Raw genomic sequence first — 57,091 nt, 5'->3', positions numbered from 1 at the left:
GTGTGCAGGCGCTTGCCGGCGTCGCCCACCAGCTCGGTCAGGCGTTTTTCGATGTTCAGGTGGACGTCTTCCAGGTCCAGCAGCCATTCGAACTGGCCGGCGTCGATCTCGGCGGCGATCTGCGCCATGCCGCGTTCGATCTCGGCGCGGTCGGCTGCGCTGATGATGCCCTGCGCGGCCAGCATCTCGGCGTGGGCCAGCGAGCCCTGGATGTCGGCCTTAGCCAGGCGCTTGTCGAAGAACACCGAGGCGGTGTAGCGTTTGACCAGGTCCGAGACGGGTTCGTTGAAACGGGCCGACCAGGCTTCGCTTTTTTTGGAAAGTTGTGCTGTCATAGTGGGGAAGTCTTGTGCGCGTGATTGATGTCAGCAGCGATTATAAACCGCAAGCTGCTCAAAAATATGTCAACATTACCATTTTGCCCATCGAAATCATGACGACTCTGCACATCAGCACCAACAAGGCGGACCTGGACGTGCCGCTGATTCATCAATTTATCAGCGAGCAGTCGAGCTGGGCGATCGGCATGCCGCTGGCGGTGCTGGAGCGGGCGATCGAGCATTCGCTGTGCTTTGGCGCCTACCTGGACGGGCGGCAGGTGGGCTTCGCGCGGGTGGTGACCGATTGCGCCACCTTCGCCAACCTGGTCGACGTGTTCGTGCTGCCGGAGTTTCGCGGGCGGGGCTACGGCAAGCGGCTGGTGGAGGCGGTGCTGGGGCACCCGGACCTGCAGGGACTGCGCCGCTTCACGCTGGCGACCGGCGACGCGCACGGGCTGTACGCGCAATTCGGCTTCACGCCGCCGCTGCGCCCGGCCTCGCTGATGGAGCGCTACTTCCCCAATATCTACAGCAATTAAAACGGCTGGGGGTCAAGTCTGACATTCGGACACGGCCTGTGCCATGGGCTGGGGGTCAAGTCTGACATTCGGACACGAGCTCTACCGTAGGCGCGGCCTACGGTAGAGCTCGTGTCCGAATGTCAGACTTGACCCCAATGGCTTATTGCCAGTTCATCAGGCAGGGCGGCACCAGCAGGGCCAGGGCCAGCGCGGCGTAGATCAGCTGCAGCGGCACCATCCACCGGGCCCAGGTGATCCACGGGATGCGCGCCAGCGCCAGCACGCCCACCGTGATGCCCGACGTCGGTATCATCGGCGTGGTGAATTCGCCGAACTGGAACGCCAGGATCGCGGTCTGCCGCGTCACGCCCACCAGGTCGGCCAGCGGCGCCATGATCGGCATCGTCAGCGCGGCCTGCCCGCTGCCGGAGTGGATGAAGAAGTTGATCACGGTCTGGATGCCGAACATCTTCCACGCCGAGAAGATCGGACTCGACGACTGCACCAGCGGCATCAGCGCGTGCAGCATGGTGTCGATGATGTGGGCGTCCCGCGCCAGTATCATCGTGCCGCGCGCCAGCGCGATCACCAGCGCCGTGCCCACCAGGTCGCGCGCGCCCTGGATGTAGCCTTCAACGATCTCGCCCGAGTCGAGCCCGCCCACCAGGCCGATGACGATGCCCATCGTCAGGAACAGCGCGGCGATTTCGTGGATGTACCAGTCGTAGCCCACCACGCCGCCCACCATGACGATCAGCGCGCCGACGAAGATCGTCAGCACCAGCTTGTGCCGCCCCGTCATGCCGTGGAACTCGCCCAGGCCGTGCGGCTGCTCGCGCCGCTTGTCCTGGTCCAGCGCGTAGGTCGGGCTGAGCGCCGGCGTCTTTTTCACGCGCGCGGCGTACCACATCAGGAACACGATGGTGACGGCGGTGGCGATCACCCACACGATCACCCGGTAGGCCCAGCCGGAAAACACCGGCACGCCGGCGATGCCCTGGGCGATGCCGACGTTGAAGGGATTGAGGAACGCCGCCGAGAAGCCGACCTGCGAGCCGAGGAAGGGGATCGAGACGCCGGTGATGGTGTCGTAGCCCAGCGCCAGCGCCAGCGGCACGAATATCAATATAAACGGTATGGCTTCCTCGTTCATGCCGAAGGTGGCGCCGCCGATCGAGAACATGGTGACGAACACCGGGATCAGCGCCCGCTGGATGATCACCGAGCTGTCGTGCGCGCGCGCCAGCGACTTGATCATCGAGTCGACCGCCTCGGTCTTCTGCAGCACGGCGAAGGCGCCGCCGACGATCAGCACGAAGCCGATGATCAGCGCGGCGTCGACGAAGCCGTTGATCGGCGCCTTCATCAGCGCGGCCAGCCCCTGCGGCGCGCTGGCGATGTAGTGGAAGCTGGCCGGGTCGATCAGCTGCTTGCCGTTGACCAGGTGGGTGTCGTACTTGCCGCCGGGGACCAGCCAGGTGGCGCCCGCGATCAGCGCCAGGATGATGAACAGCAGCACGAAGGTGTGCGGCAGCTTGAATTTTTTGGTGCTCATCTTATTGGCTCAGCAGGTCGCCGGCGCGGTAGGCCTGGGCGCCGGCGATCTTGCCGACGTTCATGCCGCGGATCACGTGGCGGTGCGCGCTGCGCGCGAAGAACACGCCGGCCACGCCGGCGCGGATCACCGTGGTGTCGCCGCCGACCGGGTCGATCAGGTCGGCGATGGCGTCGCCCGGCGCCACCCGCGCGCCCAGCTCGCGCGTGTAGACCAGGATGCCGGCGTGCGGCGCGTACAGCGGTTCCACCCCCTCCAGCGGCGTGGCCGCGCACAGCGGCGCCGGCAGCACGGCCGCCGCCGCGGCGGCCTCGGCGTCGGCCGCCCGCAGCACGCCGCTCAGCGTCAGGAACTGGATCAGGCCGGCGGCGTCGCGCTCGGCCAGCGCGTAGCTGACCTCCATCTCGCCGCGCAGCTCGACCGTGGTCGACAGGCAGGCGGCCGGGATCGGGTAGCGGCCCCCGAAGTGGCGCTCCAGGTCCCACCACAGCCGGCTGCAGGCCTCGTCGAACGGCTCGCCGCCGGCCTGGTAGGCCAGCAGCAGCGCCTGCGCGCCCAGGATGGCCGCCAGCGGCGCGGCCGCCTCGGCCAGCGGCGTGCCGGCGTACATGTGCAGCACCGCCTCGTTGTCGCAGTGCAGGTCGAGCACGATGTCGGCGTCCACCGCCAGGGTCATCAGGGTTTTCTTCAGCGCGTCGGCGTCGGTGGCCGGCTGCCAGGCGGCGATCGAGGCGCGCGCGTGTTCGCGGATCAGGCGCACGTTGGCGTCGGCGTCCTGCCCCAGCAGGCCGTCCAGCGACTTCTTCAGGTCGTCGGCCACGTGCTTGTAGGAGCGGTTGAAGTTGATGCCGGTGGTGAGGTCGAAGCGGCCGAAGGCGGCGCCGTGGATGGCCTGCGCCAGGCCGATCGGGTTGGCGGCCGGCACCAGGATCACTTCGTCGGCGATGCGCCCGGCCGCCTCCAGCGCGTCCAGCTGCTTGCGCAGGAATTGCGCCACCAGCATGCCGGGCACTTCGTCGGCGTGCAGCGAGGCCTGGATGTAGACCTTCTTGCCGGCGCCGGGGCGGCCGTAGTGGAAACTGGTCAGCTGGTAGGCGGCGCTGCTGTGCGGGCCGGACAGGGGGTGTTGTTGTACTTGCATGACTGGGCGGGCTTTTTTCGACAAAGATTGAGTATGTAGCACTATTTTCACAAAGTAAATCGTTGCGCGGCGAATCGGGGCCGGGTTTCTTGAGTTTTCCCGGGGATATGCGTACAGTTAGTTTTATGAAATCATTTATATAACAATCAGAGAGAATAACCATGGGTGATGTGCAAGGCATGCGAGTTTCGACGATGGCGCGATCGGTGCGCCTGGCCTTGGGCGCGGGCGCGGTGGCCGGCCTGCTGGGGCAGGCGGCGCTGGCGCAGGAGGCGCCGGCCTATCCTGCCGTGCTGCCGAAGGTGGAGATCACCGGTTCGGCGATCCGCCGCATCGAGGCGGAGACCGCGCTGCCGGTGCAGGTGATCACCCGCGCCGACATCGAGAAGGCCGGCGTGACCACCGCCTCCGAGCTGATGGCGCGGGTGTCGGCCAACGTCGGCGGCCTGACCGACGGCGCCAGCATCACCGACGGCCACGACCAGCGCGGCTTCAACAGCGCCAACCTGCGCGGCATCGGCACCTCGTCCACGCTGGTGCTGCTCAACGGCCGCCGCATGGCCAACTTCGCCTCGCCCGGCGACGACACCGGCGTCGACCTGAACAACATCCCGGCGGCCGCCATCCAGCGCGTCGAGGTGCTGCTGGACGGCGCCTCGGCGCTGTACGGCACCGACGCCATCGGCGGCGTGATCAACTTCATCACCCGCAAGGATTTCCAGGGCGTGGAGCTGAACGCCTACGGCGGCAAGACCGACGAGGGCGGCGCCGGCAAGCGCACCGCCACGCTGACCGCCGGCACCGGCGACCTGGCCACGGACGGCTACAATGTGTTCGCCGTGGTCGACCTGCAGCGCACCGGCGCGCTGAGCACCTCGCAGCGCAAGTTCATCGATCAGCTGCGCATCCCCGAGCGCCTGCCGCACCTGCTGTCGGGCTTCACGTCGCCGGCCAACATCCGCCTGACCGGCGCCCAGCGCGACTACCTGAACGACAACGGCTTCACCCTCAACGGCAAGCCGCTGACCAACCGCACCATCAACCTGTCGGTGCCGGGCTGCGCGCCGCCGGCCAATCTGTACCTGCCGGCCGGCATCGGCGGGGTCGACGCCTGCACCTACAACTACATGGGCGACACCGAGCTGTATCCGAAGTCGGACAAGGCCAACCTGCTCACGCGCGGCGTGCTGCAGCTCAACGCCGACACCCAGCTGTTCGCCGAGATCGCGCTGAGCCGCTCCAAGACCCACTACGTGGCCTCGACCGCGCGCGTGAGCGCGCCGATCAACTACAAGAAGATCCCGGCGCTGGCCAAGTACAACCTCGATTCGGACGAGGCCAGCGCCGACGACGACGTGGTGGGCGACGTCACGCTGCGCATCCGCCTGAACGACGCCGGCCGCCGCACCAGCGAACTGACCAGCGAAAGCCAGCGCTACGTGGTGGGCCTGACCGGCAGCGCGCGCGGCTTCGACTACGACATCGGCCTGAACCACAGCGTCAACACCATCAAGGACAAGGACACCCACGGCTATCTGCTGTACGACAAGCTGGTCAAGGGCATCTACGACGGCGTGATCAACCCGTTCGGCCCGTCCGGCGCGGCCGGCGTGGCGCTGCTCGACGCGATCCAGGTCAACGACGACGTGCGCCACGCGCGCGGCGTGATGGACTCGCTGGACTTCAAGGTCTCGCACGAGGTCGGCAAGCTGGCCGGCGGCGAGGCGGCGCTGGCGATCGGCGGCGAGCTGCGCCACGAGCGCACCGACTTCACGCCGTCGGCGCTGCTGCTGAGCGATAACATCAACAACGACGCCGCGCCCGAGGGCGGCCGCGCCACCAGCGACAAGCGCACGGTGCAGGCGGTGTACGGCGAGCTGCTGCTGCCGTTCACCAAGCAGTGGGAGGCGCAGCTGTCGGCGCGCTACGACCACTACCAGGTGGTCGGCGGCGCCGCCAGCCCGAAGGTGGGCGTGAGCTACATGCCGAGCAAGACCACGCTGTTCCGCGCCTCGGCCGGACGCGGCTTCCGCGCGCCGTCGATGTCGGACCTGTACCGGCCCACCGTCTACAGCAGCACCGCGACCTTGCCCGACCCGGTGCTGTGCGCCACGGTCGACAACAGCCTGGCCGACTGCGCCGACAACTGGAACACGCGCCGCTATTCGAACGCCAACCTCAAGCCCGAGCACAGCCGCCAGTACTCGCTGGGCATGGTGATCGAGCCGTCCAGGCAGGCCAGCATGACGCTGGACTACTGGAACATCAAGCGCACCGACCTGATCAGCGAGATCGGCGACGACGTCATCCTGGGCAACCTGGCCAAGTACGGCGACCTGGTGCACCGCAAGGCCAACGGCAACATCGACTACATCGACCTGCGCAAGGAAAACCGCGGCGCGCAGCTGGCCTCGGGCCTGGACCTGACGCTGGACTACCGCGACGTCAAGACCTGGGCCGGCAATTTCGGCGGCCACCTGTCGGGCACCTATGTGCTCAACTCGAAGATCCAGAACGCCGTGGGCGACCCCTACCTGAGCAACCTGGGACGCTTCGTCACCGACGGCGTGGTGCCGCGCTGGCGCCACACCGTCACCCTCGACTGGGACCGCGGCCCGTTCTCGGCCAGCCTGTCGAACACCTGGTCGGGCGGCTACCAGGACCAGAACTCGGCCATCAACACCGACGACGGCACGGTGGTGGCGGCCAACCATGTGAAGGCCTATTCGCTGTGGGACCTGTCGGGCGCCTGGCAGGCCAGCCAGGCCCTGAAGCTGCGCGCCGGGGTGCAGAACCTGTTCAACGCGGCGCCGCCGTATTCGAACCAGGCCTTCTACTTCATCTCGGGCTATGATCCGACCTACACCGATCCGCGCGGCCGCCGCTTCTATGCCAGCGCCAATTACGCCTTCAAGTAATGTAACGTAATGATGCTTTAAGCCGGATCACGTAATAGATTGGTATCATCTGCATTATCGACGGCGCCGGGCGAGAGCCTGGCGCCGGTTTTCATCGGAAGGGCAACATGAAATTAACAGGTTTTACGCTGCGGCGTCTCGTCATGCTTGGGCTGCTGGTGGTCGCCGGCGCCAGCGTGTGCGCGGCGCAGGTGGCTGGATCCGCGCCGGCCGCCAAGGCGGCGCAGGCGCCGGTCAAGTCCAGCAAGCCGGCCAAGGCGGTGCCGCCGCCCAAGCCGGTGCTGGCGCCGCCGGCGGGCAGCTTGGTCATCATCGGCGGCGGCCTGCGCGCCGACAACGCCGAGGTCTGGCAGCGCATCGTGCAGCTGGCCGGCGGCAAGGGCGCGCGCATCGGCGTGTTCGGCTCGGCCTCGATCAATCCCGAGAAGTCGGCCCAGAACACGGTCAACAAGCTCAATCAGTACGGCGCCCAGGCCTTCTTCATTCCGCTCGGCGTCACGCTGCCCAATAGCGACTACCGCAAGGCGGCCGAGGACCCGGAAGTGGTGGCGGCCATCCACTCGGCCACCGGCATCTACTTCACCGGCGGCGACCAGGCCCGCATCACCAAGGCGCTGGTGCGCCCGGACGGCAAGCACACGGCGGCGCTGGACGCGGTGTGGGACGTGTACCGCGACGGCGGCGTGGTGGCCGGCTCCAGCGCCGGCGCGGCCATCATGAGCACCACCATGTTCTACGACGCCAAGCCGACGCTCGACATGCTCAAGCAGGGCGTCAACGACGGCCACGAGATCGCCGCCGGCCTGGGCTTCATCGGCGACGACGTGTTCGTCGACCAGCACCTGCTGGTGCGCGGCCGCTTCGCCCGCATGATCCCGGTGATGCTGAAGAAGGGCTACCAGATCGGCCTGGGCATCGACGAGAACAGCGCCATGGTGGTCAACGCCAAGCGCGACGTCGAGATCATCGGCTACAGCGGCGCGCTGCTGCTGGACCTGTCGGCCGCGATCACCGACCGCGGCGTCAAGGGCTTCAACATCAGCAACGCCACCATCAGCTATCTGGACCGGGGCGACAAGTTCAACCTGGTCACGCGCGAGTTCACGCCGTCGCCGGACAAGGCCGACAACAAGCTCGATCCCAACCAGCCGGACACGCGCGAGCCGGTGTTCACCAACGACATCCTGGGCAACAACGCGGTGCTGGACCTGATGGTCAACCTGATCGACAACGCCCAGCAGGAGGCCATCGGCATCGCCTTCGGCAATCCGCGCGACGCCTATCCGGACCTGGGCTTCGAGTTCCGCTTCAGTAAAACCATCAACAGCGTCGGCTACAGCTCGACCGAGGTGGAGGCGTATTCGGTGCTCAAGCTGCGCATGGATATCCGGCCGATCCAGCTGCAGCAGCCGCTCTACCGCTATCGCTGACAGCGCGGGCCACGGCGCGAAATCGGGTATATTGGATGGGATGGTGCCTCGGGCGCCATCCCATTTTTCATGGCGGAGGCGATGATGCGGATGTCCATCTTGAAGCATTGCTTGCAGGCGGCGCTGATGCTCGCCATGCCGCCGGGCGAGGCGGCCGCCGCGCCGTCCGCGCCCAAGGGCTCGCTTGTCATCATCGGCGGCAATCTGCGGCCGGACAACGCCGACGTCTGGCGGCGCATCGTGCAGCTGGCCGGCGGGCCGGGGGCGCGGGTGGCGGTGCTGCCGTCGGCCGCCGCCGATCCGGCGCCGGTGGGCGAGGCCATCGTCGGCCATCTCAATCAATACGGGGCGGACGCCTTCCTGGTGCCGCTGGCCGTGCGGCTGGCCGGCCGCGATTTCCGCCAGGCGGCCGACGATCCCGAACTGGCGGCGGCGGTGCGCGGCGCCGGCGGCGTGTTCTTCGTCGGCGGCGACCAGGCCCGCATCACGCAGGCGCTGGTGCGCGAGGACGGCAGCCGCAGCGCGGTGCTGGACGCGGTGTGGGAGCTGTACCGCGGCGGCGGCGTGGTGGCCGGCAGCAGCGCCGGCGCGGCCATCATGAGCAGCACCATGTTCTACGCGCCGAACACGGTGTTCGCCACGCTGCGCGGCGGCGTCACCGAGGGCAGGGAGATCGCGCCGGGGCTGGGCTTCATCGGCGACGACGTGTTCGTCGACCAGCACCTGCTGGTGCGCGGCCGCTTCGCCCGCATGATCCCGGCCATGCTGAAGAAGGGCTACAAGCTCGGGCTGGGCATCGACGAGAACACGGCGATGGTGGTCGACAGCCGGCGCCGGGTGGAGATCGTCGGCCACAAGGGCGCGCTGCTGATCGACCTGACCCGCGCCACCACCGACCCGGCCAGCGCCGGCTTCAACGTCTCCAACGCCGTGATCAGCTATCTGGACCGGGGCGACCGGTACGACCTGGGCACGCATACGTTCACGCCGTCGCAGGCCAAGGCGGCCGGCAAGCTCAAGGCGCATGCGGCGGTGCTGCGCGAGCCGGTGTTCTCGGCCGATATCCTGGGCAGGAACGCGGTGGTCGAGCTGATGGAAAACCTGATGAACAACCGCCGCAGCGAGGCGATCGGCATCGCCACCAGCGGGCGCAACACGGCGCTGCCGGAGCTGGGCTTCCAGTTCACCTTCTCCAAGACGCGCGACAGCGTGGGCTACGCGTCGGCGGCGCCGCAGAGCTATTCGATCCTGAACATGCGGCTCGACATCCGCCCGCTCGACATCGGCCAGTCGCTGGCGCGCAAGAACTAGCGGGGTATGGAGGGCGGGGGCTGCGGCGCGCTCCTTGTACTGAAACCCACTGCTTTTTCGACTGAATGCCCCTGCTTTCGACTGGTTTTTGTCGTCATTGTAAAAACAGGACAAAGCAGTAAAATTCAGCGGAAAAATCAGTGGGTTTCAGTGCAGCGAGTGCGCGGCCCACCCCCATCGCCCGGTCCTGGCGGGATTACAATGGCGGTCTTCGTAACTTGATCACAGGATGACCATGAGCCGCTTTTTATCCTTTGCGCTGGCTGCTTTTGCCGCCATCGCCGCCTCGCCCGCGCTGGCCGCGCAGCCGGCCACCGTCCGTCTCGACTACATCCACAGCGGCAATGCGCTCAACGAGAGCTACGCGATGGAGCGCGTGGTGATCGAGCCGCTGCCGTGGCCGGGCGATATGCGCGCCACCATCGACAACACCAACCGCGGCAACAACATGGTCGAAGTGGTGGACGCCAAGACCGGCGAGCTGCTGTACTCGCGCGGTTTCTCCACCGTGTTCGCCGAATGGCGCAGCACCGACGAGGCGGCGCGCGCCAACCGCGCCTTCCAGGAATCGGTGCGCTTCCCCAAGCCTGAGCGCCCGGTGCGCGTGCGCATCCTGAAGCGCGACGACCGCAACGCCTTCTCGGTGGCGTGGACCGCCGATGTCGACACCGACGCGATGGACGTGGTGCGCAAGCAGGTGCCGCCCGCGTCGATGGCGGCCGCGCCCAAGCCGATCGCGATCCGCGTCAACGGCCCGTCGCCGGACAAGGTGGACCTGCTGATCCTCGGCGACGGCTACACCAGGGCCGAGATGCCCAAGTTCGAGGCGACCGCGCGCAAGCTGGCCGACCACCTGTTCGCCACCTCGCCGTTCAAGGAGCGCGCCGGGGACTTCAACGTCTGGGCGCTGGCGCTGCCGACCGGGGAATCGGGCGTGTCGCGGCCGTCGACCGGCGTGCATCACGCCTCGCCGCTGGGCACGCGCTACGATATCTTCGGCAGCGAGCGTTATGTGCTCACCACCGACAACCGCGCGCTGCGCGAGCTGGCGCAGTACGCGCCGTACGAGTTCATCGAGATCTTGGTGAACAACGAGACCTACGGCGGCGGCGGCATCTTCGGCCAGTTCAGCACCGCGGCGGCGGGCAACGACTGGGCCAACTACCTGTTCGTGCACGAATTCGGCCACCACTTCGCCGGCCTGGCCGACGAGTACTACACCTCGCCGGTGGCCTACCAGTCGAACGGCACGCGCCAGGAGCCGTGGGAGCCGAACGCGACCGCGCTGCGCGATCCGGCGCAGCTGAAATGGAAGAAGTTCGTCAAGGACGGCACGCCGCTGCCGACGCCGTGGCAGAAGGAGGCGTATGAGACGGCGTCGCGCGCCTACCAGAAGGAGCGCGCCGCGCTGCGCGCCGCCAACCGGCCGGAGGCCGAGATGAGCGCCTTGTTCCGCAAGGACCTGGAGTCGACCAACGCGCTGTTCTCGAAAGACCCGCAGTTCCACACGGTGGGCGCGTTCGAGGGCGCGAACTACGAGGCCAGCGGCTATTACCGTCCGCAGATGCAATGCATCATGTTCGACCGCAGCGAGCAGTTCTGCGCGGTGTGCGCCGACGCCATCACCACCATCATCGACCTGTACTCGCGTGCGGAGGCGGGCAAGTAATTCCTGTTAAGTACGACACCGTACGGAGTGCTTCCCCTCATCGGCCTATTCTGGATCTCGGCAACGCATCCGATGAACTTTGAGAGGAAACGCCATGAATAAAATTATCGCCACCCGACAAGGCCAAGGCGGAAGCCAAGGGCGACAAGGCGGTGGCCAAGGCCGAGGAACAGGCCGGCAAGCAGGCCGTGAAGGTCGACGCCAAGGCGATCAAGGAGACCGTTGACGCCATCGCCGCCAACAAGACCGACGCCGTCAAAGCCAAAGCGGCGGCCGACGTGAAAGCCGCAGCAGCCAAGAACTAATCGGCCGAGCATAAAAAAACCGCCGGTGCCGGCGGTTTTTTTCGTCTCCCGTCGTTCCCGCGAAAGGGGGCGGCTAGATGATCGGCGTCAGCGCGGTGGGCTTGATCTTGGTCGCCAGCGCCTTGCCCTTGCGGGCGCGCTTGCCGAAGTGGACCGCCAGCGCCGAGGCCGACAGCCGCTCCTCCTGCGCCTTGCCGCCACGCCCGATGCCCGACACGATCACGCCCTTCTGGCTGATCGGCTTGGCCGCGATCAGCGTCTCCTTGTCGTCCAACTCCATCAGGATCACGCCGCGGCCACCGTTGGTCAGCACCTTCATCTCGTCCATGCCGAACACCAGCACCCGCGCGTTGGCCGACAACACGGCCACCGCGCTGGCGCTGTCGGCGATCACCGCCGGCGGCAGCGGCACGTCGCCGTCCTCCAGCGTGATGAAGGCCTTGCCGCCCTTGATGCGGCTGACCATGTCGCCGGCCTTGGCGATGAAGCCGAAGCCGGCGCTGGTGGCCAGCATCAGCTGCGTCGCGCCGCTGCCGGCGAAGTAGTGCTGGATGCGGGCGCCCGACGCCAGGTCGATCAGCGTGGTGACCGGCACGCCGTCGCCGCGCGCGTTCGGCAGCGCCGCCACCGGCACCGAATACACTTTGCCGTTGCTGCCGAAGGCCAGCAGGTTGTCCACCGTGCGGCATTCGAAGGCGCCGTACAGCGTGTCGCCGGCCTTGAAGGTGAACTGCGCGGCGTCGTGGCCGATGCCGGTGCGCGCGCGTATCCAGCCTTTTTCCGAGATGATGACGGTGACCGGTTCGTCCACCACCTTCTGTTCCACCACGGCCTTCTGCGCTTCCTCGATCAGGGTGCGGCGGGCGTCGCCGTAGGTCTTGGCGTCGGCCTCGATTTCCTTGATGATGGCGCGCTTCATCGACGACGGGTTGTCGAGCAGGTCCTGCAGCAGGCCTTTTTCCTTGCGCAGCTCGGCCAGCTCCTGCTGGATCTTGATCGCTTCCAGGCGGGCCAGCTGGCGCAGGCGGATTTCCAGGATGTCCTCGGCCTGGATCTCCGACAGGCGGAAGCGCTCCATCAGCGCCGCCTTCGGTTCGTCCGAGTTGCGGATGATGTGGATCACTTCATCGATGTTGAGCAGGATGGTCTCGCGGCCCTCCAGGATGTGGATGCGGGCGTCGACCTTGCCCAGTTTGTACTGCGTGCGGCGGGTGACGGTGGCGAAGCGGAATTCGATCCATTCGCGCAGGATGTCGCCCAGGCCCTTTTGGCGCGGACGGCCGTCGCCGCCTATCATCACCAGGTTGATCGAGGCCGACGATTCGAGCGAGGTATGCGCCAGCAGCAGCAGCATGAACTCGGTCTGGTCCTGGTTCTTGGACTTCGGCTCGAACACCAGGCGCACCGGCGCGGCGCGGCCCGATTCGTCGCGTATCGTGTCGAGCGAATTGAGGATCAGCGACTTGAGCGCGATCTGCTCCGGCGACAGCGCCTTCTTGCCCATCTTGATCTTGGGGTTGGTCAGCTCCTCGATCTCTTCGAGCACCTTCTGCGACGAGGTGCCCGGCGGCAGCTCGGTGACCACCGCCTGCCACTGGCCGCGCGCCAGTTCCTCGATCTTCCAGCGCGCGCGCACCTTCATGCTGCCACGGCCGCTCGCGTACATGTCGCTGATCTGCGACGGCGGGGTGATGATCTGGCCGCCGCCGGGGAAGTCCGGGCCGGGCATCATGGCCATCAGTTCGGCGTGGCCGATCTTCGGGTTGCGGATCATGGCGACGGCGGCCTGCGCCACCTCGCCCAGGTTGTGCGACGGGATCTCGGTGGCCAGGCCGACCGCGATGCCGGAGGCGCCGTTGAGCAGCACCATCGGCAGGCGCGCCGGCAGCAGGCACGGTTCCTCGGTCGAGCCGTCGTAGTTGGCCTGGAATTCCACGGTGCCCAGGTTGATCTCGTCGAGCAGCACCTTGGCGATCGGCGTCAACCGGGCTTCGGTGTAGCGCATGGCCGCGGCGCCGTCGCCGTCGCGCGAGCCGAAGTTGCCCTGGCCGTCGACCAGCGGGTAGCGCAGCGAGAAGTCCTGCGCCATGCGGACCATGGCGTCGTACACCGACTGGTCGCCGTGCGGGTGCAGCTTGCCCAGCACGTCGCCGACCACGGTGGCGGACTTGCGTGGCTTGGCGGTGCTGTTCAGGCCCATTTCGTTCATCGCGTACAGGATGCGGCGCTGCACCGGCTTTTGGCCGTCGCACACGTCCGGCAGCGCGCGGCCCTTGACCACCGAGATGGCGTAGTCGAGGTAGGCGCGCTCGGCGAAGGTGGACAGGGTCAGCGTGTCGCCGCCGTCGCCGTCGTCGCCGCCGCCCAGCGGGCCGTCGCTGCCGCCGTTGCCGCCGCCGTTGCCGCCGTCGCCAGCGCCGCCGCTTTCGCCGTCAACGCCGCCAACGCCGCCAATGCCGCCAATGCCGCTTTCGCCGCCGCTGCCGTGATCGCCGCCGGTGTCGCCACGCGCGGCGTCGTCGGCCTGCGCGTTGATGTCGCCGGCGTGCGCGTCCTGCGCCGCCGCTGGAGCGGGTGCTGCCGGCTGCGCGGGGGCGGCGGGCTTGCCGGCGGCTTCGGGCGACGCCGGTTCGTCAAAGAGATTTGCTTGAGTCATAGTTCGGTTCTAGATTAGATGTCTGCTTCGGCTTCGTTGCCGTGTTCTTCGATCCAGGCGCGGCGCGCGGCCGCTTCGCCTTTGCCCATCAGCATATTGAAGCGCGCGGCCGATTCGCCGTGGCCATAGCCGCCCAGCGACACCGGCAGCAGGCGCCGCGTGTCCGGGTTCATCGTGGTTTCCCACAGCTGCTCGGCGTTCATCTCGCCCAGGCCCTTGAAGCGCGAGATCGACCACGCGCCTTCCTTCAGGCCGTCCTTGCGCAGCTTGTCCTCGATCGCCACCAGCTCGCCGGCGTCGAGCGCGTACAGCTTCTGGATCGGCTTCTTGCCGCGCGCCGGCGCGTCCACCCGGAACAAGGGCGGGCGGGCGATGCAGATGTTGCCGTTGGCGATGAGGCCGGGGAAGTGCTTGAAGAACAAGGTCAGCAGCAGCACCTGGATGTGCGAGCCGTCCACGTCCGCATCGGACAGGATGCAGATCTTGCCGTAGCGCAGACCGGACAGGTCGGGCGTGCTGTCGACGCCGTGCGGGTCGACGCCGATCGCCACCGAGATGTCGTGGATCTCGTTGTTGGCGAACAGGCGGTCCTTGTCGGTCTCCCACGAGTTGAGCACCTTGCCGCGCAGCGGCAGGATGGCCTGGAATTCCTTGTCGCGGCCCATCTTGGCCGAGCCGCCGGCCGAGTCGCCCTCGACCAGGAACAGCTCGGTGCGGCTGGCGTCCGACGATTCGCAGTCGGTCAGCTTGCCCGGCAGGACGGCCACGCCGGACGATTTCTTCTTCTCGACCTTTTGCAGCGAGCGCAGGCGCGACTGCGCCTGCTTGATGACCAGCTCGGCCAGCTTCTTGCCGTAGTCGACGTGGTGGTTCAGCCACAGTTCCAGCGCCGGCTTGGAGAAGGTCGACACCAGCCGCACCGCGTCGCGCGAGTTCAGGCGCTCCTTGATCTGGCCCTGGAACTGCGGGTCCAGCACCTTGGCCGACAGCACGAAGGAGACGCGCGCGAACACGTCCTCGGGCAGCAGCTTGACGCCCTTGGGCAGCAGCGAGTGCATCTCGACGAAGTTTTTCACGGCGCCGTACAGGCCGTCGCGCAGGCCCGATTCGTGGGTGCCGCCGTTGGGGGTGGGGATCAGGTTGACGTAGGACTCGCGCACCACGGCGCCCTGTTCGGTCCAGGCCACCACCCAGGCCGCGCCCTCGCCCTCGGCGAAGCCCTCGGCGTCCGGCGTGGCGAACTGCGCGCCCTCGAACAGCGGGATCAGCGTCTCGCCGTCGGTGGCCTGGGCCAGCGCCTCGGTCAGGTAGCCGCGCAGGCCGTCGTTGTACTGCCAGACCTGCGATTCGCCGGTCTTGCCGTTGACCAGCGTGACGGTCACGCCCGGCAGCAGCACGGCCTTGGAGCGCAGCAGGCGCTGCAGCTCGGTCTGCGAGATGGCGGGGGAGTCGAAATACTTGGCGTCCGGCCAGGCGGTGACGCGGGTGCCGGACTTCTTGCCGTCGCGCGGGGCCACCACGGATGCCAGCGGCTCGACCACGTCGCCGTGCTCGAAGGCCAGCTTGTGCAGGCCGGTGCCGTCGGGCTCCTTGCGCCAGACGGTGATCTCCAGGCGCTTGGACAGCGCGTTGGTGACCGACACGCCGACGCCGTGCAGGCCGCCCGAGAACGCGTAGGCGCCGCCCGAGCCCTTGTCGAACTTGCCGCCGGCGTGCAGCCGGGTGAAGACGATTTCCACCGTCGGCACGCCCTCCTCGGGGTGCAGGCCGACCGGGATGCCGCGGCCGTCGTCCTCGACGGCGATGCTGCCGTCGGCGTTCTGCGTGACGATGATGTTTTTGCAATGTCCGCCCAGCGCCTCGTCCGAGGCATTGTCGATCACCTCCTGGATGATGTGCAGCGGATTCTCGGTGCGGGTGTACATGCCCGGGCGTTGCTTGACGGGTTCGAGGCCCTTGAGGACCCGGATGGATGCTTCGCTGTAGTCGGAAACTGGTTTTTTAGTGGCCATACGTGATCAAGCTGATAATTTCGATACTGGGTTTATGTACAGTTTTATGCGGACGTTTGCGTATTCTATCCTCAACCGGGCGCAATCGCGGCAAAAAAACCGCGCGGGGCAATTTATACACGATGTTTACAGGCCCGGCCCGCCTTTTTAGACCGTTTTTACGGGGCCGCCGATAAGCTGTCCGGTATCGCAACGTTCACCACAGGGGTACGCCATGCACGCTTTCTTCCACACCCGGGCCGCCCAGGACCAGCACCGCGCCCGGCCGCCGCGCCCGCGCGCCTGCCTGATGCAGCTCACCGTCGACAGCGGCGCGGTCACCGCGCTGCGGGCGCTGGTGATGCGCACCTGCGGCGACGCCATGGAGTTCATGCGGGTCGAGGCCTGCGACCACGGCGCCCGCGCCAGGGTGTGGCTGTGCGTGTCGCGCGCGCTGGCGGCGCAGGTGATGGACGCGGTGATGCGGGCCCTGCCGGGCGCCGAATTCGGCCGCCTGACGCCGCTGGCGGCGCGGGGCACGCTGTGATTGTCGCCGCTGCCGGCCAGCGTGGCGGCGCCGGCGGGGCCGTGGTGCTGGTCGATGCCGAGGGCCGCGACAGCGCCGAGAGCCACGCCGCGCTGGCCGCCGCGCGGCTGGCGGTGGTGCCCCTGAAGCCGGAGCAGGCCGACCTGTCGACCCGCTACCAGCTGATCGCCCGCTTGAACGCGGCGCGCATGTTCAACCCCGGACTGCACGTGTTGTTTGTGCAGGTGGGCGGCGCCGGCGAGCCCACGGACGCCGAGCGCGCCGTGGTGCGCGCCTATGTGGCGCAGGTGATGTCGGCCACGCTGGCCGGCACCGTCATCCACGGCCAGCCGCCGGCCGATGTGGATGCCCTGTGCCGCGAAGTTCTTACCGTTTGATTTGACTTAACCACTGAAAGAAGGACCGCAACATGAAAAAAATAATACTCGCCGCAGCCATCGCCGCTGCTTTCGCCGGCACGCAGGCTCGCGCCGAGGATGCCGCGCCGGCCGCCAAGCCGGATAATGAAACCAGTTTCAACGCCGCCGTGGTGAGCGACTACCGCTATCGCGGCATCTCGCAGACCCGCCTGAAACCGGCGCTGCAGGGCGGTTTCGACTACACCAACAACCCGACTGGCTTCTACGCCGGCACCTGGCTGTCGACCATCAAGTGGACCAAGGACGCCGGCGGCAGCGGCGACATCGAGTGGGACATCTACGCCGGCAAGCGCGGCCAGGTCACGGCCGATGTGTCCTACGACGTGGGCGTGCTGACCTATGTCTATCCGTCCAACGACCTGGCGCACGTCGCCGGCTTGGCCAACGCCAACACCACCGAGGTGTACGGCCAGCTCGGTTACGGCCCGGGCTACATCAAGTACTCGCACTCGGTGACCAACCTGTTTGGCTTTGTCGACAGCAAGAACAGCGGCTATGTGGACCTGGGCGCCAACATCGAGGCGGGCGAGGGCTACACCATCAACCTGCACGCCGGCCACCAGAACGTCAAGCACAACGGCGCGTCTAGCTATAGCGACTGGAAGATCGGCGCCACCAGGGACTTCGGCGTGGTGACCGGCGCGCTGGCGGTGATCGGCACCAACGCCGGCAAGACCGCCTACGCCTCGCCGGCCAACGGCAAGTTCCTGGGCAAGACCGCGCTGCAGCTGACTATCAGCAAAGTGTTCTGACCGGGTTCGCGTCCGGTTGTCGAAGGGGCGGCGCTGTGCGCGCGCCCCTTTTTTTCGTCTAGCGGCAGGAGCGGCCGCCGCGGAATACTTCGCTGTACAGGTGGCGCACTTCGGGTGCGCACAGCACGTAGGCCGTCTTGCGCGAGTCCAGTTCCAGTTCGCTGTGGTGGGAGTGGTAGGTGCCGCGCTGGTCGAGTTCCAGCGTGTCGGCCAGGCGCGCGCCGGGGATCTGCGCGACGAACACCAGCAGGCATCCGGTCTGGTGGGGCGTGAGCGGCTCGCTGCCGTGCGCCACGGTCACCAGCACGCGGGCGCCGGGATTGAGTTCCTGCGCGTGGCGGAGGCGGGCAAGGAAGCCGGCGTGGCCGCCTCGCTCGATTTCGGCCGGGCGCACCAGCGCCACGATGACGGCGGCGCGGGCCAGCGCGGCGTCGGCGCTGCGGTGGGAGGCGTCGATCACCAGGTCGTCGTACAGATGGGGATCGTAGGCGCCGGGGTTGGGGCTGACCAGCAGCACCCGGCTGCCGGCCGCCACGCGCAGCATCGCCAGGTCTTCGGCCAGGTCGGAGACGGTGGCGTTGCCGTCCATGCCGGTGAGGGCGACGATCATATGGCCTCCGCCGGGGTGTGGAGGGGGATCGCGTCCAGCGCTTCCAGCATGGTGGCGATGCGCGCCTTGCAGGCGTTGGTGGCGGGCGTCATGGGCAGGCGCAGCTCCTCGCGCAGCACGCCCTGCATCGCCAGCGCGGCCTTGAGCGGCGCGGGATTGGGCTCGGAGAACATCAGCTGGATCAACGATTGCATGCCGGCGAACAGCGCGCGCGCCTCGGGCAGGCGTTGCGCTTCGACCAGCTCGTACAGCCGCACGAACAGGTCGACGCGGATGTGGGCCGAGGCCGAGATGGCGCCGTGGGCGCCGCCGCACAGCGCGGCCAGCAGCAGGGAATCGTCGCCGCACAGCACCGACAGCGGCGTGTGTTCGACCAGGTCGGTGATCTGGCGCAGCCTGCCGCCGGCTTCCTTGATGGCGGCGAACTGCGGCCGCTCGGCCAGCCGGGCGGCGGTGGCCAGCTCCAGGTTGACGCCGGTGCGCGCAGGCACGTTGTACAGCACGATGGGGCGTCCGGTCGAGGCGGCGATGGTCTCGAAGTGGCGCAGCAGGCCTTCCTGCGAGGGGCGCACGTAGGCCGGCGTCGATACCAGATAGCCTGCCAGGTCCATGTCGTCGAATTGCAGCACGCGGCTGGCGGCGGCGTAGGTGTCGCTGCCGCCTATGCCCATCAGCACCGGGCAGCGCTTGTGCGCCGTCTCCAGCACGGCGGCCAGCGCGGCGCCTTGTTCGGCCAGGTCCAGCTGCGGCGCTTCGCCGGTGGTGCCGCACACCACCAGGCCGTGCACGCCCTGGTCTATCAGGTCGGCGGCCAGGTTTTGCAAACGAGGTAAATCGATTTCACCGTGATGCATGGGGGTGACCAGCGGCACCCAGATGCCGTGTAGGGAGGTAAGCATATTTTCTTTACGTAGTTGCGACAGAAAAAGCGTATTCCTGCCCACGTAAAAATGTTCTAAATAGTCGGGCCCCGTCTGTAAATAAAGCGTAAATGCAGGTCTTCATTCGAAGGCGACGTCCTCCAGCCGGAAGCGGTATTTGCGGCGCTCGGGCAGCGTCCAGCCCTGGCCGGGCATGGCGTCGCGGCGCGGCGTGGCTTGCGCCGGCGGGCAGGCCGCTGGCTCGGCGCGCGCCGGGATCGCGGGCACGGAGGGTACGGTGGCTGCTTCGGGCGGGGTGCGGTCGGCTTGGTCGGCGGCGGCCTGTTCGCGCCGCAGCCGGCTGGCGGATTTGTAGAATTTGTCGCCCGGGCGGCGGATGTACAAGTCGTTCCAGGCGTTGCGCACGCTGTCGGCGTGCAGCGACGCGAGCTGGTTGGGCGACAGCTTGCGCCCCTGGTACACGATGGCGTTGCCTTCCACGATGGCGTAATACTGCTCGCCGTAGGTGTTGCAGCGTATCTGTGTGCCTTCCGGCAGAAACAGCGACTTCCATTGGTAGCCGTGGACGTCGCCACCCGCCGCGGCCGGCGCGCGTTTCTGTTGCGCGGCCAGCCAGAATTCCACCGCCTTCAGCACGATCGCCGACGGGTCTTGCGATTCGCCGTTCAAGCCGGCCTGTTCGATCAGGGCGAGCAGGGTATGGGTGGGGACTTTTACGCTGATTGCACTGTTCATGACTGCTTTCTCCACTGATTTTGACTGATACCCACTGATTTAGACCTGCGGCCTGAAATAAGGTTCAATCAGCGGGATTCAGTCGAAAAAGCAGTGGGTTTCAGTGCAAGGACTTTAAAACACCACCCCATACCCATACTCCCGCCGGATTTTTACGCTTTGTTTACACCCCCTCCGCAAGTCTTTACACAATCTTTAGACCCTTGTCGCTAACCTTTCGGGTATCAAAACAAGACCTGTGAGGGGTGTGATGGATATCGTATTTATCGGTGCGTTGGTGGTCTTCTTTGGCGTGATCGTGGCGTTCGCCGCCGGTTGCGACAAATTGGGAGGCAAGCAATGAACACCTTTTATCTGATTGGGGCACTGGCTTCGGCCGGCCTGCTGGTCTACCTGGTGGTGGCCTTGTTGAAAGCGGAGGATCTGTGATGACTACGCAATCCATCCTCCTGCTGGTGGCGTTCCTGGCCGCGCTGCTGGCGCTGTCCTACCCGCTGGGCATTCTGCTGGCCCGCGTCGGCGACGGAAGTGCCGTCCCTGGCTTGGGCTGGCTGGGCAAGATCGAAGCGCTGCTGTACCGCGCCGCCGGCATCGCCGGCAAGGACGGCAAGACCGAGGGCCAGAACTGGAAGGCCTACGCCATCGCGCTGATGCTGTTCAACGGCCTGGGCGCGCTGGCGACCTACGGCCTGCAGCGCGTGCAGCTGTACCTGCCGCTCAATCCCCAGGGTCTGGGCAACGTCAGCCCGGATTCGTCGTTCAACACCGCCGTCAGCTTCGTCGCCAACACCAACTGGCAGGGCTACGGCGGCGAGTCGACCATGAGCTACCTGACCCAGATGCTGGTGCTGGCCGGCCAGAACTTCTTCTCGGCCGCCACCGGCATCGCCGTGGCCTATGCGCTGATACGCGGTTTCTCGTCGCGCTCGGCCAAGTCGATCGGCAATTTCTGGGTCGACGTCACGCGCTCCACGCTGTACGTGCTGCTGCCGCTGTCGTTCCTGTTCGCCGTGTTCCTGGTGGGGCAGGGCGCGATCCAGAACTTCTCGGCCTACAAGGACGTGGCCCTGATGGACCCGGTCACCTACACCCAACCGAAGGTGGGCGCCGACGGCCAGCCGCTGAAGGACGCCAAGGGCGAGCCGGTCACCGAAACGCTGACCACCTCGACCCAGACCATCGCCATGGGTCCGGTCGCCTCGCAGGAGGCGATCAAGATGCTGGGCACCAACGGCGGCGGCTTCTTCAACGCCAACTCGGCCCACCCCTACGAGAATCCGACCGCGCTGACCAACTTCGCGCAGATGCTGTCGATCTTCCTGATCCCGGCCGGCCTGTGCTTCGCCTTCGGCCGCATGGTGGGCGACAAGCGCCAGGGCTGGGCCGTGCTGGCCGCCATGACCTTGCTGTTCGTCGCGTGCACCGTCACGGTGATGGGCGCCGAGCAGCAGGCCCACCCCGCGCTGCAGGCGATGGGCGTCGACCAGTCGGTGAGCGCGCTGCAACCGGGCGGCAATATGGAGGGCAAGGAGGCGCGATTCGGCATCAGCGCCACCACACTGTTCGCGGCGGTGACCACGGCCGCTTCGTGCGGCGCGGTCAACGCCTGGCACGATTCCTTCATGCCGATCGGCGGCATGATCCCGATGCTGCTGATGCAGTTCGGCGAGGTGATCTTCGGCGGCGTCGGCTCCGGCCTGTACGGCATGCTGATCTTCGCCATCATGGCGGTGTTCATCGCCGGCCTGATGATAGGCCGCACCCCGGAATACCTGGGCAAGAAGATCCAGTCGTATGAAATGAAGATGACCTCGATCGCCATCCTGGTCACGCCGACGCTGGTGCTGGCCGGCACCGCCGTCGCCGTCATGTGCGACGCCGGCAAGGCCGGCATCCTCAACCCCGGCGCGCACGGCTTCTCGGAGATTTTGTACGCCTTCAGCTCGGCCGCCAACAACAACGGCAGCGCCTTCGGCGGCCTGTCGGCCAACACGCCGTTCTACAACACCATGCTGGCCATCGCCATGTGGTTCGGCCGCTTCGGCGTGATCGTGCCCATCCTGGCGATCGCCGGTTCGCTGGCCGGCAAGCAGCGCCTGGAAGTCAATTCCGGCACCTTGCCTACCCACGGCCCGATCTTCGTCGGCCTGCTGGTGGGCGTGGTCGCCCTGGTCGGCGTGCTCAATTACGTCCCGGCGCTGGCGCTCGGCCCCGTGGTCGAACACCTGCAGTTGTTTGCCAAATAAGGAATCATCATGTCACAAGCTACTCAAAAAGAGATGACGCTGTTTACCAATCCGCCCGCCAGGAAGCTGCGGCTGTTCGATTCCGAGCTGCTGGTGCCGGCCATCGTCGACTCGTTCCGCAAGCTGAGCCCGCGCGTCCAGGTGCGCAGCCCGGTCATGTTCGTGGTCTACGTCGGCAGCATCATCACCACGCTGCTGTACGTGCAGGCGCTGTACGGCCAGGGCGAGGCGGCGCCCGGCTTCATCCTGGCCACCAGCATCTGGCTGTGGTTCACGGTGCTGTTCGCCAACTTCGCCGAGGCGCTGGCCGAGGGCCGCAGCAAGGCGCAGGCGGCCTCGCTGCGCAGCCTGAAGCAGTCGGTCACGGCCAAGAAGCTGGCCTCGCCCAAGCACGGCACCACCTGGCTGCCGCAGCCGGCCGCCGACCTGCGCAAGGGCCACTTCGTGCTGGTCGAGGCGGGCGACACGATCCCCATCGACGGCGAGGTGATCGAAGGCGTGGCCTCGGTCGACGAGAGCGCCATCACCGGCGAATCGGCGCCGGTGATCCGCGAATCGGGCGGCGACTTCTCGTCCGTCACGGGCGGCACCCGCGTGCTGTCGGACTGGCTGGTGGTCAAGGTCACCGCCAATCCGGGCGAGACCTTCCTCGACCGCATGATCTCGATGGTGGAAGGCGCCAAGCGCCAGAAGACCCCCAACGAGATCGCGCTGACCATCCTGCTGGTGGCGCTGACCATCGTGTTCCTGGTGGTGACCGTGACCTTGCTGCCGTTCTCGCTGTTCTCGGTGGAGGCGGCCAAATCGGGCACGCCGATCAGCATCACCGTGCTGATCGCGCTGCTGGTGTGCCTGATCCCGACCACCATCGGCGGCCTGCTGTCGGCCATCGGCGTGGCCGGCATGAGCCGCATGATGCAGGCCAATGTGATCGCCACCTCGGGCCGCGCGGTGGAGGCGGCCGGCGACGTCGACGTGCTGCTGCTCGATAAGACCGGCACCATCACGCTGGGCAACCGCCAGGCGTCGGCCTTCATGCCGGCGCCGGGCGTGACCGAGCAGCAGCTGGCCGACGTGGCGCAACTGGCCTCGCTGGCCGACGACACGCCGGAAGGGCGCAGCATCGTGGTGCTGGCCAAGCAGAAGTTCAACATCCGCGAACGCGAGATGGCGGCGCTGAACGCGGTGTTCGTGCCGTTCACCGCGCAGACCCGCATGAGCGGCGTCGACCTGGGCGAGGGCGCCGAATCGGGCGCCGCGCCGCGCGCCGTGCGCAAGGGCGCGGCCGACACCGTGCGCCAGTACGTCGAGGCCATGGGCCAGCCGTATCCGGCCGAGGTGGCGCGCGCGGTGGACGACGTGGCGCGCCGCGGCAGCACGCCGCTGGTGGTGGTCGACGCCGGCCGCGTGATGGGCGTGGTCGAGTTGAAGGACATCGTCAAGGGCGGCATCAAGGAGCGCTTCGCCGAGCTGCGCCGCATGGGCATCAAGACCGTGATGATCACCGGCGACAACAAGCTGACCGCCGCCGCCATCGCCGCCGAGGCGGGCGTGGACGACTTCCTGGCCGAGGCCACGCCGGAGGACAAGCTCAAGCTGATCCGCAGCTACCAGTCCGAGGGCCGGCTGGTGGCCATGACCGGCGACGGCACCAACGACGCGCCGGCGCTGGCCCAGGCCGACGTCGCGGTGGCGATGAACTCGGGCACGCAGGCGGCCAAGGAGGCCGGCAACATGGTCGACCTGGATTCGAACCCGACCAAGCTGCTGGAGATCGTCGAGATCGGCAAGCAGATGCTGATGACGCGCGGCTCGCTGACCACGTTCTCGATCGCCAACGACGTGGCCAAGTATTTCGCCATCATCCCGGCGGCGTTCGTGGGCACCTTCCCGGCGCTCAAGGCGCTCGACATCATGCAGCTGAACAGCCCGAGCTCGGCCATCATGTCGGCCGTGATCTTCAACGCGCTGATCATCGTGTTCCTGATCCCGCTGGCGTTGAAGGGCGTGCGCTACCGCGCCATCGGCGCCGCCGCGCTGCTGCGCCGTAACATCTGGGTGTACGGCGTGGGCGGGCTGGTGCTGCCGTTCGCCGGCATCAAACTGATCGACGTGGTGTTGACCATGTTCCATCTCGTCTAACGCAGGAGAGTAATCATGACATCCCAAATTCGTCCCGCCCTGGTGCTGTTCGGCGCCCTGACCGCGATCTGCGGCGTGCTGTATCCGCTGGCCGTGACCGGCGTCGGCAACGTCGCCTTCCCGGCCCAGGCCGCCGGCAGCATGATCGAAGTGAACGGCAAGGCGATCGGCTCCTCGCTGATCGGCCAGTCGTTCTCGTCGCCCAAGTACTTCTGGGGCCGGCCGTCGGCCACCGGCCCGATGCCCAACAACGCCGCCAACTCCGGCGGCAGCAACCTCGGCCCGCTGAACCCGGCCCAGAACGACGCCGTCAAGGGCCGCATCGACGCCCTCAGGGCGGCCGAGCCGCAGGGCCGGCCGAACCCGCTGGCCATCCCGGTCGACCTGGTCACGGCCTCGGCCAGCGGCGTCGACCCCGAGCTCAGCGTGGCCGGCGCCCAGTACCAGGTGGCGCGCATCGCCGCCGTCCGCAAGCTGGACGTGGCCAAGGTCCAGGCCCTGATCGACGCCCAGCGCCAGTCGCAAGTGCTGGGCTTCTTCGGCGAGCCGCGCGTCAATGTGCTGGCCTTGAATCTGGCGCTGGACGCGGAAAGTGCGCATACTCGCTAAATCAGCATTTTTAGCGATCCTCCATGTTCCCCAACGATAAAGAACGCCCCGACCCCGACGCCTTGCTGGCCCAGGTGCAAGCCCAGGACCGCAAGGCGGCGCGCGGCAAGCTGCGCATCTACTTCGGCGCCTCGGCCGGCGTGGGCAAGACCTACGCCATGCTGGCCGCCGCCCGCAAGCTGCAGGCCGACGGCCAGCCGGTGCTGGTCGGCGTGATCGAAACCCATGGCCGCAGCGACACCGCGGCCATGCTGGAGGGGCTGGACATGCTGCCGCTCAAGCAAGTCGACTACCGCGGCAAGCGGATCGCCGAGTTCGACATCGACGGCGCGCTGGCGCGGCGGCCGCCGTTGATCCTGATGGACGAGCTGGCGCATTCGAACGCGCCCGGCTCGCGCCACCCCAAGCGCTGGCAGGACGTCGAGGAGTTGCTGGACGCCGGCATCGACGTGCTCACCACGGTCAACGTGCAGCACCTGGAAAGCCTGAACGACGTGGTCGGCGGCATCACCGGCATCCGCGTCGGCGAAACCGTGCCCGACACCGTGTTCGATGAGGCCGACGAGGTGGTGCTGGTCGACATCCCGGCCGACGAGCTGCTGGCCCGCCTCAAGGGCGGCAAGGTGTACAAGGAGCAGCAGGCCGAGCGCGCGGCCCGCAATTTTTTCCGCAAGGGTAACCTGATCGCGCTGCGCGAGCTGGCGCTGCGCCGCACCGCCGACCGTGTCGAGGACGACGTGCGCGCCTACCGCGTCGAGCAGTCGATCGGCGACATCTGGAAGACCGGCGCCGCGCTGCTGGCCTGCGTCGGCCCGCGTCCGGGCGGCGAGCACACGGTGCGCAGCACGGCGCGCCTGGCCAGCCAGCTGGGCACCGGCTGGCACGCGATCTATGTCGAGACGCCGGCGCTGCAACGGCTGCCGGACGCCGAGCGCGAACGCATCCTCAAGACGCTCAAGCTGGCCGAGGACCTGGGCGCGGCCACCGCCGTGGTGTCCGGCCACGACATCGCGCAGGCCGCGGTGGACTACGCGCGCAGCCACAACCTGTCGAAGATCGTGCTGGGGCGGGCGCATCCGACCTGGCCGTGGCGCACGCCGCACATCAAGCGCCTGGCGCGCCACGCGCCCGACATCGACCTGGTGGAAATCGGCGCGCCCAGCAAGGAGGCGGCGCCGGCCGCCCGCGCCGGCGCCGAAGCCGGCGTCGGTGGAGGCGCAGGCCGAGGCGCGACCGACCGCGGCGCGGACGGCGAGTCCGATCCGGCGCTGGCGCGCAAGCGCGCGATCGGCTACCTCGCCGCCAGCGGCGCCAGCGTGGCCACCGCGCTGCTGGCCACGCCGCTGCTGGCCTACCTCGACCTGGCCAACATCGCCATGCTGTTCCTGCTGGTGGTGGTGCTGGTGGCGGTGCGTTTCGGGCGCGGGCCGTCGGTGCTGGCCACCTGCGTCAGCGTGGCCTGCTTCGACTTCTTCTTCGTGCCGCCGCGCTTCACCTTCGCCGTGTCGGACTTCCAGTATCTGATCACCTTCGTGGTGATGCTGGCGGTGGGCCTGATCACCGGCCATTTGACGGCCGACCTGCGCTTCCAGGCGCGCGTGGCCTCGCACCGCGAAAAGCGCTCGCGCGCGCTGTACGAGTTCGCCCGCGAGCTGTCGGGCGCGCTGCAGACCGAGCAGATCTTCCAGACCACGCAGGGCTTCATCCAGCGCGCCTTCCGCGCGCGCGCCACGCTGCTGCTGCCGGACGACGCCGGCCGCCTGCAGGCGCCGGCCGCCGCGCCCGGCGGGGCCGACGCCGGCGCGCGCCAGCACCGCATGGTGCTCGACATCGGCATCGCCCAGTGGGCCTTCGACCGCGCCGAAGGCGCCGGCCTGGGCACCGGCACGCTGCCGGCCAGCCGCATCTTCTACCTGCCGCTGGTGGCGCCGATGCGCACCCGCGGCGTGCTGGCGATCGAGCCCGAGCAGCGGCGCTGGATGCTGATCCCGGAGCAGCGCCAGCAGCTCGACACCTTCGCCGCGCTGGCCGCCATCGCGCTCGAGCGCGTGCACTACATCGAGGTGGCGCAGAACGCGCTGGTCAACATGGAGTCCGAGCGGCTGCGCAACTCGCTCTTGGCGGCGCTGTCGCACGACCTGCGCACGCCCTTGACCTCGCTGGTGGGCCTGTCCGAATCGCTGGCCGGCTCGCGCCCGCCGCTGGCGCCGGCCCAGCTGGAGACGGCCACGCTGCTGCACGACGAGGCGCTGCGCATGAGCGCGCTGGTGGCCAACCTGCTCGACATGGCGCGCATCCAGAGCGGCGAGGTCAAGTTCAACCTGCAATGGCAGGCGCTGGAGGAGGTGGTGGGCAGCGCGCTGCGCGCCAGCGCCTCGCTGCTGCACGGCCACGCGGTGAGCACCCACCTGCCGGCCGGGCTGCCGCTGCTCAGCTTTGACGCCGTGCTGATCGAGCGGGTGCTGTGCAACCTGCTGGAGAATGCCGCCAAGTACACGCCGCCCGGCTCGCGCATCGAAATCGCCGCCGCGCTGCGCGGCGCCTGGATCGACGTCATGGTCTATGATGACGGTCCCGGCCTGCCGCACGGGCGCGAGGAGGCCGTGTTCGAAAAATTCACCCGTGGCGAGCGCGAGTCGGCCAAGCCGGGCGTGGGGCTGGGGCTGGCGATCTGCCGCGCCATCGTCGACGCCCACGGCGGCAGCATTCACGCCGCGCCGTCGCCGCTGGGCGGGGCGGCCTTCGTCATGACGCTGCCGCTGGGCACCCCGCCGGCCATGCCGGAACCGGAAACCGAAGGAATCGTATGAGCACCACCGACAGCACCGCCCCGACCGCCCCCACCGCCCTGCTGGTGGAGGACGAACCGCAGATCCGCCGCTTCGTGCGCGCCGCGCTGGAGCAGGAGGGCTGGCAGGTGCACGAGGCGGCCACCTTGCAGCGCGGCCTGATCGACGCCGGCACCCGCAAGCCGGACCTGGTGGTGCTCGACCTGGGCCTGCCCGACGGCGACGGCGTCGACTTCATGACCGACCTGCGCAAATGGTCCGGCGTGCCGGTGATCGTGCTGTCGGCGCGCGTGAACGAGGCCGACAAGATCCGCGCGCTGGACGCCGGCGCCGACGATTACCTGACCAAGCCGTTCGGCGTGGGCGAGCTGCTGGCGCGGGTGCGCGCCACGCTGCGCCGCCAGCGCCAGCCGGCCGCCGACCATGCCGGTCTGATCCAGTTCGGCGACGTCGCCGTGGATTTGCAGAACCGCCGCGTCACGCGCGGCGGCGAGCATGTGCATCTGACGCCGACCGAGTACCGGCTGCTGGCCGTGCTGGTCGGCAACGCCGGTCGCGTGATGAGCAACCCGCAGCTGCTGCGCGCCGTGTGGGGGCCGTCGCAGTCGGAGAACGGCCACTACCTGCGCATCTACATGGGCCACCTGCGCCACAAGCTGGAGGCCGACCCCACCCAGCCGCGCTACCTGCTGACCGAGACGGCGGTCGGCTACCGCCTGCAGCTGCCGGCCTGAGGCCGCTTATACACGGCGTATACGGCGGCCGTTGAACTCTTTACAAATTTTTTAGCCGGCCGGCGCTATCCTGTCTCATCGATCAACAGGAGGGCAAGGCCATGTATGACGAAGTATTCGACCCGCGCCGCAGCGACGACGGCTGCGATGAAGCCGCGCAGACGCCGCGCCGCACGCGCCTGGACCACGCCCGCCGCCAATCGCTGCGGGCGACCGCGCTGGTGGGTGGTCTGGCCGCCGCCGGCGTGGCCATGCAGCTGCTGATCGTCTGGCTGTACGCGACGCCGTAGCGCTAGTCGCGCGCCAGGATCAGGTAGTCCTGGCTGTCGCTGCGGGCCAGCTGGGCGAAGCCGCGCCGGGTCAGCATGCGCAGCATGGCCGAGCCGTCGCGGCAGGCCGACACCAGGCGCCGCTGCTTGTAGTGGGTGCAGAAGAAGTCCACCATCCGGCCGCCCACGCCGTGGCCGCGGTAGCGGTCCTCGACCACCATCGCGTGCAGCTCGCGCTGCATGCTCTTCTGCCCGTCCACGCCCAGTATCATCATGTAGCCCACCACGCGGGCGTCGATCTCGCACACCCAGAACTCGATCGGCACCGTGCTCTGGCCGCCGGTCCACAGGTCGCGCAGCGCGGCGCCGTCGACGATGCCGGCGGTGAAGGTGGCGGCCAGCGCGGCCTGGCGCACGCTGTCGGTGACCGACTGGTCGAAGCCGCCGCTCTCGCCGCCCGAGGTGGTCAGGCGGATGATGGCGTCGACGTCCTCGGGCACGGCGCGGCGGATGGCAGAATCGAGCAGGCGGCGGTGGCGCTCGCGGCGCGCGGCCTCGCGCACCTTGCGCGCGTGGCGCAGCAGCGCGTCGCGCCGGCCGCGCAGATACAGCGCCAGCAGCGCGACCAGGCCGTACAGCGCGGCGCTCTGCGCCAGCTCGTACAGCAGCAGGGCCGGGCCGTCGTGCTGGCCGCGCGTGGTGGCGTAGTCGGCCACGCGGGCCGCGCTGGAGAGCGCGACGAACAGCAGCGCGCCGCGCCGCCCCAGCAGCCAGGCCGCCAGCGCGGTCGGCGCCACCAGGAAGGGCGAGTACGAGATGCCGGCGCCGGTGTCGAGGTCGAGCAGGAAGATCAGCGCCTCCAGCAGCAGCAGGGCGGCCAGCATCAGGCGGGAGTCGGCGCGGCGCGCCAGGCGGCGCAGCTGCAGCCGGATGGTTTTTGTGCGGAGCATAAACACCTGCGGTCTTTGTGGGCGGGGCCTACAGCATAAAGAAAAGACAGGCTATACGTCGTACGATACGATGACAAGTTAATATTTGTTTAAAATTGTAGCGTTTGCTCTTTACATTGTTTTACATGGGCAACACCGCTGTCCGGCCGGCTATTTGCTCAGCGTGCGCATGGCCCGTTCCAGGCCGTCCATGGTCAGCGGGAACATGCGCCCGTTCATCAGCTGGCCGATGATGGCGATCGATTGCCGGTACTGCCACACGCCCTCCGGCTCGGGATTGAGCCAGGCGAACTTGGGGAAGGCGCTGGTGAAGCGCGCCAGCCAGGCGCTGCCGGCCTCCTCGTTGTTGTACTCGACCGAGCCGCCCGGCTGCAGCACCTCGTACGGGCTCATGGTGGCGTCGCCCACGAAGATCAGCTTGGTGTCTGGCGGATATTTGCGCAGGATGTCCCAGGCCGGGAAGCGCTCGGCGTGGCGGCGCCGGTTGTTCTTCCACAGGTGGTCGTACACGCAGTTGTGGAAGTAGAAGAACTCCATGTTCTTGAACTCGGACTTGGCGGCCGAGAACAGCTCCTCGGTGCGCTCGATGTGGTCGTCCATGGTGCCGCCGACGTCGAACAGCATCAGCACCTTGATGTTGTTTTTGCGCTCGGGCCGCATCTTGATGTCGAGGAAGCCGGCGTTGTTGGCGGTGGCGCGGATGGTGGCGTCCAGCGCCAGCTCGTCCTCGGCGCCCTGGCGCGCGAACTTGCGCAGCCGGCGCAGCGCCACCTTGATGTTGCGGGTGCCGATCTCGCGCTCGCCGTCGTAGTCCTTGTAGGCGCGCGCCTCCCACACCTTGACCGCGCTGCGGTTGCCGCCCTTGCCGCCGATGCGCACGCCCTCGGGATTGGTGCCGCCGTGGCCGAACGGCGAGGTGCCGCCGGTGCCTATCCACTTGCTGCCGCCCTCGTGGCGCTCCTTCTGCTCCTTGAGCAGCTCGGCCAGGCGGTCCATCAATTTGTCGTAGCCGAATTTTTCCAGCTGGGCCTTCTGCTCCTCGCTCAGCTCGCGCCGCATGCGCTGCACCAGCCAGTCCAGCGGCACCGCGCCATTGTGCTCGAAGGCGGCGTTGATGCCCTTGAAGTACAGGGCGAAGGCGCGGTCGAACTTGTCGAAGTGGGCCTCGTCCTTGACCAGGGTCAGGCGCGCCAGGTAGTAGAACTCGTCCATCGAGGCGCCGATCACGCTCTTTTGCATGGCCTCGAGCAGGGTCAGGAACTCCTTGATCGTGACCGGGATCCTGGCGTCCTTGAGGGTGAAGAAGAAGTCGATCAGCATGTCAGCGGGTTCCGTGCCGGGCCAGCCGGTAGCGCAGCTGGGCCTTGATCTCCGGCCATTCGCCGGCCGCGATGCTGTACATGACGGTGTCGCGCACGGTGCCGTCGCGGCGCCGCGCGTGGTGGCGCAGCACGCCGTCCTTTTTCGCGCCCAGGCGCTCGATGGCGGCCTGCGAGGCGAAGTTGAAGTTGTCGGTGCGCAGGCCCACCAGCGCCGCGCCCAGCGTCTCGAAGGCGTGCGTCATCAGCAGCAGCTTGCAGGTGGTGTTGACGTGGCTGCGCTGGCGGCTCTGGGCGTACCAGGTGTAGCCGATCTCCAGCCGGGCGATGGCCGGCACGATGTCGTGGTAGCTGGTGGTGCCGATCACCGCGCCGCTGTCGGCGTCGACCACGGCGAAGGCCAGCCGGCCGGGGCGCATCTCCAGCGCGGTGGCGATGTAGGCGTCGACCTGTTCCGGCTCGGGCACCGAGGTCACGCGCAGCGTCCACAAGGCGCCGTCGTGGGCTGCCGCGCGCAGGCCGTCCGCGTGCTGCGGGCCGAGCGGTTCGAGCCGCACGCCGTGCAGTTCCAGCGTGACGGGGGCGACCTGGGCGGCGGGGTGGGCCAGCTGGTGCATCATCGGTTGGCCCGGTTCATCGCCACCAGGCGCTCGAACAGGTGCACGTCCTGCTCGTTCTTGAGCAGGGCGCCGTGCAGCGGCGGCACGATGGCCTTGGCGTCCTGGCTGCGCAGCGCCTCGGGCGGGATGTCCTCGGCCAGCAGCAGCTTGAGCCAGTCGAGGAATTCCGAGGTGGACGGCTTCTTCTTCAGGCCCGGCACCTCGCGCACCTGGTAGAAGGTCTGCAGCGCCTGCGCCAGCAGCTCCTGTTTCAAATGCGGGTAGTGCACCGCGACGATCTGCTCCATCGTGTCGCGGTCGGGGAATTTGATGTAGTGGAAGAAGCAACGGCGCAGGAAGGCGTCCGGCAGCTCCTTCTCGTTGTTGGAGGTGATGATGACCAGCGGGCGGTGCCTGGCCTGCACCATCTCGCGCGTCTCGTAGACATAGAACTCCATGCGGTCGAGCTCGCGCAGCAGGTCGTTGGGGAACTCGATGTCGGCCTTGTCGATCTCGTCGATCAGCAGCACCACCGGCTCGGGCGCGGTGAAGGCTTGCCACAGCACGCCCTTGACGATGTAGTTGTGGATGTCGCGCACGCGCTCGTCGCCCAGCTGGGAGTCGCGCAGACGCGACACGGCGTCGTATTCGTACAACCCCTGCTGCGCCTTGGTGGTGGACTTGATGTGCCACTGCATCAGCGGCATGTCGAGCGCGGCGGCCACCTGCTCGGCCAGCATGGTCTTGCCGGTGCCCGGCTCGCCCTTGATCAGCAGCGGCCGTTGCAGCGTCAAGGCCGCATTCACGGCCAGTTTCAGGTCATGGGTCGCGACGTACTGGTCGGAGCCTTCGAAGCGTTGTGGGGCGTGCATGCGTGTCGGTCTCAAAAAGAAGGGAGTAGCGACAGTATAGGGGAGTTCGCTAGAGGAGGTGCTCGGGCGGGAAGGCTTGACAGTGTGTTGTTGCGGCAATGATTCTCTGTAGCGCCGCTGAAAGTCTTGAGTTAGAATCGCAGATTAATAGTGCAAAAGTCAAGTTTTGCATCCGCGGTAGTATCCGATTACTTACCTTGCAAATACCATGAAAAAAATCACCGCACTTCTCGTGCTCGCAGGCCTAGCTCAAATCGCCACGGCGGCGGATCTCGTGGGCAACGCCCAGAACGCCAAAGCGAAGATTGAAATGTGTATTGGATGTCACGGGATCCCCGGCTACAAGGCCACCTTCCCCGAAGTGTTCCAGGTGCCGATGATCGGCGGCCAGTCGGCCAAGTATATCGAGAGCGCGCTCAAGGCCTACCAGAAGGGCGACCGCAAGCAGCCGTCGATGAAGGGCATCGCCGCCGGCCTGTCGGACCAGGACATCGCCGACGTCGCCGCGTTCTATTCGCAGCAGACCGCCACCGCCACCGCCGCGAAATGAGGAACGAGCCCATGAAAAAACTGATCACCGCGCTGCTGTGCTGCGCCTCCTTCTCCGCCGTCGCCGGCGGCAACATCGACGCCGGCAAGGCGCTGGCCGACAAGTACAGCTGCTTCGCCTGCCACGGCAAGGACTTCAACACCCCGATCGACCCCACCTATCCCAAGCTGGCCGGCCAGCACAAGGACTACCTGGAGCACGCGCTGACCGCCTACAAGCGCGGCGACGGCGCCAACGGCCGCAACAACGCGATCATGACCGGCCAGGTCAAGCCGCTGAGCAACCAGGACATCAAGGACCTGGCGGCCTACCTGCACAGCCTGCCGGGCACGCTGGCGGTGCACCGCTAAAAACAGCGGGGGTCAAGTCTGACATTCGGACACGACCCCGGCTGTTCAGAGGCGGCGCCGGATCGCCTCGATATACGCGTCGCCGTCCGGCGGCGTGCCGTTGCGCTGGGCGGTCCAGATCATCTCGCCCAGGCATTCCATGATTTCATGCTGCGCCGCGTGCGCGTCGTCGAGCTTGAGCGTGAGCGCGGTGGCGGCGGCGCGGATGCCGCGCGGCTGGTCGATCGAGATCTGCTCGTCGATCGACAGGTGCATGGACAAATGCAGGAAGGGATTGGCCTGCGCGCCGCCCGCCGCGTAGTCGCGCGCGAGCGCGGCGTCGACGTCGCCCAGCACGTCGTGGTACTCGGGATGGTGGCGCACCCAGTCGGCCGCCATGGTTTCAAGCGGCGTCAGGATTTCATTGGCGCGCAGCTTGCGGAAGGTCTCGCAGAAGAAGCGGCGCACGTCGTCGGAAGAGGGATTAAACATGGCGCCATTGTACCCGCTGCGTAAAATGTGTAGTGTGTAACCACCTATAGCCCCATCCGACGGACCCGCCCATGCTCAATCAAACCGCCCTCGACACCCTGTTTTACCGGGCCCGCACCCACAACGGCTGGCTGGAGCGCGAAGTGGACGACGCCCAGCTGGAACTGCTGTACGACCTGATGAAATGGGCGCCGACCTCGGCCAATGGTTCGCCGGCGCGGCTGGTGTTCGTGCGCTCGCCGGAGGCCAAGGCCAGGCTGCGGCCGGCGCTGTTGGCCGGCAACGCCGACAAGACCATGGCGGCGCCGGTCACCGTCATCGTCGGCATGGACCTGGCGTTCCATGAAAAGCTGCCGCGGCTGTCGCCGGCGGTCGACGCCCGCTCCTGGTTCGCCGGCAACGACGCGGCGATCCAGTCCACCGCCTTCCGCAACTCGTCGCTGCAGGGCGGCTACCTGATCATGGCGGCGCGCGCCATCGGCCTCGATTGCGGGCCGATGTCCGGCTTCGACAACGCGGTGGTGGACCAGGCCTTCTTTGCCGGCGGCACGGTCAAGTCCAACTTCCTGTGCAACCTCGGCTACGGCGACCCCGCCAGGCTGCGCCCGCGCGCGCCGCGCCTGGCGTTCGCCGAGGCCTGCCATATCGTGTGACAGATCGTCTGACGAAAAAAAAACGGGACAGCGTCGCTGTCCCGTTTTGCCTAGCCGCTTTTTTTCTGAGGCTCGGGCGCCGTGTCGGCCGCCGCCGGCGCCTCCGTGCCGCAGGGCGGGGCCGCGTCGGCCGCGGGCCGCGGCGGATGCGGCTGGCGCAGATAGCGCGAGCCGTGGTGGCGCCGGTCGTGGCCGTTGGCCGGCCAGGTCAGGAAGCGCGACAGCTCCTGCAGCGCGCGCTGGTAGACCTCGCGCTTGAACTCGATCACCACGTCCAGCGGCACCCAGTAGTCGTGCCAGCGCCAGGCGTCGAACTCGGGATGGTCGGTCAGGCGCAGGTTGACGTCGTTGTCGCGCGCGCACATGCGCAACAGGAACCAAATCTGCTTCTGGCCGCGGTAATGGCCGCGGATCTCCCGCTTGATGAAGTGGTCGGGCACCTCGTAGCGCAACCAGTCGCGCGTGCGGCCGACGATCTTGACATGCTCGGCCCGTAATCCGATCTCCTCCTCCAGCTCCCGATACATCGCCTGTTCCGGCGTTTCTCCGTATTTGATGCCGCCTTGCGGAAATTGCCATGAGTGCTCGCGCACCCGCTTGCCCCACCACACCTCGTTCTGGGCGTTCAGCAGGATGATGCCGACGTTGGGCCGAAACCCTTCACGATCGAGCATATTGCACCTCAAACTTTCTGCGACCGAGTTCCCTGCTTATATTTTTGCCCACAAAACCGCGCTACGGCTGGGTTTTCGGGGTACGAAAACGGCCGAAGAGGCATCAATTGAACGCATTTGTATAAAGTATGGACGCATCAGCCAGCTAATCCTTTAAAATTAGGTTGATTATAACTCTCTCTTTTTAAAAAGAATTCACCGTATGCGCGCCTCACGATTTTTTATTTCCACGCTTAAAGAAGCGCCGTCCGACGCAGAGATCGTCAGCCACCAGCTGATGATGCGCGCCGGGATGATCAAACGCCTCGGTTCGGGCATCTACACCTACATGCCGATGGGCCTGCGGATCATCCGCAAGGTCGAGGCCATCATCCGCGAAGAGATGAACAAGGCCGCCGCCATTGAGCTGCTGATGCCTTTGGTGCAGCCGGCCGAGCTGTGGCAGGAGACCGGACGCTGGGACAAGATGGGTCCGGAACTGATGCGCGTGAAGGACCGCCACGGCCGCGATTTCGCGATCCAGCCGACGTCCGAGGAAGTCATCACCGATGTGGTGCGGTCGGAAATCAAATCCTACCGGCAGCTTCCGTTGAATTTTTACCACATTCAGACCAAGTTCCGCGACGAACGCCGTCCCCGTTTCGGCCTGATGCGCGGCCGCGAGTTCACCATGAAGGACGCCTACTCGTTCGACCGCGACCTGGCCGGCATGCAAGCCTCGTACAAGGTCATGTTTGACGCCTACGTGGCGATCTTCACCCGCTTCGGCCTGAAGTTCCGCGCCGTGGCGGCCGACAACGGCGCCATCGGCGGCACCGGTTCGCACGAATTCCACGTCATCGCCAGCACCGGCGAGGACGCCATCGTGTACTGCGAGAGCTCGGACTACGCGGCCAATATGGAGGCGGCCGAGGCGCTGCCGCTGGCGGCCGCCCGTCCGGCCGCCGCGCAGGCGCTGACCAAGACGTCCACGCCGGACGCCACCAAGTGCGAGGCCGTGGCCGAGCTGCTCAAGCTGGACCTGTCGCAGACCGTCAAGACCATCGCGCTGACGGTGGAGACCGAGACCGACGGCAAACTGGCTAAACAGTATTTCATGTTGCTGCTGCGCGGCGACCATGAGCTGAACGAAGTCAAGGTCGGCAAGGTGGCGGGCCTGGCGGCGCACCGCTTCTCGACCGAGGCGGAGATACTGGAAGTGTACGGCTGCGTGCCGGGCTACCTGGGCCCGATCGGCACCAAGGCTCCGGTCACCGTGGTGGCCGACCGCACGGTGGCCAACATGGCCGACTTCGTGTGCGGCGCCAACGACGCCGGCTACCACTACACCGGCGCCAACTGGGGCCGCGACATGGCCGAGCCGGCCATCGTGGCCGACCTGCGCAACGTGGTGGCGGGCGACGCCTCGCCGGACGGCAAGGGCGTGCTGGCGATCGAGCGCGGCATCGAGGTGGGCCACGTGTTCCAGCTCGGCACCGCGTACTCGGAAGCCATGAAGGCCACCTTCCTCGACGAGAACGGCAAGCCTGCGCCGCTGCAGATGGGCTGCTACGGCATCGGCGTGACCCGCATCCTGGGCGCGGCGATCGAGCAGAACTTCGACGACAAGGGCATCATCTGGCCGGCGTCGCTGGCGCCGTTCGAGCTGGTGCTGTGCCCGATGGGCATGGACCGCAGCGAGGCGGTCAAGCAGGCCACCGAGCAGCTGTACGCCGACGCGCAGGCGGCCGGCATCGACGTCATCCTCGACGACCGCGGCCTGCGTCCGGGCGGCATGTTCGCCGACTGGGAGCTGATCGGCGTGCCGCACCGCGTGGTGATCGGCGAGCGCGGCCTGAAGGAAGGCAACCTGGAATACCAGGGCCGCCGCGACAGCGAGGCGACCGCCGTGCCGGTGGCCGACATCGTCAGCTTCATCCAAGGCAAAATGGCGGCGTGACCGTGAAACGCGCGCTGGCCGGGTGTGCGGTGGCGCTGGCGCTGGCCGGCGCGGCCCACGCCGGCAACCAGAAGGAGGAAGCGCTGGCCGATTCGGTTCGGCTGGCGCTGGCCAACGCCATCAAGGACGCGACCCCGCCGCAGCCGACCTTCCGCAGCGAGACCGAGCGCCAGCGCTACCAGGGCTGGCTGGCGCAGGCGTCGGCGCGGCTGCAGCGCAAGCTGCCCGACGTCCAGACCCGCAACGAGTTCCTGGCCACCGTGTGGTACGAGGCGCGGCGCGCCGGGCTGGAGCCGGGCATGGTGCTGGGGCTGATCCAGGTGGAATCGGCCTACCGCAAGTACGCGGTGTCGATGGTGGGTGCGCGCGGCTACATGCAGGTGATGCCGTTCTGGACCAACGTGATCGGCGACCGCAACCGCAGCGCCCTGTTCAACATGCAGACCAATCTGCGCTACGGCTGCGCCATCCTGCGCATGTACATCGACATGGAGGCGGGCAATCTGTACCTGGCGCTGGGCCGCTACAACGGCAGCCGCGGCCGTCCCGAGTACCCGAACGCCGTGCTGTCGGCCTGGAACAGCTGGAAATAAAGTGGGGTCAAGTCTGACATTCGGACACGGCCTCTGCCGTAGCGGCCGCTACGGCAGAGGCCGTGTCCGAATGTCAGACTTGACCCCATTTTTGCTAATAAAAAATGCCGTCGTCGCGTGAGCGAGGACGGCATCCCGGCGCGGCTGTACTGGCCGCTGCGCTTATTTCAGGTGGTCGGAAATGAGCTTGGTCATTTCGAACATAGACACTTGGGCTTTGCCGCCGAATACAGCTTTCAGCTTGTCGTCGGCATTGATCATGCGGCGGTTGGCCGGATCCTGCAGGTCGAGCTTTTTGATGTAATCCCAGACTTTTTTGGTCACTTCGGTGCGAGGCAGCGGGGTGGCGCCCACCACGGCGGCCAGGGTGGCCGAGGGCGTCATCGCTTTCATGAAGGCGGCGTTCGGTTTGCGCGGCGCGGCCGGGGCGGCTGCTTTTTTCACTGCTGGCTTGGCTGCTGCTTTCACGGGTGCTGCCTTTTTTGCGGCTGCCGGTTTCGCGGCGGCTTTCTTGGCTGGTGCTGCTGCTGGGGTTTTTTTGGCTGTTGCCATCTTCGAGCCTCCTTAACGAACACATGGAAAATTGCGCAATTGATCGCACCGGCTAATATTGGTGGTGATTTACTGAGTATGCAAGTGTTTTTCGCGTTTTTTCCCGGAAACACCACGTAAACACGGGCTTTCGCCGGGCGGCGCACCGCGGCGGCGCGCTTTTCCCTGTGCCGGCCGGGCCGCGACCCGACTTAGCGCATGCCCGGCATCATGCCCTTCATCGAGCGCATCATCTTCATCATGCCGCCGCCCGAGAGCTTTTTCATCATGGTCTGCATCTGCTCGAACTGGGTCAGCATGCGGTTGACCTCCTGCACCTGCACGCCGGCGCCGGCGGCGATGCGGCGCTTGCGGGTGGCCTTGATCAGCTCGGGCTTGGCGCGCTCCTGCGGCGTCATCGAGTCGATGATGCCGACCATGCGCCGCACCTGCTTGTCGGCCTGGTCCATGTTGGCGCCGCCGGCGGCCTGCTGGAACTGGGCCGGCAGCTTGTCGACCAGGCTGGCCATGCCGCCCATCTTCTTCATCTGGCCCAGCTGGGCCTTGAAGTCGTTCATGTCGAACTTGCCGCCCGACTTGACCTTGGCCGCCAGCTCGGCCGCGGCCTTGGTGTCGACGCCCTTGCGCGCCTCTTCCACCAGCGCCATGATGTCGCCCATGCCCAGCACGCGGTTGGCCATGCGGGCCGGGTCGAACGCCTCCAGGCCGTCCAGCTTTTCCGACACGCCGGCAAACTTGATCGGCTTGCCGGTGATGTGGCGCACCGACAGCGCGGCGCCGCCGCGCGAGTCGCCGTCGAGCTTGGTGAGCACGATGCCGGTCAGCGGCAGCGCGTCGTTGAAGGCCTTGGCGGTGTTGATGGCGTCCTGGCCCAGCATGGCGTCGACCACGAACAGGGTCTCGATCGGCTTGACCGCCGCGTGCACGGCGGCGATCTCCTGCATCATCTGCTCGTCGATGCCGAGGCGGCCGGCGGTGTCGATGATCAGCACGTCGTGGTAGTGCTTCTTGGCCCAGTCCAGCGCGGCCAGCGCGATCTCGACCGGCTTGTCCTGCGCGGTGGACGGGAAGAAGTCGGCGCCGACCTGGGCGGTGACCGATTGCAGCTGGGCGATCGCGGCGGGACGATACACGTCGGCCGAGACGGTCAGCACCTTCTTTTTCTTTTCTTCCTTGAGGTACTTGGCCAGCTTGCCGACGGTGGTGGTCTTGCCCACGCCCTGCAGGCCGGCCATCAGGATGATGGCGGGCGGCTGCTGGGCAAAGCTCAGCTGCGCGGCCTCGGGGCCGAGGTCGGCGCCCATGATGGCGGCCAGCTCGCGCTGCACCACGCCCACCAGGGCCTGGCCGGGCGTGAGCGAGGAGATCACTTCCTCGCCCAGGGCCTTTTCCTTGACCTTGGCGATGAATTCGCGCACGGCGGGCAGGGCGACGTCGGCCTCGAGCAGCGCCAGGCGCACTTCGCGCAGCATCTCGGCGGTGTTGGCCTCGGTCAGGCGGGCCTCGCCGCGCATGGTTTTAACGACCTTGGCAAGGCGTTGGGTAAGATTGTCTAGCATGATGAACCCGGAATGAACAGTGGCCGCCATTTTACCCCATCGGCCCGGCCGCGGGCGGCGTCGCTCGACGACGCGCGCGCCGGCGTCGCCTGCGCGCCGTTACGGCAGCACCAGCCGCACGATGGCGCCGTCCACGGCAATGGCGAACGTGCCGGGGCCGGTGGGGACGATGCTGGTGGCGTTGCCCAGCACGGCGTCGGCCGGCGCGCCCAGGCGCGTGCCGACCACGTTGGCCTTGCCGGCCACCACGGTCTTGCTGCCGTCGGCGTTGGTGCGCACCACGGTGCCGTTCCTGACGGCGTAATGCAGGCCGTCCGGCGCCAGGTTGGCGCTGGCCGGCAGCGGCGGCGGGGCCAGCGCGTCCGGCGCGGCCGCGATGGTGCTGACCACGCCGGCCGGTGTGATCTTGCGCAGCCGCGGCCGGTAGATGGTGTCGCCGATGTTGGCGTAGGGCTCGGTCACATACAGGTTGTCGTCGGCGTCGATGGCCAGATCCTGCGGCCGGACGAACCGCGCCACGGCGCCGTCGCCGTCGATGTTCTGCGGCGCGTCGGTGGCGCCGGCGGCGCCGGCGATCAGGGTCGGGCCGTCGGCGTCGAGCCGGTAGACGGCGCCGCCGGCGTCGCGCGCGGCGTCGTACAGCAGCGAAATGTACAGGCGGCCGCCGTGGTCGATCGCCAGCCCGGTGACCGTCCCCAGTTCACGGTCGAAAACCGTGCTGACCTGGCCGGACGGGGTGGTCTTGCGCACGATGGCGCGCTTGCTCGCTTCGTTGTACTGGCGTTCGATTTCATCGTCGGACCAGCGCATCTCGACCGAATAGATATTGCCGTCGCGGTCGGCCGCCAGCCTGCCCGGCCGGTGGTAGCTGGCGGCGGCGCCCTGGCCGTCCTTGCCCAGCGCGCCGGTGTCGAGGCCCAGGCCGGCGAACGGCGCGCGGCTGCCGTCGGCGCCGACGATGCGCAGCCGCACGCGGTTGCCGACCAGCAGGCGGCCGTCGGCGGTGGCATACAGCAGGGTGTCGGGCGACGGGTAGCCGACCGCGTCGGCGGTGTAGGCCGCATACGCATACGGCGCCGGCGCCGGGTCGCTCTCCTGGTACAGCGTGGTGACGGTGGCGCCGCTGACCTTGCGGATGGCGTAGCCGCCGTCCTTCTTCGGCCGTTCCATCAGCAGCACGTTGCCGTCGCGGTCCAGCGTCAGGCTGCGGGCGCCGTGCAGCACGGCGCCGCTGCCGTCGTCCGGCGCGTCCTGCGGCTGGCCGCGCACCAGCGTGGCGATGGCGCCGTCCGGCGCGACCTTGCGCAGGCTGCCGTTGTCGATGACGATCAGATTGCCGTCGCGCTCGAGCAGCATGTCGGTCGGCTTGTAGAGGCGGGCGACGCCGGCCGGGCCGTCGACATAGCTGCCCGAATTGTAGTCGCCGGCCACCAGCACGCTGTTCTTGTCCCCGGTGCGGCGGCGGACGATGGCCGCGTAGTGGGTGTTGCCGTAGGGGTCATACACCAGCCGGTAGACGCTGTCGTTGTCCGCCGCGATCTTGACGGTGTTGTCGGCATGGTCGTAATCGACGTAGCTGCCATCGCTTTTCCTGGCGTACAGATGGAGGTTGTCGGCGTTGGGGGAGAGCGGATTCGGCAGGTTGATGATGAAATACTGGGTGGCGCCATCCGGCGAGGCGGCGACCAGGCTCCAGTGGAAATTGTAGTTGTAGTTGGGGATGGTGCTGACCGTGCCGTCCGGGCAGACTTTGCGCAGCAGCCCGTTGTCGCTCAGGTAGACATTGCCGGCCGCGTCGCCGCTGATGTCGTTGAGGCTGGAGAAGCGGGCGTCGCCGCCCTTGCCGTCCAGGTTGCCGCTGCCGCCCAGGGCGCCCGCCACCAGCCACAGGCCGGGCGCCGGCGTCAGGTTCAGCGTGATGGATTTGCTCAGGCCGCCCGAACTGGCGGTGATGGTGACCGGCGTCGGCCGATCCACGGCGCCGGGCGCGGGCGGCGCGTAGCTGACCGTGGCGCCGCTGGTCCCCGACAGCGTGCCCGGGCTGCCCGCCGCCAGCGACCAGCTGACGCTGCCGGCGCCGTTGAGCGTGGCGGTCATCGCCACCGGCGCGCCGCCGGCCGGCAGCTGGCCCGGCGCCGGCGACAGTTGCAGTTCGGTGGCGCTGGCTGGCGGCGGCGTGACGGCGCTACCGCCGCCGCCCCCGCCGCAGGCGGCCAGCAGGGCCGCCGACAGGATCAGGCCGCAGGCGTTGCGCCGGCCGCGGTAGGTAAGCGGATAAGACATGATGAAGATCCTTTGAAAGATGATTGTGTATGGTGTATCGCGTAGCGCGCCGTACGCATCGTGGATCGCGGAGTGGGCGCGGCCCGGTGGGCGCGCAAAAATGGCAACATTAACCAATGCCTAATGCCGGGAATTCTAGACTTTTTACCCGCGGCAAATTGCACACTTTGTCACGCCCGGCGCCGTACGCGCGGCGGCGGCCCCGGCGGCGCGATAGGCAAGTCATGTTTAGCTTGGTATGATCGCTACACTAAAAAAACCGCGGCCGCCGCCGGCCATGATTTTCCACCCAGGAGAGACGGATGAAATTGAAGGCAATCTGCAAGACTTTGACCATCGCCACGCTGTGCGCGGCCGCCGCAGGGGCGGCGTCGGCGCAGGAGGTGGTCCGCCTGGGCAACCTGAAGTTCGCCCACTACGGCGCGGTTTCCTACATCAAGGAGATCGCCCCCAAGTGCGGCATCAAGGTCGAGGAGCGGGTGTTCGCCAAGGGCCTGGACGTGATGCAGGGGATCATCGCCGGTGAGCTCGACGTCGGCACCACGGCGTCCGAGGCGGCCATCTCCGGCCGCGCCAGCGGCGCGCCCATCTTCGTGGTGGCCGGCTTCGCCAAGGGCGGCGCGCGCCTGGTCGGGCGCGCCGACCTCAAGATGAAGAGCGTCAAGGACCTCAAGGGCAAGAAGGTCGGCGTCACGCGCGGCGGCATCCAGGAGGTGCTGCTGCTGGCCGAGCTGCAGCAGGCCGGCCTCTCCGCGTCGGACCAGCCGGGCAAGGACGTGCAGCTGATCTACCTGGCCTACGCCGATCTGAACCAGGCGCTGCTGGGCAAGAACATCGACGCCATGATGAACTCCGAGCCGCAGTCCTCGCAATCGATCAACAAGGGCTACGGCAACGAGATCGTCAAGCCCTACGACACCCCGATCGGCGAGCCGGTGCGCACCATGGTGATGACCGAGAAGTTCTACAAGGAGAAGCGGCCGCTGGCCGAGAAGTTCATGCGCTGCTTCGTCGAGGCCACCAAGACCTTCATCGACCAGCCGGCCGTGGCCGAGAAGTATGTGCGCGAGACCGTGTTCAAGGGCCAGATCACCAAGGAAGACTTCAACGACGCCATCGGCAATTCGCCGTACTCCTACGACATCACGCCCGAGCACATCCAGATCACCACCGACGTCATGTTCAAGACCGGCGTCGGCCGCATGAGCAAGCCGCCCGCCGCCAGGGAGTGGGTCAAGACCGACCTGCTGGACGCCGCCAAGAAAAGCCTGGGCGTCAAGTAAATGGCCAAGTTCAACGCGAGGGAGGCGGGCGTCGGCCTGATCGTGCCGGCGCTGGTGATTGGCGTGTGGCAGCTGGTGTCGATGAAGGGCTGGGTCAATCCGCAGATGCTGCCGTCGCCGCTGGCGGTGCTGGAACGCTGGATCGCCTATCTGCTGCCGGTCCAGCCGTACAGCCCGGAGCAGGGCAGCTGGCTGTTGTGGGCCGTGTCGGGCGAGCTGATCGTCGACGCCCTCGGCAGCCTGTACCGCGTGCTGGTCGGCTTCGCCATCGGCGCCGCGCTGGCGCTGCCGCTGGGCCTGGTGATGGGCGCCAGCCAGACCGTGTACGCCTGGCTCAATCCGCTGATGCAGCTGCTGCGGCCGATTCCGCCCATCGCCTACATCCCGCTGTCCATCCTGTGGTTCGGCCTGGGCAATCCGCCGGCCATCTTTTTGATCGTGCTGGGCGCCTTCTTCCCGGTGCTGATGAACACCATCGCCGGCGTGCGCCAGGTCGACAGCATCTACCTGCGCGCCGCGCGCAACCTCGGCGCCGGCGGCAGCACGCTGTTCCTGCGGGTGATCCTGCCGGCCGCCGTGCCGTATATCTTGTCCGGCGTGCGGATCGGCATCGGCACCGCCTTCATCGTGGTGATCGTGTCCGAGATGATCGCCGTGAACAACGGCCTGGGCTTCCGCATCCTGGAGGCGCGCGAGTACTTCTGGTCGGACAAGATCATGGCCGGCATGATCACCATCGGCCTGATCGGCCTGATCATCGACACCGCCGTCAATCAACTGAACAACCATCTGCTGCGCTGGCACCGCGGCCTGGAGAACTGATGAACCCTCATCACATCGTCGTCGCCAACGTCAGCAAGGTGTTCCAGACCGCCGGGCGCGAGCTGGTGGCGCTCAAGGACATAGACCTGGAGATCCCGCAGGGCCAGTTTGTCTGCCTGCTGGGGCCGTCTGGCTGCGGCAAGTCCACGCTGCTCAACGCCATCGCCGGCTTCGCGCCGCCCAGTTCCGGCCGCATCCTGGCCGACGGCAGGGAGGTGCGCGCACCGGGACCCGAGCGCGGCATGGTGTTCCAGGAATACGCGCTGTTCCCGTGGATGACGGTGGAAAAGAACATCGCCTTCGGCCTGGAAATCAAGGGCATGCCGAAGGCGCAGATCGCGGCCAAGGTCGACCAGCTGCTGGCCATGCTGTCGCTGGGCGACTTCAAGCAGCGCTTCCCCAAGGACCTGTCGGGCGGCATGCGCCAGCGGGTGGCCATCGCCCGCGTGCTGGCGCTCGATTCGCCGATCATGCTGATGGACGAGCCGTTCGGCGCGCTGGACGCGCTGACCCGCCGCAACCTGCAGGACGAGCTGCTGCGCATCTGGGCCGAGCTGAAGAAGACCATCATCTTCGTCACCCACAGCATCGAGGAGGCGATCTACCTGGCCGACCGCATCGTGGTGATGACCTACCGTCCCGGCACCGTCAAGCGCGACCTGATGGTGGAATTGCCGCGCCTGCGCGATCCGGCCTCCGCCGAGTTCAACGCCCTCAAGCGCGAACTGGGCCAGCTGGTGATGGAGGAGCAGCAGCGCCACCACAACGACGAGCTGCGCATGGCAGCCGTCGACTGAGCGATGGTGTAAACTGCCGGACATGCAGACTATCCTACTCTTGGCAGCCATCGCGCTGTACCTGTTATGCGCGGCGCTGCCGTCGCGCCGCGCCGGGCTCATTTCCGCCGTGACGGCCGCCGCCTGGCTGCTGCACGGCGCCGGCCTGTGGTCCGAGGTGGCCGGCGGCGCCGGCGCCATCCGCATCGGCTTCGCCGCCATGCTGTCGTCGGCGCTGTGGGTGTCGGTGGGCGCCTACTGGATCGAGAACCGCAACTTCAGCCTGGACGGCATGCGCCGCCTGGTCATGCCGAACGCGGCGCTGGCCGCCGCGCTGCAGGCCGGCTTCCCCGGCAGCGTGATCGCGCTGGAGGGCAAGTCGCCGCTGTTCGGCTGGCACATCGCCATCGCCACGCTGGCCTACAGCACGCTGACGGTGGCCGCCTTCCACGCGGTGCTGATGGCGCTGCAGGAAAAGCGCCTGCACGCGGGCACCGAGCGCAAGGGCTTCCTGGCCGCCGCGCTGGACCAGCTGCCGGCGCTGCTGACCATGGAGAAGCTGCTGTTCCGCATGATAAGCATAGGCTTCACCTTGCTCAGTTTGACGGTGCTGTCGGGGATCGTGTTCTCGGAACAGCTGTTCGGCCAGGCGCTCAAATGGGACCACAAGTCGGTGTTCACCATGATGTCGTGGCTGCTGTTCGCCGCGCTGCTGGCGGGCCGGCGCTTCCGCGGCTGGCGCGGCAAGACCGCGCTGAGCTTCACGCTGGCCGGATTCGCCACCTTGTTGCTGGCCTACGTCGGCAGCCGTTTTGTGTTTGAAGTGGTTTTGCATAAGGGTTGGGCATGAGCCGTATAATTTTTTGGCTGGCGTTGGTGTTCCTGGTGATCTTCGCCATCCGCAGCAAGATCCGCGAGGCGCAGAAGCGCCACCAGCAGCAGTTCCGCGAGCCGGGGCAGCCGGCCGGCCGCGCCGCCGGCCAGGCCGAGGCCGGGGCCGTGGCCGAAGCCGAGACCATGCTGCAATGCGCCCATTGCGGCATCTTCTATCCGGCATCGGAAACCGTGCAGGCGCGCGGCCGCGACTACTGCAGCGCGGCCCACGCCACGCTGCCGGCCGCCTAGGCCGCCGCGCATGATCGCGCGCCTTCAAGCCTTGTCGGCCGGATCGCGCGCAACCTTCTGGCGTTCGCTGCAGACGCTCAACGCCACCCGCGTGGTGATCGCGCTGGTGCTGCTGGTCTACCTGAGCTTCGACAACCACGGCCTGCGCGCCTCCGGCAACTATCTGTACCTGCAAATCTGCCTGCTCTACCTGGGCCTGGCGATCCTGTTCGCGCTGACGGCGGTGTACTGGCAGCGCCGCTTCCTGCTGCAGCTGCTGTCGCAGATCGCCTGCGACCTGGCCATCATCTCGCTGCTGTATGTGGCCGGCGGCGGCCTGCGCAGCGGCCTGGCCATCCTCTACCTGTTCCCGCTGGCCGGCGTGGCCATCCTGGCGCCGCTGATGCTGTCGCTGTTCTGCGCCGCGCTGGTGGCGCTGTTCATGCTGGCCGAATCGACCTGGCAGGTGTTCATGATGGCGGGCGACCAGCCCTACCTGCAGGCGGGCCTGTATGGCGCGGCCTTCTTCGCCGCCGTGCTGGTGGTCAACCGCATGGCGGCGCGCCTGATCGGCCAGGAGGAGCTGGCGATCCGGCGCGGCGTCGAGATCACCGTGCAGCAGGCCGTCAACCGGCTGGTGATGGCCAACGTCGGCGACGGCATCTTGGTGGTCGATCCGGACGGCCAGGTGTTCGCCGGCAATCCGGCCGCGCAGCAGATGCTGGGCATGGTCGGGCCGGAGATGAGCTTACGGCTGTCGGCCGCCGCCGCGCTGGCGCCGCTGGCCCAGGCCTACGCCGAGTGGCGCGCCGACCCCGCGCGCGGCACCGCCTACGTCACCATTAAGCCGTATGCCGAGACGGCGCTGCGCGACGTGACGGCCGCCTGGAGCGCGCGGCGCGACCTGGCCGCGCACCTGAAGGTGCGCTTCGCGGCGGTCGACACGGCCGGCCTGGACACCGAGCGCAGCGTGATCTTTTTGCAGGACGTGACCGGCATCGAGAACCAGGCGCAGCAACTGAAGCTGGCGTCGATGGGGCGGCTCACGGCCAGCATCGCGCACGAGGTGCGCAATCCGCTGTCGGCCATCGGCCACGCCACCGCGCTGCTGGGCGAGGATCTCGACAGCACCGTCCACCTGCGGCTGCTGCAGATCGTCGGCGACAACGTGGCGCGGGTCAACCGCATGGTCGAGGACATCCTGCAGCTGTCGCGCAAGGTGCAGCCGCACGGCGAGCCGCTGGCGCTGGACCTCTTCCTGGCCGAGCTCAAAACCGAATTCGTCGACACCCACGGCCTGCCGCCGGACCTGCTGGCGGTGTCGGCGCCGGCCGGCACGCTGGTGCGCTTCGACGCGCTGCACCTGCGCGAGGTGGTGCTCAACCTGCTCAACAACGCGGTGCGCTACGCCAGCGGCGCGCCGGCCTCGGTGCGCATGGAGCTGGTGAGCGAGAAGGCGCGGCCGCTGGAGCTGCATGTGCAGGACGACGGCCCCGGCATCTCGCCCGAGGTGCGGGCCCATTTGTTCGAGCCGTTTTACACCACATCGAGCAAGGGGACCGGCCTGGGACTATATCTGGCGCGCGAATTGTGTTTGAATAACGAAGCGCGGTTGGACTACGAATATCGTTTTGATATCAAAGACAGCCCCGATGGGACTCCCCGCTCGCGCGGGCGCTTCGTAATCACCTTCGCCCATCCGGCGCAGACGTAGAAAGGCTGTTTGATGAGTGCTAGAGGTTCCCAACGCGCCCCGCGCGTGCTGGTCGTCGACGACGAGGCCGACCTGCGCGAGCTGCTGGAACTGACCCTGCTGAAAATGGGGCTGGATGTCGACAGCGCGGCCACGCTGGCGCAGGCGCGCGGCCTGCTGGCCAACGCCGAACGCGAATACCAGCTGGTGCTGACCGACATGCGCCTGCCGGACGGCCTGGGGCTGGAGCTGGTGCGCGAGGTCAGCGCCGCCTATAAGAACACGCCGATCGCGGTGGTGACGGCTTTCGGCAGCGCCGACAACGCCGTCATCGCGCTCAAGGCCGGGGCCTTCGACTACATCTCCAAGCCGGTGGCGCTGGACCAGCTGCGCGTGATGGTGCAGTCGGCGCTGCGGCTGAACGCCGAGCCGCCGGCCGGCGCGGCGCCCGGCGCAGCCCCGCCGGCCAGCCGGCTCAAGGGCGAGTCGGCCGTGATCCAGGCGCTGCGCGCGCAGATCGCGCGGCTGGCGCGCTCGATGGCGCCGATCGCCATCAACGGCGAATCGGGCAGCGGCAAGGAGCTGGCCGCGCGCGAGATCCACGCCCAGAGTTCGCGCGCGGGCAAGCCCTTCATCGCCGTCAACTGCGGCGCGATTCCCGAGGCGCTGATGGAGGCGGAGTTCTTCGGCTACCGCAAGGGCGCCTTCACCGGCGCGGCCGACGAGCGCGACGGCTTCTTCCAGGCGGCCAACGGCGGCACGCTGATGCTCGACGAGGTGGCCGACCTGCCGCTGGCGATGCAGGTCAAGCTGCTGCGGGCCATCCAGGAGCGGCGCGTGCGCAAGATCGGCGCCACCGCCGAGGAGCCGGTCGACGTGCGCATCATCAGCGCCACCCACAAGAACCTGGCGCAGTGCGTGGAGCAGGGCAGCTTCCGGCAGGACTTGTTCTACCGGCTGAACGTGATCGAACTGAGCCTGCCGCCGCTGCGCGAGCGGCTCGACGACCTGGCCGTGCTGACCGGCGCCATCCTCGAGCGGCTGGGCACCTTCGAGCACAAGGTGCGGCTGGGCGAGGGCGTGCTGGAGACCCTGCGCGCCTATTCCTTCCCCGGCAATGTGCGCGAGCTGGAAAACATCCTGGAGCGCGCGCTGGCCTTCGCCAACGACGGCGTGATCGAGGTGGCCGACCTGGCGCTGAAGGGCGCGCGCAGCGCCGAGGCTTCGGCCCCGGCGCCGCAGTGCGCCGAGGCGGCCGTGGCACCGCCGCCCGCGTCGGCGCCGGCCGAACCGGCGCCGCCGGCCGCGCTGCCGCACCTGGACGCGCTGCCCAGCAGCCTGCCCGATTACCTGAACCAGATCGAGCGCGACATCATCCTGCGGGCGCTGGCGCAGACCCAGTTCAACCGCACCCAGGCCGCGCAGCTGCTGGGCATCAGCTTCCGCCAGCTGCGCTACCAGATGCAAAAGCTCAACATCCAGGAGCCGGAAGCGTGAGCCGCCCGCCAGTGGGGGCGGACGGCTGGTGGCTGCCGGCGATCCGCTACGACAGCCCGCACGCCGACCGCCGTCCCGACCCGGCCGACATCACGCTGCTGGTGGTCCACAACATCTCGCTGCCGGGCGGTTGCTACGGCGGTCCGCACGTGTCCGACCTGTTCACCGGCCGCTTGGACTATAATACTGACCCCTCGTTCGCCGACCTGCGGGGGTTGAAGGTGTCGAGCCACTTTTTCATCCGCCGCGACGGCCGCGTGATGCAGTATGTTTCTGCTAACGAGCGGGCCTGGCACGCGGGGCTGTCGTCGTTCCGCGGAAGGGAGAGGTGCAACGACTATTCGATCGGCGTCGAGCTGGAAGGCACCGATGGCAGCGGCTTCGAGCCGGCCCAGTACGCGGCGCTGGCCGAGCTGACGGTGGCGCTGCAGGCGCGCTACCCGCTGACCGACGTGCAGGGCCACGAGCACATCGCGCCGGGCCGCAAGACCGATCCGGGACCGTTGTTTGATTGGGAAAGGTACCGGAAATGCTGGTTATCGTTAGTAGCTGCTAACCGGGAATTGCGCTTCCCGTAGGGCTTCTTGAATGTCAACAGAAAAATTGCCGTAAACGGCAAAATTTCTACTTGTCTTACCATTATCCGACCACTACAATCAGTGTATCGATTCACACCAATCACTAGATATAGTAGTTCTCATGACACTGGTTCTTAAACTATTCGCAAGCCTTCAAGGCCAGTTCACCACCCATTTTATTGCAGTTTAACCGGCCAGGCAGGTTTGGCAGGTCGCTTCATTTTGGCCTTTTTTTATACAACATTACGTCGCGCAGCTTTGACTGCACGCTGTTATCGGGGAGCTTAAATGCAATCTACTCAAGACATCACCATCAATCCAGCGCTGGTACCAGCAGCCGCTGCGAGCACCGCCAGCAGCCCGGTCACGGCCGCCAGCGACCTCGGTGACTACCGCATCATCCGCCGTAACGGCGCGGTCGTCGCGTTTGAGCCGTCGAAAATCGCGATCGCCATGACCAAGGCCTTCCTGGCCGTCAACGGCGGCCAGGGCGCGGCGTCGGCGCGCGTGCGCGAATTGGTAGAACAGCTGACCTCCAGCGTGGTCGCCGCGCTGGTGCGCCGCCAGCCATCGGGCGGCACCTTCCACATCGAGGACGTGCAGGACCAGGTTGAACTGGCGCTGATGCGCTCCGGCGAACACGATGTCGCCCGCGCCTACGTGCTGTACCGCGCCAAGCACATGGAAGAGCGCCGCGCCGCCAAGGAAGCCCAGGGCGCCGCCGCGACCATTGACGCGCCGCAGATCCACGTGGTCGAAAACGGCGAGCGCAAGCTGCTGGACATGAACCGCGTCACCGGCCTGATCAACGCCGCCTGCATCGGCCTGGAAAAGCACGTCGACGCCGACGCCATCGTGGCCGAGACGCTGAAGAACCTGTACGACGGCGTGCCGGTCGAAGAGCTGCACAAGTCCGCCATCCTGGCCGCCCGCGCGCTGATGGAAAAGGATCCGGCCTACTCGCAGGTGACGGCCCGCATCCTGCTGCACACGATTCGCAAGGAAGTGTTCGGCAAGGAAGTGGCGCAGGGCGCCGCGGCGGCCGAATACGTGAGCTACTTCCCGCAATACATCGCCAAGGGCATCGCCAACGAACTGCTGGACACCAAGCTGGCCGAGTTCGACCTGGCCCGCCTGGCCAAGGCGCTGGTCGCCGACCGCGATCTGCAGTTCGGCTACATCGGCCTGCAAACCCTGTACGACCGCTACTTCCTGCACGTGCGCGACGTGCGCATCGAGATGCCGCAGGCGTTCTACATGCGCGTCGCCATGGGCCTGGCCCTGAACGAGTCCGACCGCGAAGCGCGCGCCATCGAGTTCTACAACCTGCTGTCGACCTTCGACTTCATGTCGTCGACGCCGACCTTGTTCAACTCGGGCACCCTGCGTTCGCAGCTGTCGTCGTGCTACCTGACCACCGTGTCGGACGACCTGGAAGGCATCTACGACGCCATCAAGGAAAACGCCCTGCTGGCCAAGTTCGCCGGCGGCCTGGGCAACGACTGGACCCCGGTGCGCGCGCTGGGCGCCCACATCAAGGGCACCAACGGCAAATCGCAGGGCGTGGTGCCGTTCCTGAAGGTGGTCAACGACACCGCCGTGGCGGTCAACCAGGGCGGCAAGCGCAAGGGCGCGGTATGCGCCTACCTGGAAACCTGGCACATGGACATCGAAGAGTTCCTGGACCTGCGCAAGAACACCGGCGACGACCGCCGCCGCACCCACGACATGAACACCGCCAACTGGATCCCGGACATGTTCATGAAGCGCGTGATGGAAAAGGGCGAGTGGACCCTGTTCTCGCCATCGGACTGCCCGGACCTGCACGACCTGGTCGGCAAGGCCTTCGAAAAAGCCTACCTGGGCTACGAAGCCAAGGCCGCCGCCGGCGAGATCCGCGTGTTCAAGAAGATCGCCGCGCTGGACCTGTGGCGCAAGATGCTGTCGATGCTGTTCGAAACCGGCCACCCATGGATCACCTTCAAGGACCCATGCAACATCCGTTCGCCGCAGTCGCACGTGGGCATGGTGCACAGCTCCAACCTGTGCACCGAGATCACGCTGAACACCGGTCCCGACGAAATCGCCGTCTGCAACCTGGGTTCGGTGAACATGCCGGCCCACATGAAAGAGGGCAAGCTGGACCACGTCAAGCTGAAGAAGACCATCCGCACCGCGATGCGCATGCTCGACAATGTGATCGACATCAATTACTACGCCGTCGACAAGGCGCGCAACGCCAATATGCGCCACCGTCCGGTGGGCCTGGGCGTGATGGGCTTCCAGGACTGCCTGCACATGATGCGCATTCCGTTCTCGTCGAACGAAGCCGTGTCCTTCGCCGACACCTCGATGGAAGCGGTGTGCTACTACGCCTACCTGGCCTCGACCGAGCTGGCCGAGGAACGCGGCCACTACCAGTCGTACAAAGGCTCGCTGTGGGACCGCGGCATCCTGCCGCAGGACTCGATCAAGCTGCTGGCCGACGAACGCGGCGGCTACCTGGAGCAGGACACCTCGGCCGCGATGGACTGGACCCCGGTGCGCGAGCGCATCAAGAAGTTCGGCATGCGTAACTCAAACTGCGTGGCGATCGCTCCGACCGCGACCATTTCGAATATCATTGGCGTGTCGGCCTGCATCGAACCGACCTTCCAGAACCTGTACGTGAAGTCCAACCTGTCGGGCGAGTTCACCGAGATCAACGCCTACCTGGTGCGCGACCTGAAGGCGCGCGACCTGTGGGACGAGGTGATGATCTCCGACCTGAAGTACTTCGACGGCTCGCTGGCCAAGATCGACCGCATCCCGCAGGACCTGCGCGACATCTACGCCACCGCGTTCGAAGTGTCGCCGACCTGGCTGGTGGAAGCGGCGTCGCGCCGCCAGAAGTGGATCGACCAGGCGCAGTCGCTGAACATCTACATGGCCGGCGCCTCGGGCAAGAAGCTGGACGAGACCTACAAGCTGGCCTGGCTGCGTGGCCTGAAAACCACCTACTACCTGCGCACCATCGCCGCCACCCACATGGAGAAATCGACCTCCAAGACCGGCGCGCTGAACGCGGTGGCCGTGGACGGCGGCATGTCGGCCAGCGCCATGACGGCGGCCGGCCCGGCGACGGCGGCCCTGGCCGGTTCGGCGGCGGCGGCATCGTCGGTGGCCCAGGCCGAGGCCGACGGCGCCGCCTGCTACCTGCGTCCGGGCGACGATGGTTTCGAGGAATGCGAAGCTTGCCAATAAGCTGGCGGAAAACGTACTAATATAGAGAGTGAACCGTCCCGGCCCGTCCGGGCGGTTCTTTTTACACCGAATTCAGAAGGAAAATACCATGTCGCTGTCCTGGGACGAAGAGGCCGCACCGGCCGCATCACAAGCTGCTATCAATCAGGCCGCGCTGGCCACCGGCGAAGCGAACGCCGAGCAAGTCGCGCGCCGCGTCAATGCCGACGACAAGCGCATCATCAACGGCAAGACCGACGTCAACCAGCTGGTGCCGTTCAAGTACAAGTGGGCCTGGGACAAATACCTGGCCGGCTGCGCCAACCACTGGATGCCGCAGGAAGTGAACATGCAGCGCGATATCGAGCTGTGGAAGAACCCGAACGGCCTGACCGAGGACGAGCGCCGCCTGGTCAAGCGCAACCTGGGCTTCTTCGTCACCGCCGACTCGCTGGCCGCCAACAACATCGTGCTGGGCACCTACCGCCACATCACCGCCCCGGAATGCCGCCAGTACCTGCTGCGCCAGGCGTTCGAGGAGGCGATCCACACCCACGCCTACCAGTACATCGTCGAGTCGCTGGGCCTGGACGAGGGCGAGATCTTCAACGCCTACAACGAAGTGAAGTCGATCCGCGACAAGGATGAGTTCCTGATCCCGTTCATCAACACGCTGACCGATCCGGCCTTCACCACCGGCACCGTGCACAACGACCAGCAGCTGCTGAAGTCCCTGATCGTGTTCGCCTGCCTGATGGAAGGCCTGTTCTTCTACGTCGGCTTCACCCAGATCCTGGCGCTGGGCCGCCAGAACAAGATGATGGGCGCCGCCGAGCAGTACCAGTACATCCTGCGCGACGAGTCGATGCATTGCAACTTCGGCATCGATCTGATCAACACGATCAAGATGGAAAACCCGCTGCTGTGGACGCCTGCGTTCAAGGAAGAGATCAAGCAGCTGTTCCTGAAGGCCGTGGACCTGGAGTACGCCTACGCCGAGGACACCATGCCGCGCGGCGTGCTGGGCCTGAACGCGACCATGTTCAAGGGCTACCTGCGCTTCATCGCCAACCGCCGCGCCACGCAGATCGGCCTGGAGACGCTGTTCGACCAGGAAGACAACCCGTTCCCATGGATGAGCGAGATGATCGACCTGAAGAAGGAACGCAACTTCTTCGAGACCCGCGTGATCGAGTACCAGACCGGTGGCGCGCTGAACTGGGATTAAATTCCTCGGTTGCCATATATGAAACCCCTTGCCTTCACGGCAAGGGGTTTTTTTTTATTTCCCTCATCCCTGGCATCGGCCTCCAACCCATGCCCGGAACCATGGCGTTAAGCTGCTTGCTCGTGTTTGGCACCGCCTGAGGTTGGCTGCACCTCCGGCATGGGCAGGGCGGGGTGTATTTTTTCGGCTTTTACTAAAACCCGCTAACCACTACTACCCAATGCTAACCATCGATATTTCGTGCGGTTCCGCGCTATTTGCGGCACTAAAAAATACTAATCGCCTCTAACGAATACAGGCCGAAAAAATTAGTAAGGATTAGCATTCGGCACGGCATTTTTAGTACGTGATAGCGCTGCGTAGTACAGGTTAGTAGTGGTTAGCAGCGCTTAGTAAAAACCGATTTTAGAGAGCCCCCCATCCCTGCCTCGCCTAAGATTAAGCCCTCTTACAAGCTCCAATTCCCAATCCGCGTACCTGACGACGTGCTGGTCGAGCTGGGCGAATTCACCGGCAATTTCTGGTCGGATTCCCTGGCGCAGGAGCTCTTCGTCATCGAAGCGATCCGCAACTACATCAAACCGCCGCCGGCGGCCCCGCAGCAGCCTGCGGCGGCGTCCGAGGCCGGATACCAATGGAAGCAGGTCTTTCTTCCCGAGGGCACAAGGCTGCGCGCCAGCTTCGGCAGCCGGCCTTATTTCGCCACGGTGGTGGGAGCGGAAATCCAATATGAAGGGCACACGGTATCGCCGTCGTGCTTTGCCAACCTGCACGGCAGCGGCAACCGCAACGCATGGAAAGCCGTGTGGCTGCGCCTCCCCGGCAGCGGCGAATGGCTGCTGGCCGACGTCTGCCGCTCGGCGCGAAAAGCCGCGATAGCACGACTGCGCGAGGGCGGCGCACAGGCAGACAGCGGCCCGGCCGAAGGCGAACGCGCTCCGGCGCCGCAAGATGCTGGCACTCGGTGCAAGTCCGGCTCCGGAAGAAGCGCCCGCCGCAGGAAGCGCCGCGCCGCGAAACACATACCCGGAAATCCGTGACGCCCCTTTCTTATCTCAGCCGCTTGCGGCTGGCCTCGATGGCGCGGCCGATGGCCTTGATCGTCGCGGTGCGGATCGGGGCGCCGTGGCCAGATCCGTCCACAGGCCGCTCTGCGCCGCCATCGCTTCAATGACGCCGGCGTCCGCCGCAAGCCGCAGCAGGTCGGCCAGACCGGGCGCCCGGCTTTCGCCCATGACCGGCGTCCGATGCTCGCCGCCGGGGCCGGGATTGAAACTCAGGTCGTAGCAGGGCGAGAGCTGCCCATCCTTTGCTTGCGCAAGCGTCTGCGCCGCCCGCGCCAGGTCCAGCAGACGCAGATCCTCCGGCGCTAGCTGAAGCCAAACGCACGACGGCGTTCATCGGCAAACCGGGTCCGTCGATGCGGCGCGCGGACACCTGCGCGCGATCGGTCGTCGCCGAGTCGATGGCCGATCGCGGTGGCGTTCGTCGGCGCGCCTTGCCACGCTTGACGAAGCGCGTCGCCGCCGGCGTGAACATCCGCTCGCGTCGACGCGAATTCGGCGAGTGGAATCGAGCGATGTGCGATCGCGCGCCGCGCCGCGCGCGCGTGCGGTCCACGCGCACCGCTGTATTCTGCTTGCCATTCGCCGCACTCTGTCTCATAATCGCGACGAAATTAAAACAGTGAGTAGCGGCGGCGCGCAAGCGATGCGCAAGCGCTCTCGGATTCGGAAGCGGGTGGTGCGGATTTTTCGCCGGCGATGACGGCATCGCAGAAACCCAGGCGGCATAAGGCGCGCTTTGACGCGCTCTTTTTTCGCGCGACAGCGCGAACGCTTTTCCGAACTCGATTGAGCGCGCACATCGCAGCGCGGCGACGCAAGCGGGCATGCAGAATCGGCATGCGTATGTGAGTTGACGAGCTTAACGCGAAAAAAAGCGCGCGAATATCTATCGTGCTGGTTGCGTACCGACAAGGTTTTCGTGTACTTTACGAGTTGAAAATGCGTGTTTTGAAATGTGCGGAAATTTGACGCCGCACATGCCGCAGAAATGATCGCGATACGGGATACAGATTCACACAGATATGCACAAGACCACACTGTTTTTGTTGAGCCGTCTTTCCTGATTAGGTTCAGGTTGGGCGGTTTTTTGTTTGAAAACGAAAACCGTGCATGGCTGCGACGTAGGTCCATGGAGCTGAACACACGCCCGACCACCCGCAAAACGTCGCAACAAGATTAGTACCTGAGCGCCGTCCGGCCACGGACGGCGACCAGGTCGATGGCTGAAGTGCTGCACTCGTGAGGGGTTGCAGCAGTTCAGCTGGTGCCGAATTCATTAGCGCAAACCGTCGTTCGTTTGTGCCGATGAATAATTCGCCTGGCCTAATTCCGGGCCGGACGGGTTTAAATCTTGTAATGAATTTTTCCCATCCCCGATGAAGGAGAACTAAAAATGGCAACAGCCGCAAAGAAACCAGCAGCAAAAAAACCGGCCGCTAAAGCCGCCGCCCCAGCGAAGAAGCCTGTCGCAGCGAAAGCCGCCGCCAAGCCAGCAGCGAAAGCCGCCGCCAAACCAGCCGCCAAAGCCGCAGCTAAACCAGCCGTGAAAAAAGCAGCTGCCAAGCCAGTCGCGAAAAAAGCCGCCGCCAAGCCAGTAGCCAAAGCAGCAGCCAAGCCAGCAGCGAAAAAAGTAGCCGCTAAACCAGCAGCGAAAAAAGTCGTCGCCAAAGCAGCAGCTAAGCCAGCAGCGAAAAAAGTAGCCGCTAAACCAGCAGCGAAAAAAGTCGTCGCCAAAACAGCAGCCAAGCCAGCAGCGAAAAAAGTAGCAGCCAAGCCAGCAGCGAAGAAAGTCGCCGCCAAGCCAGCAGCGAAAAAAGTCGTCGCTAAAGCAGCAGCCAAGCCAGCAGCGAAAAAAGTAGCAGCCAAGCCAGCAGCGAAGAAAGTCGCCGCCAAGCCAGCAGCGAAAA

General features: G+C 66.7%; 50 protein-coding genes (1 of these 50 running past the window's edge). 33 read left to right on the top strand and 17 right to left on the bottom strand.

Going from position 1 to position 57,091, the window contains the following annotated elements; all coding sequences use genetic code 11:
- On the bottom strand, positions 1-335 hold the 5' portion of the coding sequence (gene argH / locus AC07WS_RS09680; protein ID WP_494728827.1) for an argininosuccinate lyase. The gene continues 1,063 nt to the left of window position 1, outside the view; 335 of the gene's 1,398 nt are visible here — the first part of the coding sequence; it begins with the start codon at positions 333-335; its stop codon lies off the left edge, out of view.
- Positions 336-433: 98 nt separating this feature from the next.
- On the opposite strand from argH, the gene AC07WS_RS09675 reads away from it, so the two are divergent.
- The gene (locus AC07WS_RS09675) at positions 434-859 is read left to right on the top strand and encodes a GNAT family N-acetyltransferase (RefSeq protein ID WP_494728826.1); all 426 of its coding nucleotides are present in this window, start codon (positions 434-436) and stop codon (positions 857-859) included.
- A 142-nt stretch (positions 860-1,001) separates the two neighbouring features.
- Here AC07WS_RS09675 and AC07WS_RS09670 read toward each other — a convergent pair whose 3' ends face one another.
- Together AC07WS_RS09670 and AC07WS_RS09665 are read right to left on the bottom strand one after the other, a co-directional pair.
- On the bottom strand, positions 1,002-2,396 hold the full coding sequence (locus AC07WS_RS09670) for a YfcC family protein (protein ID WP_494728825.1): 1,395 nt from the start codon (positions 2,394-2,396) through the stop codon (positions 1,002-1,004).
- Position 2,397: 1 nt separating this feature from the next.
- Positions 2,398-3,537, bottom strand: a complete 1,140-nt coding sequence (locus AC07WS_RS09665; protein ID WP_494728824.1) for a succinylglutamate desuccinylase/aspartoacylase family protein — start codon at positions 3,535-3,537, stop codon at positions 2,398-2,400.
- Between the two features lie 161 nt (positions 3,538-3,698).
- On the opposite strand from AC07WS_RS09665, the gene AC07WS_RS09660 reads away from it, so the two are divergent.
- From AC07WS_RS09660 to AC07WS_RS09640, 5 genes are all read left to right on the top strand, one after another.
- A complete protein-coding gene (locus AC07WS_RS09660; RefSeq protein WP_494728823.1) occupies positions 3,699-6,455 on the top strand; it encodes a TonB-dependent receptor in 2,757 nt (918 codons plus the stop codon).
- 107 nt (positions 6,456-6,562) lie between these two features.
- Complete coding sequence (locus AC07WS_RS09655) at positions 6,563-7,885, top strand: cyanophycinase (RefSeq protein ID WP_494728822.1); 1,323 nt, start codon at positions 6,563-6,565, stop codon at positions 7,883-7,885.
- An 84-nt stretch (positions 7,886-7,969) separates the two neighbouring features.
- Positions 7,970-9,196 (top strand): cyanophycinase, encoded by a 1,227-nt coding sequence (locus AC07WS_RS09650; RefSeq protein ID WP_494728821.1) that lies wholly within the window; start codon positions 7,970-7,972, stop codon positions 9,194-9,196.
- 235 nt (positions 9,197-9,431) lie between these two features.
- Positions 9,432-10,865 (top strand): IgA Peptidase M64, encoded by a 1,434-nt coding sequence (locus AC07WS_RS09645; RefSeq protein WP_494728820.1) that lies wholly within the window; start codon positions 9,432-9,434, stop codon positions 10,863-10,865.
- Positions 10,866-11,017: 152 nt separating this feature from the next.
- Entirely contained in the window at positions 11,018-11,170 is a 153-nt protein-coding gene (locus tag AC07WS_RS09640) for a hypothetical protein (protein ID WP_494728819.1), read from the top strand.
- A gap of 73 nt (positions 11,171-11,243) precedes the next feature.
- Here AC07WS_RS09640 and parC read toward each other — a convergent pair whose 3' ends face one another.
- Entirely contained in the window at positions 11,244-13,826 is a 2,583-nt protein-coding gene (gene parC, locus AC07WS_RS09635) for a DNA topoisomerase IV subunit A (protein WP_494728818.1), read from the bottom strand.
- A gap of 14 nt (positions 13,827-13,840) precedes the next feature.
- Complete coding sequence (locus AC07WS_RS09630; protein ID WP_494728817.1) at positions 13,841-15,838, bottom strand: DNA topoisomerase IV subunit B; 1,998 nt, start codon at positions 15,836-15,838, stop codon at positions 13,841-13,843.
- Between the two features lie 214 nt (positions 15,839-16,052).
- Between AC07WS_RS09630 and AC07WS_RS09625 the strand changes: the two genes are divergently transcribed.
- The 3 genes from AC07WS_RS09625 to AC07WS_RS09615 are packed head-to-tail and all read left to right on the top strand — an operon-like array spanning position 16,053 to position 17,535.
- On the top strand, positions 16,053-16,364 hold the full coding sequence (locus tag AC07WS_RS09625; protein WP_494728816.1) for a hypothetical protein: 312 nt from the start codon (positions 16,053-16,055) through the stop codon (positions 16,362-16,364).
- A complete protein-coding gene (locus AC07WS_RS09620) occupies positions 16,361-16,741 on the top strand; it encodes a hypothetical protein (RefSeq protein WP_494728815.1) in 381 nt (126 codons plus the stop codon). Before AC07WS_RS09625 ends, AC07WS_RS09620 begins: the two co-directional genes overlap by 4 nt.
- 32 nt (positions 16,742-16,773) lie before the next feature.
- The gene (locus tag AC07WS_RS09615) at positions 16,774-17,535 is read left to right on the top strand and encodes a TorF family putative porin (RefSeq protein ID WP_494728814.1); all 762 of its coding nucleotides are present in this window, start codon (positions 16,774-16,776) and stop codon (positions 17,533-17,535) included.
- A gap of 58 nt (positions 17,536-17,593) precedes the next feature.
- On the opposite strand, the gene AC07WS_RS09610 is transcribed toward AC07WS_RS09615, so the two are convergent.
- From AC07WS_RS09610 to AC07WS_RS09600, 3 genes are all read right to left on the bottom strand, one after another.
- Entirely contained in the window at positions 17,594-18,145 is a 552-nt protein-coding gene (locus AC07WS_RS09610; RefSeq protein ID WP_494728813.1) for a hypothetical protein, read from the bottom strand.
- Positions 18,142-19,044, bottom strand: a complete 903-nt coding sequence (dapA, locus tag AC07WS_RS09605) for a 4-hydroxy-tetrahydrodipicolinate synthase (RefSeq protein ID WP_494728812.1) — start codon at positions 19,042-19,044, stop codon at positions 18,142-18,144. Before dapA ends, AC07WS_RS09610 begins: the two co-directional genes overlap by 4 nt.
- Before the next feature lie 102 nt (positions 19,045-19,146).
- Positions 19,147-19,761, bottom strand: a complete 615-nt coding sequence (locus AC07WS_RS09600; protein ID WP_494728811.1) for a hypothetical protein — start codon at positions 19,759-19,761, stop codon at positions 19,147-19,149.
- Between the two features lie 339 nt (positions 19,762-20,100).
- Between AC07WS_RS09600 and kdpF the strand changes: the two genes are divergently transcribed.
- The 7 genes from kdpF to AC07WS_RS09565 all read left to right on the top strand — a co-directional run bounded on the left by kdpF (position 20,101) and on the right by AC07WS_RS09565 (position 28,571).
- The gene (kdpF, locus tag AC07WS_RS09595; protein WP_099418569.1) at positions 20,101-20,190 is read left to right on the top strand and encodes a K(+)-transporting ATPase subunit F; all 90 of its coding nucleotides are present in this window, start codon (positions 20,101-20,103) and stop codon (positions 20,188-20,190) included.
- Positions 20,190-22,007, top strand: coding sequence for a potassium-transporting ATPase subunit KdpA (gene kdpA / locus AC07WS_RS09590; RefSeq protein ID WP_494728810.1), 1,818 nt, complete (start codon positions 20,190-20,192; stop codon positions 22,005-22,007). Before kdpF ends, kdpA begins: the two co-directional genes overlap by 1 nt.
- A gap of 9 nt (positions 22,008-22,016) precedes the next feature.
- Positions 22,017-24,149 carry a potassium-transporting ATPase subunit KdpB gene (gene kdpB, locus AC07WS_RS09585; RefSeq protein WP_494728809.1) on the top strand — a complete coding sequence of 711 codons (2,133 nt, stop codon included), beginning with the start codon at positions 22,017-22,019 and terminating at the stop codon, positions 24,147-24,149.
- A 15-nt stretch (positions 24,150-24,164) separates the two neighbouring features.
- Complete coding sequence (kdpC, locus tag AC07WS_RS09580; RefSeq protein WP_494728808.1) at positions 24,165-24,758, top strand: potassium-transporting ATPase subunit KdpC; 594 nt, start codon at positions 24,165-24,167, stop codon at positions 24,756-24,758.
- Positions 24,759-24,781: 23 nt separating this feature from the next.
- Positions 24,782-27,568 (top strand): two-component system sensor histidine kinase KdpD, encoded by a 2,787-nt coding sequence (gene kdpD / locus AC07WS_RS09575; RefSeq protein ID WP_494728807.1) that lies wholly within the window; start codon positions 24,782-24,784, stop codon positions 27,566-27,568.
- A complete protein-coding gene (kdpE, locus tag AC07WS_RS09570; protein WP_494728806.1) occupies positions 27,565-28,281 on the top strand; it encodes a two-component system response regulator KdpE in 717 nt (238 codons plus the stop codon). Before kdpD ends, kdpE begins: the two co-directional genes overlap by 4 nt.
- 101 nt (positions 28,282-28,382) lie before the next feature.
- Positions 28,383-28,571, top strand: a complete 189-nt coding sequence (locus AC07WS_RS09565) for a hypothetical protein (protein WP_494728805.1) — start codon at positions 28,383-28,385, stop codon at positions 28,569-28,571.
- 2 nt (positions 28,572-28,573) lie between these two features.
- On the opposite strand, the gene AC07WS_RS09560 is transcribed toward AC07WS_RS09565, so the two are convergent.
- From AC07WS_RS09560 to AC07WS_RS09545, 4 genes are all read right to left on the bottom strand, one after another.
- Positions 28,574-29,500: a GNAT family N-acetyltransferase gene (locus AC07WS_RS09560; protein WP_494728804.1), complete on the bottom strand. Its 927-nt coding sequence runs from the start codon at positions 29,498-29,500 to the stop codon at positions 28,574-28,576.
- Between the two features lie 150 nt (positions 29,501-29,650).
- Positions 29,651-30,820, bottom strand: coding sequence for a vWA domain-containing protein (locus AC07WS_RS09555; RefSeq protein ID WP_494728803.1), 1,170 nt, complete (start codon positions 30,818-30,820; stop codon positions 29,651-29,653).
- A 1-nt stretch (position 30,821) separates the two neighbouring features.
- The gene (locus tag AC07WS_RS09550) at positions 30,822-31,436 is read right to left on the bottom strand and encodes a GNAT family N-acetyltransferase (protein ID WP_494728941.1); all 615 of its coding nucleotides are present in this window, start codon (positions 31,434-31,436) and stop codon (positions 30,822-30,824) included.
- Positions 31,436-32,290: an AAA family ATPase gene (locus AC07WS_RS09545; protein WP_494728802.1), complete on the bottom strand. Its 855-nt coding sequence runs from the start codon at positions 32,288-32,290 to the stop codon at positions 31,436-31,438. The genes AC07WS_RS09550 and AC07WS_RS09545 overlap by 1 nt, the downstream gene beginning before the upstream one ends.
- A 208-nt stretch (positions 32,291-32,498) precedes the next feature.
- Between AC07WS_RS09545 and AC07WS_RS09540 the strand changes: the two genes are divergently transcribed.
- Both AC07WS_RS09540 and AC07WS_RS09535 read left to right on the top strand, forming a co-directional pair.
- On the top strand, positions 32,499-32,840 hold the full coding sequence (locus tag AC07WS_RS09540) for a c-type cytochrome (RefSeq protein WP_494728801.1): 342 nt from the start codon (positions 32,499-32,501) through the stop codon (positions 32,838-32,840).
- An 11-nt stretch (positions 32,841-32,851) separates the two neighbouring features.
- Entirely contained in the window at positions 32,852-33,190 is a 339-nt protein-coding gene (locus AC07WS_RS09535) for a c-type cytochrome (protein ID WP_494728800.1), read from the top strand.
- A 45-nt stretch (positions 33,191-33,235) separates the two neighbouring features.
- Here AC07WS_RS09535 and AC07WS_RS09530 read toward each other — a convergent pair whose 3' ends face one another.
- Entirely contained in the window at positions 33,236-33,661 is a 426-nt protein-coding gene (locus tag AC07WS_RS09530) for a DUF1841 family protein (RefSeq protein ID WP_494728799.1), read from the bottom strand.
- Between the two features lie 71 nt (positions 33,662-33,732).
- Here AC07WS_RS09530 and AC07WS_RS09525 point away from each other — a divergent pair, with 71 nt between their 5' ends.
- Positions 33,733-34,314: a malonic semialdehyde reductase gene (locus tag AC07WS_RS09525; RefSeq protein WP_494728798.1), complete on the top strand. Its 582-nt coding sequence runs from the start codon at positions 33,733-33,735 to the stop codon at positions 34,312-34,314.
- A 50-nt stretch (positions 34,315-34,364) separates the two neighbouring features.
- On the opposite strand, the gene AC07WS_RS09520 is transcribed toward AC07WS_RS09525, so the two are convergent.
- On the bottom strand, positions 34,365-34,988 hold the full coding sequence (locus AC07WS_RS09520; protein ID WP_494728797.1) for an RNA pyrophosphohydrolase: 624 nt from the start codon (positions 34,986-34,988) through the stop codon (positions 34,365-34,367).
- Positions 34,989-35,190: 202 nt separating this feature from the next.
- Between AC07WS_RS09520 and AC07WS_RS09515 the strand changes: the two genes are divergently transcribed.
- Positions 35,191-36,927: a proline--tRNA ligase gene (locus AC07WS_RS09515; RefSeq protein WP_494728796.1), complete on the top strand. Its 1,737-nt coding sequence runs from the start codon at positions 35,191-35,193 to the stop codon at positions 36,925-36,927.
- Positions 36,924-37,520, top strand: coding sequence for a lytic transglycosylase domain-containing protein (locus AC07WS_RS09510; protein WP_494728795.1), 597 nt, complete (start codon positions 36,924-36,926; stop codon positions 37,518-37,520). Before AC07WS_RS09515 ends, AC07WS_RS09510 begins: the two co-directional genes overlap by 4 nt.
- Before the next feature lie 162 nt (positions 37,521-37,682).
- On the opposite strand, the gene AC07WS_RS09505 is transcribed toward AC07WS_RS09510, so the two are convergent.
- From AC07WS_RS09505 to AC07WS_RS09495, 3 genes are all read right to left on the bottom strand, one after another.
- Positions 37,683-38,072, bottom strand: a complete 390-nt coding sequence (locus AC07WS_RS09505; protein ID WP_071658983.1) for an SWIB/MDM2 domain-containing protein — start codon at positions 38,070-38,072, stop codon at positions 37,683-37,685.
- A 191-nt stretch (positions 38,073-38,263) separates the two neighbouring features.
- Entirely contained in the window at positions 38,264-39,631 is a 1,368-nt protein-coding gene (gene ffh / locus AC07WS_RS09500) for a signal recognition particle protein (RefSeq protein WP_486061324.1), read from the bottom strand.
- Positions 39,632-39,730: 99 nt separating this feature from the next.
- Positions 39,731-41,914, bottom strand: a complete 2,184-nt coding sequence (locus tag AC07WS_RS09495; protein WP_494728794.1) for an NHL repeat-containing protein — start codon at positions 41,912-41,914, stop codon at positions 39,731-39,733.
- 302 nt (positions 41,915-42,216) lie between these two features.
- Here AC07WS_RS09495 and AC07WS_RS09490 point away from each other — a divergent pair, with 302 nt between their 5' ends.
- The 12 genes from AC07WS_RS09490 to AC07WS_RS09435 all read left to right on the top strand — a co-directional run.
- Positions 42,217-43,197 carry an ABC transporter substrate-binding protein gene (locus AC07WS_RS09490; RefSeq protein ID WP_494728793.1) on the top strand — a complete coding sequence of 327 codons (981 nt, stop codon included), beginning with the start codon at positions 42,217-42,219 and terminating at the stop codon, positions 43,195-43,197.
- Entirely contained in the window at positions 43,198-44,019 is an 822-nt protein-coding gene (locus AC07WS_RS09485) for an ABC transporter permease (protein ID WP_494728792.1), read from the top strand.
- Entirely contained in the window at positions 44,019-44,816 is a 798-nt protein-coding gene (locus AC07WS_RS09480) for an ABC transporter ATP-binding protein (protein WP_494728791.1), read from the top strand. The genes AC07WS_RS09485 and AC07WS_RS09480 overlap by 1 nt, the downstream gene beginning before the upstream one ends.
- Before the next feature lie 22 nt (positions 44,817-44,838).
- Positions 44,839-45,645, top strand: a complete 807-nt coding sequence (locus tag AC07WS_RS09475) for a cytochrome C assembly family protein (protein ID WP_494728790.1) — start codon at positions 44,839-44,841, stop codon at positions 45,643-45,645.
- Positions 45,642-45,920 (top strand): PP0621 family protein, encoded by a 279-nt coding sequence (locus AC07WS_RS09470; protein ID WP_494728789.1) that lies wholly within the window; start codon positions 45,642-45,644, stop codon positions 45,918-45,920. Before AC07WS_RS09475 ends, AC07WS_RS09470 begins: the two co-directional genes overlap by 4 nt.
- 10 nt (positions 45,921-45,930) lie before the next feature.
- Positions 45,931-47,613, top strand: a complete 1,683-nt coding sequence (locus tag AC07WS_RS09465) for a sensor histidine kinase (RefSeq protein ID WP_494728788.1) — start codon at positions 45,931-45,933, stop codon at positions 47,611-47,613.
- 12 nt (positions 47,614-47,625) lie between these two features.
- Entirely contained in the window at positions 47,626-49,089 is a 1,464-nt protein-coding gene (locus tag AC07WS_RS09460; protein ID WP_494728787.1) for a sigma-54-dependent transcriptional regulator, read from the top strand.
- Positions 49,086-49,667 carry a 1,6-anhydro-N-acetylmuramyl-L-alanine amidase AmpD gene (ampD, locus tag AC07WS_RS09455; RefSeq protein ID WP_494728786.1) on the top strand — a complete coding sequence of 194 codons (582 nt, stop codon included), beginning with the start codon at positions 49,086-49,088 and terminating at the stop codon, positions 49,665-49,667. Before AC07WS_RS09460 ends, ampD begins: the two co-directional genes overlap by 4 nt.
- Positions 49,668-49,955: 288 nt before the next feature.
- Positions 49,956-52,910 (top strand): ribonucleoside-diphosphate reductase subunit alpha, encoded by a 2,955-nt coding sequence (locus AC07WS_RS09450; RefSeq protein ID WP_494728785.1) that lies wholly within the window; start codon positions 49,956-49,958, stop codon positions 52,908-52,910.
- Between the two features lie 88 nt (positions 52,911-52,998).
- The gene (locus AC07WS_RS09445) at positions 52,999-54,117 is read left to right on the top strand and encodes a ribonucleotide-diphosphate reductase subunit beta (protein ID WP_161098068.1); all 1,119 of its coding nucleotides are present in this window, start codon (positions 52,999-53,001) and stop codon (positions 54,115-54,117) included.
- Between the two features lie 485 nt (positions 54,118-54,602).
- Positions 54,603-55,157: a hypothetical protein gene (locus AC07WS_RS09440; protein ID WP_494728784.1), complete on the top strand. Its 555-nt coding sequence runs from the start codon at positions 54,603-54,605 to the stop codon at positions 55,155-55,157.
- A gap of 1,420 nt (positions 55,158-56,577) precedes the next feature.
- The coding region (locus AC07WS_RS09435) for a hypothetical protein (RefSeq protein ID WP_494728783.1) at positions 56,578-57,091 on the top strand (514 nt) is incomplete at its 3' end.

The organism is Duganella sp. GW821-FHT01E12 (assembly GCF_059422325.1).
This window is presented reverse-complemented; position numbering and strand designations above follow the sequence as displayed.

Coding starts and splice junctions, on each gene's coding strand:
- AC07WS_RS09525 (WP_494728798.1), top strand. CDS start 33,733: ATGCTCAATCAAACCGCCCTCGACACCCTGTTTTACCGGGCCCGCACC.
- kdpD (WP_494728807.1), top strand. CDS start 24,782: ATGTTCCCCAACGATAAAGAACGCCCCGACCCCGACGCCTTGCTGGCC.
- AC07WS_RS09625 (WP_494728816.1), top strand. CDS start 16,053: ATGCACGCTTTCTTCCACACCCGGGCCGCCCAGGACCAGCACCGCGCC.
- AC07WS_RS09560 (WP_494728804.1), bottom strand. CDS start 29,500: ATGCTCCGCACAAAAACCATCCGGCTGCAGCTGCGCCGCCTGGCGCGC.
- AC07WS_RS09485 (WP_494728792.1), top strand. CDS start 43,198: ATGGCCAAGTTCAACGCGAGGGAGGCGGGCGTCGGCCTGATCGTGCCG.
- AC07WS_RS09515 (WP_494728796.1), top strand. CDS start 35,191: ATGCGCGCCTCACGATTTTTTATTTCCACGCTTAAAGAAGCGCCGTCC.
- AC07WS_RS09660 (WP_494728823.1), top strand. CDS start 3,699: ATGGGTGATGTGCAAGGCATGCGAGTTTCGACGATGGCGCGATCGGTG.
- AC07WS_RS09650 (WP_494728821.1), top strand. CDS start 7,970: ATGCGGATGTCCATCTTGAAGCATTGCTTGCAGGCGGCGCTGATGCTC.
- AC07WS_RS09450 (WP_494728785.1), top strand. CDS start 49,956: ATGCAATCTACTCAAGACATCACCATCAATCCAGCGCTGGTACCAGCA.
- ffh (WP_486061324.1), bottom strand. CDS start 39,631: ATGCTAGACAATCTTACCCAACGCCTTGCCAAGGTCGTTAAAACCATG.
- kdpA (WP_494728810.1), top strand. CDS start 20,190: ATGACTACGCAATCCATCCTCCTGCTGGTGGCGTTCCTGGCCGCGCTG.
- kdpF (WP_099418569.1), top strand. CDS start 20,101: ATGAACACCTTTTATCTGATTGGGGCACTGGCTTCGGCCGGCCTGCTG.
- AC07WS_RS09550 (WP_494728941.1), bottom strand. CDS start 31,436: ATGCACCAGCTGGCCCACCCCGCCGCCCAGGTCGCCCCCGTCACGCTG.
- parC (WP_494728818.1), bottom strand. CDS start 13,826: ATGACTCAAGCAAATCTCTTTGACGAACCGGCGTCGCCCGAAGCCGCC.
- AC07WS_RS09460 (WP_494728787.1), top strand. CDS start 47,626: ATGAGTGCTAGAGGTTCCCAACGCGCCCCGCGCGTGCTGGTCGTCGAC.
- AC07WS_RS09495 (WP_494728794.1), bottom strand. CDS start 41,914: ATGTCTTATCCGCTTACCTACCGCGGCCGGCGCAACGCCTGCGGCCTG.
- AC07WS_RS09540 (WP_494728801.1), top strand. CDS start 32,499: ATGAAAAAAATCACCGCACTTCTCGTGCTCGCAGGCCTAGCTCAAATC.
- AC07WS_RS09545 (WP_494728802.1), bottom strand. CDS start 32,290: ATGCACGCCCCACAACGCTTCGAAGGCTCCGACCAGTACGTCGCGACC.
- kdpC (WP_494728808.1), top strand. CDS start 24,165: ATGACATCCCAAATTCGTCCCGCCCTGGTGCTGTTCGGCGCCCTGACC.
- AC07WS_RS09520 (WP_494728797.1), bottom strand. CDS start 34,988: ATGCTCGATCGTGAAGGGTTTCGGCCCAACGTCGGCATCATCCTGCTG.
- AC07WS_RS09490 (WP_494728793.1), top strand. CDS start 42,217: ATGAAATTGAAGGCAATCTGCAAGACTTTGACCATCGCCACGCTGTGC.
- AC07WS_RS09610 (WP_494728813.1), bottom strand. CDS start 18,145: ATGATCGTCGCCCTCACCGGCATGGACGGCAACGCCACCGTCTCCGAC.
- AC07WS_RS09475 (WP_494728790.1), top strand. CDS start 44,839: ATGCAGACTATCCTACTCTTGGCAGCCATCGCGCTGTACCTGTTATGC.
- dapA (WP_494728812.1), bottom strand. CDS start 19,044: ATGCTTACCTCCCTACACGGCATCTGGGTGCCGCTGGTCACCCCCATG.
- AC07WS_RS09630 (WP_494728817.1), bottom strand. CDS start 15,838: ATGGCCACTAAAAAACCAGTTTCCGACTACAGCGAAGCATCCATCCGG.
- AC07WS_RS09470 (WP_494728789.1), top strand. CDS start 45,642: ATGAGCCGTATAATTTTTTGGCTGGCGTTGGTGTTCCTGGTGATCTTC.
- AC07WS_RS09555 (WP_494728803.1), bottom strand. CDS start 30,820: ATGCTGATCGACTTCTTCTTCACCCTCAAGGACGCCAGGATCCCGGTC.
- AC07WS_RS09600 (WP_494728811.1), bottom strand. CDS start 19,761: ATGAACAGTGCAATCAGCGTAAAAGTCCCCACCCATACCCTGCTCGCC.
- AC07WS_RS09665 (WP_494728824.1), bottom strand. CDS start 3,537: ATGCAAGTACAACAACACCCCCTGTCCGGCCCGCACAGCAGCGCCGCC.
- AC07WS_RS09465 (WP_494728788.1), top strand. CDS start 45,931: ATGATCGCGCGCCTTCAAGCCTTGTCGGCCGGATCGCGCGCAACCTTC.
- AC07WS_RS09480 (WP_494728791.1), top strand. CDS start 44,019: ATGAACCCTCATCACATCGTCGTCGCCAACGTCAGCAAGGTGTTCCAG.
- kdpE (WP_494728806.1), top strand. CDS start 27,565: ATGAGCACCACCGACAGCACCGCCCCGACCGCCCCCACCGCCCTGCTG.
- AC07WS_RS09615 (WP_494728814.1), top strand. CDS start 16,774: ATGAAAAAAATAATACTCGCCGCAGCCATCGCCGCTGCTTTCGCCGGC.
- AC07WS_RS09505 (WP_071658983.1), bottom strand. CDS start 38,072: ATGGCAACAGCCAAAAAAACCCCAGCAGCAGCACCAGCCAAGAAAGCC.
- AC07WS_RS09655 (WP_494728822.1), top strand. CDS start 6,563: ATGAAATTAACAGGTTTTACGCTGCGGCGTCTCGTCATGCTTGGGCTG.
- AC07WS_RS09565 (WP_494728805.1), top strand. CDS start 28,383: ATGTATGACGAAGTATTCGACCCGCGCCGCAGCGACGACGGCTGCGAT.
- AC07WS_RS09530 (WP_494728799.1), bottom strand. CDS start 33,661: ATGTTTAATCCCTCTTCCGACGACGTGCGCCGCTTCTTCTGCGAGACC.
- AC07WS_RS09645 (WP_494728820.1), top strand. CDS start 9,432: ATGAGCCGCTTTTTATCCTTTGCGCTGGCTGCTTTTGCCGCCATCGCC.
- AC07WS_RS09535 (WP_494728800.1), top strand. CDS start 32,852: ATGAAAAAACTGATCACCGCGCTGCTGTGCTGCGCCTCCTTCTCCGCC.
- AC07WS_RS09445 (WP_161098068.1), top strand. CDS start 52,999: ATGTCGCTGTCCTGGGACGAAGAGGCCGCACCGGCCGCATCACAAGCT.
- kdpB (WP_494728809.1), top strand. CDS start 22,017: ATGTCACAAGCTACTCAAAAAGAGATGACGCTGTTTACCAATCCGCCC.
- AC07WS_RS09670 (WP_494728825.1), bottom strand. CDS start 2,396: ATGAGCACCAAAAAATTCAAGCTGCCGCACACCTTCGTGCTGCTGTTC.
- AC07WS_RS09675 (WP_494728826.1), top strand. CDS start 434: ATGACGACTCTGCACATCAGCACCAACAAGGCGGACCTGGACGTGCCG.